46 protein-coding genes and 1 tRNA gene are annotated in these 57,671 nt (G+C 72.3%); 22 read left to right on the forward strand and 25 right to left on the reverse strand.

What is annotated here, in order from left to right; translation table 11 throughout:
* Positions 1–56 precede the first annotated feature (56 nt).
* Together IE308_RS08815 and miaB are read right to left on the reverse strand one after the other, a co-directional pair.
* Entirely contained in the window at positions 57–764 is a 708-nt protein-coding gene (locus IE308_RS08815) for a class III extradiol dioxygenase subunit B-like domain-containing protein (RefSeq protein WP_190217267.1), read from the reverse strand.
* Between the two features lie 547 nt (positions 765–1,311).
* Positions 1,312–2,838 carry a tRNA (N6-isopentenyl adenosine(37)-C2)-methylthiotransferase MiaB gene (gene miaB, locus IE308_RS08820; protein WP_110631557.1) on the reverse strand — a complete coding sequence of 509 codons (1,527 nt, stop codon included), beginning with the start codon at positions 2,836–2,838 and terminating at the stop codon, positions 1,312–1,314.
* Positions 2,839–3,078: 240 nt separating this feature from the next.
* On the opposite strand from miaB, the gene IE308_RS08825 reads away from it, so the two are divergent.
* The 5 genes from IE308_RS08825 (at position 3,079) to IE308_RS08845 (ending at position 11,394) form a co-directional block, all read left to right on the forward strand.
* Positions 3,079–4,101, forward strand: coding sequence for a LacI family DNA-binding transcriptional regulator (locus IE308_RS08825; protein WP_190217268.1), 1,023 nt, complete (start codon positions 3,079–3,081; stop codon positions 4,099–4,101).
* Between the two features lie 278 nt (positions 4,102–4,379).
* On the forward strand, positions 4,380–5,522 hold the full coding sequence (locus IE308_RS08830) for a glycoside hydrolase family 12 protein (RefSeq protein WP_190217269.1): 1,143 nt from the start codon (positions 4,380–4,382) through the stop codon (positions 5,520–5,522).
* Positions 5,523–5,651: 129 nt separating this feature from the next.
* Complete coding sequence (locus IE308_RS08835) at positions 5,652–7,883, forward strand: glycoside hydrolase family 3 N-terminal domain-containing protein (RefSeq protein ID WP_190217270.1); 2,232 nt, start codon at positions 5,652–5,654, stop codon at positions 7,881–7,883.
* Between the two features lie 95 nt (positions 7,884–7,978).
* Positions 7,979–10,204 (forward strand): glycoside hydrolase family 6 protein, encoded by a 2,226-nt coding sequence (locus tag IE308_RS08840; RefSeq protein WP_190217271.1) that lies wholly within the window; start codon positions 7,979–7,981, stop codon positions 10,202–10,204.
* 86 nt (positions 10,205–10,290) lie between these two features.
* On the forward strand, positions 10,291–11,394 hold the full coding sequence (locus tag IE308_RS08845) for a lytic polysaccharide monooxygenase (RefSeq protein WP_229908733.1): 1,104 nt from the start codon (positions 10,291–10,293) through the stop codon (positions 11,392–11,394).
* Positions 11,395–11,410: 16 nt separating this feature from the next.
* Here IE308_RS08845 and IE308_RS08850 read toward each other — a convergent pair whose 3' ends face one another.
* Both IE308_RS08850 and IE308_RS08855 read right to left on the reverse strand, forming a co-directional pair.
* Positions 11,411–12,064 (reverse strand): response regulator, encoded by a 654-nt coding sequence (locus tag IE308_RS08850; protein ID WP_190217273.1) that lies wholly within the window; start codon positions 12,062–12,064, stop codon positions 11,411–11,413.
* Positions 12,061–13,098 (reverse strand): sensor histidine kinase, encoded by a 1,038-nt coding sequence (locus IE308_RS08855; RefSeq protein ID WP_229908734.1) that lies wholly within the window; start codon positions 13,096–13,098, stop codon positions 12,061–12,063. The genes IE308_RS08850 and IE308_RS08855 overlap by 4 nt, the downstream gene beginning before the upstream one ends.
* Positions 13,099–13,271: 173 nt before the next feature.
* Here IE308_RS08855 and IE308_RS08860 point away from each other — a divergent pair, with 173 nt between their 5' ends.
* From IE308_RS08860 to IE308_RS08870, 3 genes are read left to right on the forward strand one after another with little or no spacing between them, the layout of a single operon-like run.
* Positions 13,272–13,757, forward strand: a complete 486-nt coding sequence (locus IE308_RS08860) for a cation:proton antiporter regulatory subunit (RefSeq protein ID WP_110631533.1) — start codon at positions 13,272–13,274, stop codon at positions 13,755–13,757.
* 7 nt (positions 13,758–13,764) lie between these two features.
* The gene (locus IE308_RS08865; protein ID WP_229908735.1) at positions 13,765–15,009 is read left to right on the forward strand and encodes a cation:proton antiporter; all 1,245 of its coding nucleotides are present in this window, start codon (positions 13,765–13,767) and stop codon (positions 15,007–15,009) included.
* Positions 15,010–15,045: 36 nt separating this feature from the next.
* Complete coding sequence (locus IE308_RS08870) at positions 15,046–15,420, forward strand: nuclear transport factor 2 family protein (RefSeq protein ID WP_110631530.1); 375 nt, start codon at positions 15,046–15,048, stop codon at positions 15,418–15,420.
* A 6-nt stretch (positions 15,421–15,426) separates the two neighbouring features.
* On the opposite strand, the gene IE308_RS08875 is transcribed toward IE308_RS08870, so the two are convergent.
* Positions 15,427–15,918, reverse strand: coding sequence for a pyrophosphohydrolase domain-containing protein (locus IE308_RS08875; protein WP_190217275.1), 492 nt, complete (start codon positions 15,916–15,918; stop codon positions 15,427–15,429).
* Positions 15,919–16,006: 88 nt separating this feature from the next.
* Between IE308_RS08875 and IE308_RS08880 the strand changes: the two genes are divergently transcribed.
* A complete protein-coding gene (locus IE308_RS08880) occupies positions 16,007–17,005 on the forward strand; it encodes a TAXI family TRAP transporter solute-binding subunit (RefSeq protein WP_110631525.1) in 999 nt (332 codons plus the stop codon).
* Here IE308_RS08880 and IE308_RS08885 read toward each other — a convergent pair.
* Positions 16,995–18,416, reverse strand: coding sequence for a sensor histidine kinase (locus tag IE308_RS08885; protein ID WP_190217276.1), 1,422 nt, complete (start codon positions 18,414–18,416; stop codon positions 16,995–16,997). The genes IE308_RS08880 and IE308_RS08885 overlap by 11 nt on opposite strands.
* Positions 18,417–18,426: 10 nt before the next feature.
* The gene (locus tag IE308_RS08890) at positions 18,427–19,113 is read right to left on the reverse strand and encodes a response regulator transcription factor (protein ID WP_190217277.1); all 687 of its coding nucleotides are present in this window, start codon (positions 19,111–19,113) and stop codon (positions 18,427–18,429) included.
* A 285-nt stretch (positions 19,114–19,398) separates the two neighbouring features.
* On the opposite strand from IE308_RS08890, the gene IE308_RS08895 reads away from it, so the two are divergent.
* The 8 genes from IE308_RS08895 to IE308_RS08925 all read left to right on the forward strand — a co-directional run bounded on the left by IE308_RS08895 (position 19,399) and on the right by IE308_RS08925 (position 25,745).
* Positions 19,399–20,175, forward strand: coding sequence for an amino acid ABC transporter ATP-binding protein (locus IE308_RS08895; RefSeq protein WP_190217278.1), 777 nt, complete (start codon positions 19,399–19,401; stop codon positions 20,173–20,175).
* A gap of 58 nt (positions 20,176–20,233) precedes the next feature.
* On the forward strand, positions 20,234–21,070 hold the full coding sequence (locus IE308_RS08900; RefSeq protein WP_190217279.1) for a glutamate ABC transporter substrate-binding protein: 837 nt from the start codon (positions 20,234–20,236) through the stop codon (positions 21,068–21,070).
* A 108-nt stretch (positions 21,071–21,178) separates the two neighbouring features.
* Positions 21,179–21,847 (forward strand): amino acid ABC transporter permease, encoded by a 669-nt coding sequence (locus IE308_RS08905; RefSeq protein ID WP_190217280.1) that lies wholly within the window; start codon positions 21,179–21,181, stop codon positions 21,845–21,847.
* Complete coding sequence (locus IE308_RS08910) at positions 21,844–22,755, forward strand: amino acid ABC transporter permease (RefSeq protein ID WP_190217281.1); 912 nt, start codon at positions 21,844–21,846, stop codon at positions 22,753–22,755. The genes IE308_RS08905 and IE308_RS08910 overlap by 4 nt, the downstream gene beginning before the upstream one ends.
* A 190-nt stretch (positions 22,756–22,945) precedes the next feature.
* Positions 22,946–24,553, forward strand: coding sequence for an FAD-dependent monooxygenase (locus tag IE308_RS08915; protein ID WP_190217282.1), 1,608 nt, complete (start codon positions 22,946–22,948; stop codon positions 24,551–24,553).
* A gap of 103 nt (positions 24,554–24,656) precedes the next feature.
* The gene (locus IE308_RS37425) at positions 24,657–24,728 is read left to right on the forward strand and encodes a putative leader peptide (protein ID WP_309544753.1); all 72 of its coding nucleotides are present in this window, start codon (positions 24,657–24,659) and stop codon (positions 24,726–24,728) included.
* A 79-nt stretch (positions 24,729–24,807) separates the two neighbouring features.
* On the forward strand, positions 24,808–25,353 hold the full coding sequence (locus tag IE308_RS08920; protein WP_190217283.1) for a cupin domain-containing protein: 546 nt from the start codon (positions 24,808–24,810) through the stop codon (positions 25,351–25,353).
* A complete protein-coding gene (locus IE308_RS08925) occupies positions 25,350–25,745 on the forward strand; it encodes a rhodanese-like domain-containing protein (protein ID WP_190217284.1) in 396 nt (131 codons plus the stop codon). Before IE308_RS08920 ends, IE308_RS08925 begins: the two co-directional genes overlap by 4 nt.
* Positions 25,746–25,782: 37 nt before the next feature.
* On the opposite strand, the gene recX is transcribed toward IE308_RS08925, so the two are convergent.
* Together recX and recA are read right to left on the reverse strand one after the other, a co-directional pair.
* Entirely contained in the window at positions 25,783–26,532 is a 750-nt protein-coding gene (gene recX, locus IE308_RS08930; RefSeq protein ID WP_190217285.1) for a recombination regulator RecX, read from the reverse strand.
* Positions 26,533–26,535: 3 nt separating this feature from the next.
* Positions 26,536–27,660 carry a recombinase RecA gene (recA, locus tag IE308_RS08935; protein WP_110631492.1) on the reverse strand — a complete coding sequence of 375 codons (1,125 nt, stop codon included), beginning with the start codon at positions 27,658–27,660 and terminating at the stop codon, positions 26,536–26,538.
* 325 nt (positions 27,661–27,985) lie between these two features.
* Here recA and IE308_RS08940 point away from each other — a divergent pair, with 325 nt between their 5' ends.
* The gene (locus tag IE308_RS08940) at positions 27,986–28,780 is read left to right on the forward strand and encodes a hypothetical protein (protein ID WP_190217286.1); all 795 of its coding nucleotides are present in this window, start codon (positions 27,986–27,988) and stop codon (positions 28,778–28,780) included.
* Between the two features lie 31 nt (positions 28,781–28,811).
* Here the strand turns inward: IE308_RS08940 and IE308_RS08945 are convergent, their stop codons facing one another.
* Positions 28,812–30,092 carry an AI-2E family transporter gene (locus IE308_RS08945; RefSeq protein WP_229908737.1) on the reverse strand — a complete coding sequence of 427 codons (1,281 nt, stop codon included), beginning with the start codon at positions 30,090–30,092 and terminating at the stop codon, positions 28,812–28,814.
* Positions 30,093–30,176: 84 nt separating this feature from the next.
* A complete protein-coding gene (locus tag IE308_RS08950; protein ID WP_110631486.1) occupies positions 30,177–30,371 on the reverse strand; it encodes a DUF3046 domain-containing protein in 195 nt (64 codons plus the stop codon).
* A gap of 80 nt (positions 30,372–30,451) precedes the next feature.
* Between IE308_RS08950 and IE308_RS08955 the strand changes: the two genes are divergently transcribed.
* Complete coding sequence (locus tag IE308_RS08955; protein WP_190217287.1) at positions 30,452–31,396, forward strand: hypothetical protein; 945 nt, start codon at positions 30,452–30,454, stop codon at positions 31,394–31,396.
* A gap of 47 nt (positions 31,397–31,443) precedes the next feature.
* Here IE308_RS08955 and IE308_RS08960 read toward each other — a convergent pair whose 3' ends face one another.
* From IE308_RS08960 to IE308_RS08970, 3 genes are read right to left on the reverse strand one after another with little or no spacing between them, the layout of a single operon-like run.
* The gene (locus IE308_RS08960; RefSeq protein ID WP_110631480.1) at positions 31,444–31,752 is read right to left on the reverse strand and encodes an AzlD domain-containing protein; all 309 of its coding nucleotides are present in this window, start codon (positions 31,750–31,752) and stop codon (positions 31,444–31,446) included.
* Complete coding sequence (locus tag IE308_RS08965; RefSeq protein WP_190217288.1) at positions 31,749–32,528, reverse strand: AzlC family ABC transporter permease; 780 nt, start codon at positions 32,526–32,528, stop codon at positions 31,749–31,751. Before IE308_RS08965 ends, IE308_RS08960 begins: the two co-directional genes overlap by 4 nt.
* Positions 32,426–33,412: an AraC family transcriptional regulator gene (locus IE308_RS08970; protein ID WP_190217289.1), complete on the reverse strand. Its 987-nt coding sequence runs from the start codon at positions 33,410–33,412 to the stop codon at positions 32,426–32,428. Before IE308_RS08970 ends, IE308_RS08965 begins: the two co-directional genes overlap by 103 nt.
* 130 nt (positions 33,413–33,542) lie before the next feature.
* Between IE308_RS08970 and IE308_RS08975 the strand changes: the two genes are divergently transcribed.
* The gene (locus IE308_RS08975) at positions 33,543–38,573 is read left to right on the forward strand and encodes an ATP-dependent helicase (protein ID WP_190217290.1); all 5,031 of its coding nucleotides are present in this window, start codon (positions 33,543–33,545) and stop codon (positions 38,571–38,573) included.
* Positions 38,574–38,623: 50 nt separating this feature from the next.
* Positions 38,624–39,451: an Fpg/Nei family DNA glycosylase gene (locus tag IE308_RS08980; protein WP_190217291.1), complete on the forward strand. Its 828-nt coding sequence runs from the start codon at positions 38,624–38,626 to the stop codon at positions 39,449–39,451.
* A gap of 48 nt (positions 39,452–39,499) precedes the next feature.
* On the opposite strand, the gene IE308_RS08985 is transcribed toward IE308_RS08980, so the two are convergent.
* The 10 genes from IE308_RS08985 to IE308_RS09030 all read right to left on the reverse strand — a co-directional run bounded on the left by IE308_RS08985 (position 39,500) and on the right by IE308_RS09030 (position 54,326).
* A complete protein-coding gene (locus IE308_RS08985) occupies positions 39,500–39,757 on the reverse strand; it encodes a hypothetical protein (RefSeq protein WP_190217292.1) in 258 nt (85 codons plus the stop codon).
* 106 nt (positions 39,758–39,863) lie between these two features.
* On the reverse strand, positions 39,864–40,334 hold the full coding sequence (locus tag IE308_RS08990; RefSeq protein ID WP_190217293.1) for a Dps family protein: 471 nt from the start codon (positions 40,332–40,334) through the stop codon (positions 39,864–39,866).
* A 137-nt stretch (positions 40,335–40,471) separates the two neighbouring features.
* Positions 40,472–40,852 (reverse strand): helix-turn-helix domain-containing protein, encoded by a 381-nt coding sequence (locus tag IE308_RS08995; protein WP_110631461.1) that lies wholly within the window; start codon positions 40,850–40,852, stop codon positions 40,472–40,474.
* A gap of 109 nt (positions 40,853–40,961) precedes the next feature.
* Positions 40,962–41,507, reverse strand: a complete 546-nt coding sequence (locus IE308_RS09000) for a CinA family protein (protein ID WP_110631458.1) — start codon at positions 41,505–41,507, stop codon at positions 40,962–40,964.
* A complete protein-coding gene (gene pgsA, locus IE308_RS09005) occupies positions 41,504–42,322 on the reverse strand; it encodes a CDP-diacylglycerol--glycerol-3-phosphate 3-phosphatidyltransferase (protein ID WP_110631455.1) in 819 nt (272 codons plus the stop codon). Before pgsA ends, IE308_RS09000 begins: the two co-directional genes overlap by 4 nt.
* Positions 42,319–43,788 carry a 30S ribosomal protein S12 methylthiotransferase RimO gene (rimO, locus tag IE308_RS09010; RefSeq protein ID WP_190217294.1) on the reverse strand — a complete coding sequence of 490 codons (1,470 nt, stop codon included), beginning with the start codon at positions 43,786–43,788 and terminating at the stop codon, positions 42,319–42,321. The genes pgsA and rimO overlap by 4 nt, the downstream gene beginning before the upstream one ends.
* Positions 43,789–43,890: 102 nt before the next feature.
* Complete coding sequence (locus IE308_RS09015) at positions 43,891–44,730, reverse strand: helix-turn-helix domain-containing protein (protein ID WP_110631449.1); 840 nt, start codon at positions 44,728–44,730, stop codon at positions 43,891–43,893.
* A 321-nt stretch (positions 44,731–45,051) separates the two neighbouring features.
* Positions 45,052–47,766: a DNA translocase FtsK gene (locus tag IE308_RS09020; RefSeq protein ID WP_190217295.1), complete on the reverse strand. Its 2,715-nt coding sequence runs from the start codon at positions 47,764–47,766 to the stop codon at positions 45,052–45,054.
* Positions 47,767–47,889: 123 nt separating this feature from the next.
* Positions 47,890–48,567: a response regulator gene (locus tag IE308_RS09025; RefSeq protein WP_110631443.1), complete on the reverse strand. Its 678-nt coding sequence runs from the start codon at positions 48,565–48,567 to the stop codon at positions 47,890–47,892.
* Positions 48,568–48,839: 272 nt separating this feature from the next.
* Positions 48,840–54,326, reverse strand: coding sequence for a HAMP domain-containing protein (locus tag IE308_RS09030; RefSeq protein ID WP_190217296.1), 5,487 nt, complete (start codon positions 54,324–54,326; stop codon positions 48,840–48,842).
* A gap of 392 nt (positions 54,327–54,718) precedes the next feature.
* On the opposite strand from IE308_RS09030, the gene IE308_RS09035 reads away from it, so the two are divergent.
* Positions 54,719–57,472, forward strand: a complete 2,754-nt coding sequence (locus IE308_RS09035) for a SpoIIE family protein phosphatase (protein WP_110631437.1) — start codon at positions 54,719–54,721, stop codon at positions 57,470–57,472.
* Positions 57,473–57,528: 56 nt separating this feature from the next.
* On the opposite strand, the gene IE308_RS09040 is transcribed toward IE308_RS09035, so the two are convergent.
* Positions 57,529–57,601 (reverse strand) — tRNA-Thr (locus tag IE308_RS09040).
* Positions 57,602–57,671 lie beyond the last annotated feature (70 nt).

Below are 57,671 nucleotides of genomic sequence, written 5' to 3' on the forward strand. Positions count from 1 at the left end.
CGCGCCGCAGGGCGCGCGGCCGTCCGCCGTCGCGTGCGTACTGTCCCCGCGCGTCGTCAGGACCAGGTCGCGACCAGGTAGCCGACGCCGTACGGCGCGTCCTCGTAGAGCAGCGCGCCGGACAGGTCCGCGTCCTCGGCGGCACCGGCGAGCACCTGCCAGGGGGCACGGCCGGAGACCTTCAGCTCCTCGGCCAGGCGTACGTCCAGCCCCTTGAGCGCCGCGACGTCGGCGGAGCCCAGCGCCCGGCCGGCCGCCGCGTCGAAGGGCTCCGCCCGCTCGTCGAGGTAGCCGGGGGCCTTGAGGGTGCGGCAGGCGCTGGCGTCGCCCATCACCAGCAGCGCGACCCGCGGGTCGGACGCGGCGATCTCCCGGCCGGTCGCGGCGCACCGCTCCGGGTCCAGCGTCCGCGCCACGGCACGGGCCTCGACGGGGGCGTCGGCCCAGCCGACCCGCCCCAGCAGCCACGCGGCGACGGCGAGCGACGCGGGCAGTACGGCGGCGCCGTCCGGGTCGGCGCCCCGCCCGAGGACGACGTCCACGTCGACGCCGAAACCACGGAACGAGCCCCGCGCGCCCTCGCCGTACGCCGCGCCCTCCTCGGCGGGCCCGACGACCACGAGCCGGTCGGGTCGGGCGGCGGCCAGGACACCGACCGCGTCTACGCACGCGGCACGGGCGGCATCCAGCTCGGACGCGGCCCCGGCGGCCACCTCGGGCACGAGCAACGGCGGACAGGGACAGACGGCAGCGGCGACAAGCATGATCGGCAGCCTAATGCCGAGCGGCGACGGGACGGCTCTTCGGCAGGGGGTGAGGCGGGGGGCGTGCCGCGGGGTGCGCTCGGGGGAGGGTGCGCAGGGTGCCGGCGCTCAACCCGCCGGCCGGGGGCGTGGCCGGGGGCCTGCACGGGCGCGCGGCGCCGCCCTCGGACCGAGGCAAGGCGTCAGCCCGCCGGCCGGGGACGTGGCACGAGCCGGACCGGCGCACGGCGCGCGCCTCTCGGGCCGAGGCAAGGCGTCAGCCCGCCGGCCGGGGGGGGTCGCCGGAGCCTGCACCGGCGCGCGGCGCCCGCCCCTCGGACCGAGGCAAGGCGCCCCACCCCCGGCGGAAGGCGCTGCATCAGCCACCCGCCCACAGGCCACGGGCCGCCGCAGGCACAGAGGGGCGCGGGGAACTGCGCGAGCAACCCCCACCCACCCGCACCGCCGTGTCCACGCCGCGGCGCCACGGCGGGATGCCGACCCCGTCGCCGCCCGCAGGCCCCCAGCACAGCCGAGGTGAGCGACGGCGCATGCCGTACAGCGGTCGTCAGTCGCAGCCGCAGCCGCTCGTCGCCGCCGGGAGCGGGGCCGGGACGCCGATCTTGGGCAGGCCGAGCAGGACGCCCGCCGGCTTCGCCGCCTTCTCGGCGTTGCGCTTCTCCCAGGCGTCGCCCGCGCGCGTGCGGCGCACGTCCAGCACCGGGCCCTCGGCGAGGAGGTGGTGCGGGGCGGCGTAGGTCACCTCGACGGTGACGACGTCACCCGGGCGCACCTCCTGGTCGGGCTTGGTGAAGTGGACCAGGCGGTTGTCGGCGGCGCGGCCGGACAGGCGGTGCGTGGTGTCGTCCTTGCGGCCCTCGCCCTCGGCGACCATGAGGTCGAGCGTCCGCCCGACCTGCTTCTTGTTCTCCTCCCAGGAGATCTCCTCCTGGAGGGCGACGAGACGCATGTAGCGCTCCTGGACGACCTCCTTGGGGATCTGGTTCTCCATGGTCGCGGCCGGGGTCCCGGGCCGCTTGGAGTACTGGAAGGTGAACGCCTGCGCGAACCGCGCCTCCCGCACCACGTGCAGGGTCTCCTCGAAGTCCTCCTCGGTCTCGCCGGGGAAGCCCACGATGATGTCGGTGGTGATCGCGGCGTGCGGGATCGCCTCGCGGACCTTGCGGATGATGTCGAGGTAACGCGACTGCCGGTAGGAGCGGCGCATCGCCTTCAGGACGGTGTCCGAGCCGGACTGGAGCGGCATGTGCAGCTGCGGCATCACGTTCGGCGTCTCGGCCATGGCCGCGATCACGTCGTCCGTGAAGTCACGCGGGTGCGGCGAGGTGAAGCGCACCCGCTCCAGGCCCTCGATCCTCCCGCAGGCGCGCAGCAGCTTGCTGAACGCCTCGCGGTCGCCGATGTCCGAGCCGTACGCGTTGACGTTCTGGCCGAGCAGCGTGATCTCGGAGACGCCCTCGGCGACCAGCGCCTCGACCTCGGCCAGGATCTCGCCGGGGCGGCGGTCCTTCTCCTTGCCGCGCAGCGCCGGGACGATGCAGAAGGTGCAGGTGTTGTTGCAGCCGACGGAGATGGACACCCAGGCCGCGTACGCGCTCTCGCGCCGCGTCGGCAGCGTGGAGGGGAACGCCTCCAGCGACTCGGCGATCTCGACCTGCGCCTCCTCCTGGACGCGGGCACGCTCCAGCAGGACCGGCAGCTTGCCGATGTTGTGCGTGCCGAAGACGACGTCCACCCAGGGCGCCTTCCGCACGATGGTGTCGCGGTCCTTCTGCGCGAGGCAGCCGCCGACCGCGATCTGCATGCCGGGGCGCGAGGCCTTCTTCGGCGCCAGCCGGCCGAGGTTGCCGTAGAGCCGGTTGTCGGCGTTCTCGCGGACCGCGCAGGTGTTGAAGACCACGACGTCCGCGTCGCCGTCCGAGCCCTCCGGGGCCCGTACGTATCCGGCCTCTTCCAGCAGCCCGGCCAATCGCTCGGAATCGTGGACGTTCATCTGGCACCCGTAGGTGCGGATCTCGTAGCTCTTGGGGGCGTGAACGTCCACTGCGGGGCTCCGGTCGCTGCTGCTGGTCATGCCCTCAAGGGTAGGCGGTCCCGGGAGGGCCCCTTCCCGCGCCTGAGGGGTGCGCGGACACCGTGCGCGGAGGCCGTGGGGGGCGCCAGGTGCGGACGCCGCGCGCCGGCCTGCGGGAAGGCGCGGCGGAAGACCGGGCGCCCCGGTTCCCCGCGCCCCTGTGAAACCCCCGCCGCAAACCCCCCCTTGTCCCCCGACCCCCGCCCCGTAATATCGGTGATCTCTTGGGGGGAGGTGGTCATGGGCAGACAGCGCCCTGACACGCCGACGCTGGAGGAGGTCGCCGCGCGCGCCGGCGTGGGGCGGGGCACCGTCTCCCGCGTCATCAACAACGCGGCCGGCGTGAAGGAGTCCACGCGGCGCCTCGTGCAGCAGGCCATCGCGGAGCTGGGGTACGTGCCCAACCTCGCGGCGCGCTCGCTCGCCGGGCGGCGGGCCGACGCGGTCGCGCTGGTCATGACCGAGCCGGACTGGCGGCAGTTCGCCGAGCCGTTCTTCTCCGAGATCGTCCGCACGCTCGGCGACACCCTCACCGAGACCGGCCTCCAGCTCCTGCTGACGCTCGTCCGCTCCGACACCGAGCGCAGCCGCTTCCTGGAGTACGCGCGCGGTGGCCGGGTCGACGGGGTGCTGGTGATGTCCGTGCACGCCGACGACCCGCTGCCCGACATGCTGGCCGAGGCCCGGCTGCCCACCGTCCTGCTCGGCCGCCGCTCCGGCGACGAGTCCATCAGCTACGTCGACGCGGACAACGTCGGTGGCGCCCGCAGCGCGGTGACCCGCCTCGTGGAGCAGGGCCGGCGGGCGATCGCCACCATCACCGGGCCGCTGGACATGTACGCCGCCCAGTGCCGTCTGCGCGGCTACCAGGAGGCACTGGAGCTGGCGGGACTGCCGGGCAGCGCCTCCCTGGTCGCCGAGGGCGACTTCACCGAGGAGAGCGGGCGGCATGCCATGGCGGAGCTGCTCGCCCGGCACCCGGAGATCGACGGCGTCCTCGCCGCGTCGGACACCACGGCCGCCGGTGCCCTGACGGCGCTGCGCGCGGCGGGGCGCCGGGTGCCCGAGGACGTCGCCGTGATCGGTTTCGACGACTTTCCGCTGGCCCGCCGCACCGACCCGCCGCTGACCACGGTGCGGCAGCCGCTGGAGGAGATCGGACGGGCGATGGTCCGGCTGCTCCAGGAGGAGATGGAGGAGCCGTCCGTGGCCTGGCGGCACGTCATCCTCCGCACGGAACTGGTGGTCCGCGAGTCGGCCTGAGCCGGCCCGCCCGCTCCCTCCGCCTGTCCACGCCCTCCCGTTCCGACCCAATTTCCGGGAGCGCTCCCAATTCGCCGCTCCCCTCACTCCCACCCCACGCCTCACCCCTGACCTGCGGCTTCGAAATCCCTTCGACACATTTCCCGTCCACGGTCTTGTCAGGGACATGAGCGGCTCCCTACAGTCCAGGCGAAACGGAGGGAATGGGAGCGCTCCCATATGCGACTCATGGGAGCGCTCCCGCACCGCTCCCCCCACCTCCCCCCGAGAGGACCCGCATGCGACCGTCAAAGCACCATGCCCGCAGAGCGCGTGGCCTGTTCGGCGCGCTGCTCACCTCGCTCACCGTGGCCGCGGCGCTGCTGAGCGGCGCCACGGCCGCGCAGGCCGACACGACGATCTGCGAGCAGTACGGCTCCACGACGATCCAGGGCCGGTACGTCGTCCAGAACAACCGCTGGGGCACCAGCGAGACCCAGTGCATCTCCGTCAGCGACACCGGCTTCCGGCTCACCCAGGCCGACGGCTCCGTCCCGACGAACGGCGCCCCGAAGTCGTACCCGTCGATCTTCAACGGCTGCCACTACACCAACTGCTCCCCCGGCACCAACCTCCCGCTGCAGCTCAGCAGCATCTCCAGCGCGCCGACCAGCATCTCCTACGGCTACGTCAGCAACGCGGTCTACGACGCCGCGTACGACATCTGGCTGGACCCGACGCCCCGCAAGGACGGCGTGAACCGTACCGAGATCATGGTCTGGTTCAACAAGGTCGGCTCGATCCAGCCCGTGGGCTCGCAGGTCGGCACGGCCACCGTGGCCGGGCGGCAGTGGCAGGTGTGGTCCGGCAACAACGGCTCCAACGACGTGCTGTCCTTCGTCGCGCCCTCGGCGATCACCAGCTGGAACTTCGACGTCATGGACTTCGTCCGGCAGGCGATCTCCCGCGGCCTCGCGCAGAGCAGCTGGTACCTGACGAGCGTGCAGGCGGGCTTCGAGCCCTGGCAGAACGGCGCCGGCCTCGCCGTCAACTCCTTCTCCTCCACGGTCAACACCGGCGGCGGCACCGACCCGGGCAACCCCGGTGACCCCGGCACCCCGGCGTCGGCCTGCAAGGTGACGTACGCGACCAACGTCTGGCAGGGCGGCTTCACCGCCAACGTCACCGTCGCCAACACCGGCTCCACCGCGGTGAACGGCTGGAAGGTGGCGTTCACCCTGCCGTCCGGCCAGCAGATCACCAGCGCCTGGGGCGCCACCGTCTCCCCGTCCTCGGGCGCGGTCACGGCGAGCAACCTCGCGTACAACGGCCAGATCGCCCCCGGCGGCCAGGCGGCCTTCGGCTTCCAGGGCAGCTACAGCGGCACCTTCGCCAAGCCCTCCGCTTTCAGCCTGAACGGCACCGCCTGCTCCGTCGCCTGATCCGCCCCGCCGGATCACCCACCGCTCCGGGACCCGCCCGCCCTTCTTCCCCGCGCCGATCGGGCGGGTCCCGGGAATCCGCTCAGCGCCGCCCCGCTCCCGGACCCGCACCCGGAAAGGCCCACCCGCATGAGCCTCCTCGCCCGCCGCCGCCCGGCGACCGCACTCGTCCTGTGCGCCGCGGCCCTGGCCCTCACGGGGTCGGCGGTCGCCGCCCCGGAGCGGCCCGCCCCCGCGGCGGCCGCCGCCCTGCCCTACCAGGACCCGTCGTTGCCGGTGCAGGACCGCGTCACCGACCTGCTGGCCCGCATGTCCCTCGACGACAAGCTCGGCCAGATGACGCAGATCGAGAAGGACGCGCTGGTCCCGCAGTCCGACCTGGCGACGTACCGCATCGGCTCGGTGCTGTCCGGCGGCGACTCCACGGTCAGCCCCAACAACGCCCAGACCTGGGCGGACACCTACGACAGCCTCCAGCGCACCGCGCTGACCACCCCGCTCGGCATCCCGATGATCTACGGCATCGACGCCGTGCACGGCCACAACGCGGTACGCGGCGCCACCCTCTTCCCGCACAACATCGGCCTGGGCGCCACCCGTGACCCCGCGCTCGTCGAACGCGTCGGGCGGGCGGTCGCCGAGGAGGTCTCCGGCACCGGCATCGACTGGGACTTCGCGCCGTGCCTGTGCGTGGCCCGCAACGACCGCTGGGGCCGGACCTACGAGTCGTACGGCGAGACCGCCGAACTGCCGTCCGCCATGACGACGTTCGTCACCGGGCTGCAGGGCGAGACGCTCGGCGCCGGCCCCGCCTCCGTCCTCGCGACCGCCAAGCACTACCTCGGCGACGGCGGCACCACCGGCGGTGTCGACCAGGGCAACACCGAGGTGTCCGAGGCCGAGCTGCGGGCGATCCACCTGCCGCCGTTCAAGGAGGCGGTGCGCCGCGGCGTCGGCTCGGTGATGCTGTCGTACAGCAGCTGGAACGGTGTGAAGTCGCACGCCAACAAGTACCTGGTGACCGACGTCCTCAAGGGCGAGCTGGGCTTCACCGGGTTCGTCGTCTCCGACTGGGCCGCGGTCGACCAGCTCGACGGGCAGACCGGCTTCACCGGCGCCGAGATCAGCACGGCCGTCAACGCGGGCGTCGACATGGTGATGGTCCCGCACGACTACAAGAAGTTCCTCTCCCTGCTGCGCGGCGAGGTCACCGCGGGCCGCATCGCGCAGGCCCGGATCGACGACGCCAACCGCCGCATCCTGACGAAGAAGTTCCAGCTCGGGCTGTTCGAACGGCCGCTGACCGACCGGTCGTACACCGGCACGGTCGGCTCCGCCGCGCACCGGCAGCTGGCCCGGCAGGCCGTGCGCGAGTCGCAGGTGCTGCTGAAGAACGACGGCGGGATCCTGCCGCTGCCGAAGTCGGCGAAGCTGTTCGTCGCGGGCAAGTCGGCCGACGACATCGGCAACCAGAGCGGCGGCTGGACGGTCGGCTGGCAGGGCCGCAGCGGCCAGGTCACCGACGGCACCACGATCCTCCAGGGCATCCGGGCCACCGTCACCGACCCGTCCCGGGTCACCTTCGACCGGTACGGCAACGGCATCGACGGCAGCTACACGGCGGCGGTCGCCGTCGTGGGCGAGACGCCCTACGCCGAGGGCAAGGGCGACCGCCCGGGCAGCCTCGGGCTGGACCAGGAGGACCTGCAGACCCTGGCGCGGCTCAAGGCGAGCGGGGTGCCCGTCGTCGTGGTGCTGGTCTCCGGCCGCCCGCTCGACATCGCGGCCCAGCTGCCCGACTGGCGGGCGCTGCTGGCGGCCTGGCTGCCGGGCACCGAGGGCGCCGGCGTCTCCGACGTGCTGTTCGGCGACCACGCCCCCACCGGCAAGCTGCCGATGACCTGGATGCGCAGCGCCTCGCAGGAGCCGATCAACACCGGCGACGGCAAGGACCCGCTGTTCCCCTACGGGTTCGGGCTCACGTACGACGGCACCCAGCCGACACCGGAGCCGTCCCCCACGCCGACCCCGACCCCTACGCCCACCCCGACCCCGACGCCCACGCCCGCCGCCTGCACGGCGACCTTCAAGACCGCCTCCTCCTGGCAGGGCGGCTACCAGGCCGAGGTCACCGTCAAGAACACCGGCACCGGCGCGCTGACGGGCTGGGCGGTCGACTGGGACCTGGCCGGGGCCACGATCACCAACCTCTGGAACGGCACCCTGACCACGTCCGGGGGCCGGGCCACCGTCCGCAACGCCTCCTTCAACGGCTCGCTCGCCCCCGGCGCCACCGCCTCGTTCGGCTTCACCGCGAACGGCACCGCGGGCACGCCGGTGCTGCGCTGCACCGGCAGCTGAGGCCCTCCGATCGAACCGCCGCGCACCACTCGGCACCGCTTCGTACCACCTCGTACCACCTCGTACCACCCGCAGATCACTCACGAGGAGGGCACATGCACGACCAGCACCCCACCGGCCGAACCGCCCACCACAGACCGCGGCCCGGTCGCCGACGGCGTCACACGACGTCGCTCGCCGCGGGGCTCGCCACCCTGGCGCTGGGCCTGGCGGGCCAGTTCACCGGCCATCCGGCGGCCGCCGCCGAGGCCCACGCCGACAACCCGTTCGCGGGGGCGACCGCGTACGTCAACCCGGACTACACCGCACTCGTCGCCGGCTCGGCGGCGCAGACCTCGGACGCCACGCTCAAGGCGAAGATGCAGAAGGTGGGGACGTACCCCACCGCGGTGTGGCTGGACCGGATCGCGGCGATCAGCGGCGGGGACGCCAACGCCGGCCGCAAGAGCCTCGCCGACCACCTCGACCTGGCCCTCGCGCAGAAGAAGCCGGGGACGCCGATCACCGCGACGTTCGTGGTGTACGACCTACCGGGCCGGGACTGCGCGGCGCTCGCCTCCAACGGCGAGCTTCCGCTCACGCAGGCCGGGCTGGACCGCTACAAGAGCGAGTACATCGACGCCATCGCGAACGTCTTCAAGAACCCCAAGTACCAGGACATCCGCATCACGACCGTCATCGAACCGGACGGTCTGCCCAACCTCGTCACCAACACGTCCGACCCGGAGTGCGCCCAGGCCAAGAGCAGCGGCATCTACGTCAAGGGCGTCCAGTACGCGCTGGACAAGCTGCACGCCATCCCGAACGTCTACACGTACCTGGACTTCGCCCACTCGGGCTGGCTCGGCTGGGACAACAACCTGAGCCAGACCGTGCAGCTGTACACGGACGTGGCCAAGGGCACGGCGGCCGGCCTGCCGAGCGTGGACGGTCTGATCACCAACGTCTCCAACTACACGCCGCTGGAGGAGCCGTTCCTGACCAACCCCGACAAGACGGTCGGCGGGAACATGGTCAAGTCGAGCAAGTACTACGAGTGGAACCCGAACTTCGACGAGTCGGACTTCACGAAGAACGTGCACCGGGCGCTCGTCGCGGCCGGCTGGCCCGCCTCCACGGGCATGCTCGTCGACACCTCCCGCAACGGCTGGGGCGGTGCCGGGCGGCCCACCGCGGAGAGCACCAGCACCACGCTGGAGACCTACGTCAACGAGTCCCGCACCGACCGGCGGGTCCACCGCGGCCTGTGGTGCAACGTCAGCGGCGCCGGGCTCGGCCGGCCCCCGCAGGCGTCCCCGGCCGGCTACCCCGACTCCTACCTCGACGCCTACGTGTGGGTGAAGCCTCCGGGCGAGTCGGACGGCGCCAGCTCCGACATCCCCAACGACGAGGGCAAGCGCCAGGACCCGATGTGCGACCCGACCTACTCGGCGCCCAACGCGGGCGGCAACAAGACCGGCGCGCTCCCGAACGCCCCGCTGGCCGGCCACTGGTTCCACGACCAGTTCGCGATGCTGGTGAGCAACGCCAACCCGGCCGTGCCGACCGACGGGGGCGGCACCCCGGGCGGTGACACCACCGCGCCGAGCGCGCCGACCGGTCTGACGGTCACCGGGAAGACGTCCTCCAGCGTCTCCCTGTCGTGGACGGCGGCCACCGACGACACCGGGGTGAGCGGGTACGACGTCTACCGGAACGGCACCAAGGCCGCGTCCGTGACCGGCACGTCGTTCACCGACAGCGGGCTGAGCGCCGGCACCGCCTACAGCTACACCGTGCGCGCCCGCGACGCCGCCGGGAACGTCTCCGCGGCCTCTTCCGCGGTGAGCGTCACCACCGACACCTCGGGCGGCACGCCCGACCCGACGGGCGGGCTGAAGGTCCGGTACAAGAACAGCGACTCCTCGGCCACCGACAACGCCATCCGGCCGAGCCTGCAGATCGTCAACACCGGCGCCTCCGCGGTCGATCTGACCAAGGTCACCGCCCGCTACTACTTCACCCGGGACGGCGGCTCGTCCACCGTCAACGCCTACTGCGACTGGGCGGCGGTCGGCTGCGGCAACGTCAAGACGAAGGTCGTGCCGCTGAGCACGCCGGTCACGGGCGCCGACGCCTACCTGGAGGTCTCCTTCTCCGCCGGCACGCTGGCCGCCGGGCAGAGCACCGGTGACGTCCAGCTGCGGTTGGGCAAGTCCGACTGGTCGAACTTCAACGAGGTCGGCGACTACAGCCGCGGCACCAACACCGCCTACGCCGACGCCCCGGCGATCCCCGCCTGGCTGGGCACCACGGCCGCGTGGGGCACACCGCCCGCCTGATCCACCGCACCACCCCCGCACCTCCCCGCCCGCCCGGTCGGCAGCAGCCCCGGGCGGGCGGGGACACCACCATGGAAGGAGAGAACGTGAAACGACGCAGCAAGCTCTTATCCCTGCTGGCGGCCTTGTCGACGCTGGCGGGCGCACTCGTCCTGACCCTCCTGGGGCAGGGCACCGCGCAGGCGCACGGCGTGTCGATGATGCCCGGCTCGCGCACCTACCTGTGCTACCTGGACTCCCGTACGGCGACGGGCGGGCTCGACCCGACCAACCCGGCCTGCAAGGACGCGCTGGCCAAGAGCGGGGCGAGCGCGCTGTACAACTGGTTCGCCGTGCTCGACTCCAACGCGGGCGGCCGGGGCGCCGGTTACGTCCCGGACGGCACGCTGTGCAGCGCCGGCGACCGGTCGCCGTACGACTTCTCCGCCTACAACGCGGCGCGCTCGGACTGGCCGCGCACCCACCTGACCAGCGGGGCGACGATCCAGGCGCAGTACAGCAACTGGGCGGCGCACCCGGGCTCGTTCCGGGTGTACCTGACCAAGCCGGGCTGGTCGCCGACCTCGCAGCTGCGCTGGTCGGACCTCGATCTGATCCAGACGGTCACCAACCCGCCGCAGACAGGCTCGCCGGGGACGGACGGCGGCCACTACTACTGGGACATGCCGCTGCCGTCCGGGCGTTCCGGGGACGCGGTGCTGTTCATCCAGTGGGTGCGCTCCGACAGCCAGGAGAACTTCTTCTCCTGCTCGGACGTCGTCTTCGACGGCGGTCACGGTGAGGTGACGGGCATCCGCGGCTCCGGCAGCACGCCGACGCCCACCCCGACTCCGACTCCCACCCCGACCCCGCCCCCGACCCCGACCCCGACGGATCCGCACACCGGCTGCATGGCCATGTACAACGTGGTCAACTCCTGGAGCGGCGGCTTCCAGGCGTCCGTCGAGGTCATGAACCACAACTCCACCGCGCTCAACGGCTGGGCCGTGGCCTGGAAGCCCGGTACGGGCACCAAGGTCAGCAGCGTGTGGGGCGGTGCGCTGTCCACGGCCTTGGACGGCACGGTGACGGTCCGCAACGCCGACTACAACCGGACCGTGCCCGCCGACGGCAGTGTCACCTTCGGCTTCACGGCCACCTCGACCGGCAACAACTTCCCGGTCGGCTCGATCGGCTGCGTGACGCCGTAGCCCTTCCGCCGGTCGCTCAGGGGTCCACCAGCCCCGCCCGGATCGCGTAGCGGGTCAGCTCCAGGCGGTCGCGCAGACCGAGCTTGTGCAGGATGTTGGCCCGGTGCCGCTCGACCGTCTTGGCGCTGATGAACAGCAGCGCGGCGATCTCCCGGGAGGTGTGCCCCTCGGCGACCAGCTTGAGGATCTCCTCCTCGCGCTCGGTGACGGCCCGCTCCGGCAGGCCGTCACCGCGGTGCAGCCGCTCCAGCCAGGAGCGCACGAGGGCGCGTTCGGCGCCGGGGCAGACGAACGCCTCGTCGCGCATCGCCGCCCGGCAGGCCGCGACCAGGTCGCGGTCGGCGACCGACTTCAGCACATAGCCGCAGGCGCCCGCCTTGAGCGCCTCGAAGAAGTACTGCTCGTTGTCGTACATCGTCAGCATCAGCACCCGCAGCCCGGGCAGCCGCCGGGTCAGCTCGCGAGCCGCCTGCAGGCCGGTCATCCGGGGCATGGCGATGTCCAGCACGGCCAGGTCGACGTCCCCGGCACGGGCCCGCTCGACCGCCTCCGCCCCGTCCCCGGCCTCCGCGACGACCGCCAGATCGGGCTCGGCCTCCAGGATCAGCCGCACCCCGCGCCGTACGAGCGTGTGGTCGTCGGCGAGCAGCACGCGCACCGGCCCGCTCACCGGGCACCCCCGGCGGGCATGCGCTCGGGTCCGGGTATCCGCCCGGCTTCCGGTATCCGTCCGGGTCCCGGTATCCGTCCGGGCCCCGGTATCCGTCCGGGCCCCGGTATTCGCAGTCGTACGTCCGTGCCGCCGCCCGGCGCCGTTACGACCGCGAGGGTGGCGCCGACGAGCAGCGCGCGTTCGCGCATGCCGCTGATCCCGGCGCCCTCGGGGGCGTCCCCCACGCCCTTGCCGTCGTCCCGGACGAGCAGCTCGACGGTGCCGTCGGCGTCGGCGCGCAGGCACACCTCGGCCCGCTCGGCGCCGGAGTGCCGGGCGGTGTTGGTGAGCGCCTCCTGAGCCACCCGGTAGAGGACCAGTTCCGTCTCGGCGGGCAGCGGCGGCAGCGCGGGGTCGAGGCCGGGGCGGACGGTCAGGCCCCGGCCGGTGAACTCCTCGGCGAGTGCCCGCAGCGCGCTCGGCAGACCCAGCTCCTCCAGAACGCCGGGACGCAGCCGGCGGGCGATGCGGCGGACCTCGTCGAGGCCGCAGCGGGTGGCCTCCTGCACCTGGCCCACCTCGGCGCGCAGCTCCGCGGGCACCCGGTCGGCCACGCGCTTGAGCTGGAGCAGGACGGCGGTCAGGGTCTGGCCCACCTCGTCGTGCAGCTCGCGCGCGACGCGCCGGCGTTCGCTCTCCTGCGCGTCGAGGGCGCGGGCGGCGCCCGCGGCACGCTCGGCGGCCAGCCGGTCGAGCATCGCGTTGTAGGTGCCGATCAGCGCGGCCGTCTCCGCCGGTCCGGCGACCTCGGCCCGTGCGCCGGGGCGCAGCAGGTCGGCGGTGGCCATGGCCCGGCCGAGCCGGTGCAGCGGGGCGAGCCCGAAGCGCAGCACGCCCGCGTTGGCGGCGAGGAGCACGGCCAGGCCGGCGACGACGACCAGGGCCTCGGCCGGCAGGACGGGCGTGGAGACGGTGACCGGGCCGAGCAGCAGCGCGGCGGCCACGACCAGGCCCGCGGCGTTGAGGGAGAAGATCCGCCAGAACAGTGACACGTTTCTGCGCCCACTCCGTCCGGTCCTCGCCCACAGCCCTGCCGTGACCACCCTCTCCGCCGTGCCCCGACCGCGTCCATCCGTGCTGACACCCATGTCGTCACCGTACGTCCGGATGGCAGCATGGCCGGTCGGACGGGTCGGAGACCGAAGCACAAGGGGACGGAACGAACGTGTCAGCACCACGTCTGCGGGCGACGCCACTGCCGGGCATCGGGGTCCAGTACGACCTCGTCACGCGCGAGCAGCGCAGGCTGTCCGTGGTGGCCCACCGGGACGGCACCCGCACCCTGGGCGTGTACCGCGCCGACGACCCCGACTCCTGCGCCCACTCGCTGCGGCTGACCGGGCCGGAGGCCGGGGCGCTGATCGACGCGCTGGTGCCGGCGCACCACAGCGCGAACCTGCTGCACACCACCGACCTGGGTCTGGTCGCCGAGCGGATCGAGATCGCGGCGACCTCCCGCTTCAACGGCCGGGTGCTCGGCGAGACCCGGATGCGCACCGAGACCGGCGCGTCGATCGTGGCCGTGCTGCGCCGGGCGGAGGCGATCCCGTCGCCGACGCCGGACTTCCGTCTCGCGGGCGGTGACACCCTCATCGTGATCGGCACCCGCGAGGGCGTGGACGCGGCCGCCGCGATACTCGGGCGGGAGTGAGCGGCCGGTGCACTCCGCGGTGCTGCTCATCGAGTTCGGCTCCATCATCCTCGCGCTCGGGCTGCTCGGCCGGGCCGCCGCCCGCATCCGGCTGTCGCCGATCCCGCTGTACCTGCTGGCCGGGCTGGCGTTCGGCGAGGGCGGGCTGCTGCCGCTCGGCGCGAGCGAGGAGTTCGTCGCCACCGGCGCCGAGATCGGCGTCATCCTGCTGCTGCTCATGCTGGGCCTGGAGTACACGGCGAGCGACCTGGTCTCCAACCTCAGGGCGCACTACCCGGCCGGCCTCGTCGACTGCGCCCTGAACGCGCTGCCGGGCGCGGCGGCGGCGCTGCTGCTGGGCTGGGGTCCGGTGGCGGCCGTGGTGCTGGCGGGCGTCACCTGGATCTCGTCGTCCGGGGTGATCGCCAAGGTGCTCGGGGACCTGGGCCGGGTCGGCAACCGGGAGACGCCGGTGATCCTGAGCGTCCTGGTCCTGGAGGACCTGGCGATGGCGGTGTACCTGCCGATCGTGACCGCGCTGGTCGCGGGGGCGGGGCTGGCCGCCGGCAGCGTCACGCTGGCGGTCGCGCTCGGCGCGGCCGGGCTGGTGCTGTTCGTGGCGGTGCGCTACGGCCGGGTCATCTCCCGGTTCGTCTCCAGCGACGACCCGGAGAAGCTGCTGCTGGTGGTGCTGGGTCTGACCATCCTGGTGGCGGGGCTGGCCCAGCAGCTCCAGGTGTCGGCGGCGGTCGGGGCCTTCCTGGTCGGCATCGCGCTGTCGGGGGAGGTCGCGGAGGGCGCGCACGCCCTGCTGAGTCCGCTGCGCGACCTGTTCGCCGCGGTCTTCTTCGTCTTCTTCGGGCTGCACACCGACCCGGCGAGCATCCCGCCGGTACTGCTGCCCGCGCTCGCGCTCGCCGTGGTCACGGCGGCGACGAAGATCGCCACCGGGTACTGGGCCGCCCGCCGGGCCGGCCTGTCCGTCAAGGGCCGCTGGCGTGCGGGCGGCGCGCTGGTGGCCCGCGGCGAGTTCTCCATCGTCATCGCCGGGCTCGCGGTCACGGCGGGCATCGAACCGTCCCTCGGCCCCCTCGCCACGGCGTACGTCCTCCTCCTGGTCGTCCTCGGCCCCCTGACCGCCCGCTGGACCGAGCCGCTGGCGGCGCTGGTCACGTCCCGGCTGCGCGGACGCACCGGCACCGGGGGTACGCCGGCGTCCGCGGCGAGCGGCGAGGGCCGGGAGCAGCAGGCCGTACCGGACTCCTCACGCTGAGTCCGGGGCCCGTGAACCGGCTGGTATTACTGGTCCATGCTGGAAGAGAGCGCGCAGTCCGCGATCGACACGTTCATCTCCGCCTTCAACGCCTCCGACGACGGTTACGTGACCGGGCTGCTGTCCCAGGCGCTGACGCCGGACGTGATCCTCTGGGGGCCGCTCGGTCGGGCCGAGGGCATCGAGGCGGTCGAGCGCTTCGTGCTGGACATCCGGCGCCACCCGGCGGGGACCGGGACGATGGTCCGCTGCTCCGGCGTGGACCAGCCGGACGAGTGGGCCCGCTACGAGTGGGCCTTCACGACACCGGACGGCGGTCCCCGTCTGACCGGCACGGACGTCGTCCACCTGCGGCGCAACCAGATCGACCAGATCATCGTGTTCGCCGGGGACGTGCGGCCGGCCGACTGAGCCCGCTCAGGCCGCCGTGCCGCCGCCCGGTCTCCAACCCTGCCGGCGCAGCACCGCCGCCACGTCCGGGGCCTCGTAGTGCTCGCCCTTGAGGACCTTGCCGTCGGCGCGGCGGGCCACCTGGCCGTCCGGGCCGAGCTTGGTCATGTTGGACCGGTGGATCTCCGCGATCACCGCGTCGAGGTCGATGCCGTGGACCAGGGCGGTGCCGTACGCCACGTACACCACGTCGGCCAGCTCGTGCGCGAGCCGGTCGAGCGGGCCGGTGACGGACACCTCGGCGACCTCCGCGGCCTCCTCGGCGAGCAGCTCCCCGCGGTGCGCGGCCAGCTCGGCCGACACCTGAGTCGGCGCGTCCCGCACGTCGAGCCCGAAGGCGCGGTGGAACTCGCGGACGAGAGCGGCGGGGGAAGCGGGCCCGGGGACGGCCGCCGGGGATCCGGGCGTGGGGCCGGGGGCGGGCGCGGCGGTGGCCGGGGACGCGGGCGTGGAACTCATGTGCCCGACTGTAACGACCGCCACTGACACTCCGCTCCGGGCCGCCGCCCCTGGTCAGCAGGGCGTCGCTCCTGGCAGGATCGCGCGCATGCCCCAGCTCCTCCGCCGTCTCGCCCGGCGCCGCGCCCCCCGGGTGGCGGCCGTCGGCGTCGTCGCGCTCGGGCTGCTGCTGTGGTGGCTGCTGCCCCTGGGCGAGGAGCCGCCCCGGGGCACGATCACCTTCAGCACCGGCACCCCGAGCGGCGTCTACCAGGTGTACGGCGAGATGCTGCGCACCGAGTTCCGCAAGGACATGCCCGATCTGAAGGTACGGCTGATCACCAGCGACGGCTCGCAGGAGAACGTGGCCCGGGTGGCCCGGGGCGAGGCCGACTTCACCATCGCGGCGGCGGACGCGGTGGAGACGTACGAGCTGAACGGCGGCGCGGGAGCCGGCCGGCTGCGCGGGGTGGCCCGCCTGTACGACGACTACGTGCAGCTCGTCGTGGCCCGCGACTCGGACATCCGCTCGGTCGCGGACCTGCGGGGCAAGCGGGTGGCCATCGGCCCTCCGGAGTCCGGTGTGCGGCTCATCGCGGACCGGGTGCTGAAGGCGGCGGGCATCGACGCCGAGCGGGACATCACGCCGGAGAGCGACGGCATCGGCAGCGCGCCGGGCCGGCTGAAGCGGGGCGCGATCGACGCGTTCTTCTGGTCGGGCGGCCTGCCCACGGACGGCGTACGGCAGCTCGCCGACGGATTCGCGATCCGGTTCCTGCCGATCCAGGCGGACCTGGTGGCGAAGCTGCACCGGGACGGCGACGCCACCCGCTACTACCGGGCCACCAGCATGCCGGAGTCGGCCTACCCGACCGTGCAGAACGGCGCGGCCGTGCCGACCATGGCCGTCTCCAACCTGCTCATCACGCGCGCCGACATGGACCCCGAACTGACCGAGTGGCTGACCCGTACCGTTATCAAGAGCCGCGACGGCATCGGCGCGCACGTCCACTCCGCCCAGCTGGTCGACCTGCGCACGGCGATCTACACCGACCCGCTCCAGCTGCATGAGGGCGCCCGCAACTACTACCGGTCCGTCAAGCCGTAGCGGAGCCGTCCGCGGGCCCCGTCCGCGGCACCCGTACCGTCACCTTCAGCCCGTGCGGCTCGTGGTGGGCGTACTCGATCGAGCCGCCGCCCGCCGCGAGCAGGGCCCGGGAGATGGACAGACCGAGGCCGGAGCCCTTGATGTTCTGGTGCCGGCCGCTGCGCCAGAAGCGGTCGCCGACCCGGGTCAGCTCCTCGTCGGTCAGGCCGGGCCCGTGGTCGGCGACGACGACGCTCGAGGTGTCGCCGTCGGCGGTGACCGACACCCGCACGGTCTCCCCCGCGGGCGTGAACTTGACCGCGTTGTCGATCACCGCGTCCAGCGCGGACGACAGCGTCACCGGATCGGCCCAGCCCGTGACCGGCGGGCAGTCGCCGACCAGCCGGACGTCCTTGACCTCCGCGACCGGCGCCCACGCGGCGACGCGCTCGGCGGCCAGCGCGCCGATGTCGGTGACGGTCAGGTCGGCCTCGGCGTGCTCGGCGAGCGCGAGGTCGAGCAGGTCGTCCAGGACCTGGGCGAGGCGGCGGCCCTCCGCCTGCACCGAGGCGATCTCCTCGTTGTCCTCCGGCAGTTCCAGCGCGAGCAGCTCGATCCGCAGCAGCAGCGCGGAGAGCGGGTTGCGCAGCTGGTGGGAGGCGTCCGCGACGAAGGCCCGCTGCTGCTCCAGCACGTCCTCGACGTTGTCCGCCATCTCGTTGAACGACTTCGCCAGCCGTCTGAGTTCCGGCGGCCCGCTCGCCACCGCGACCCGGGACTTGAGGCGTCCGGTGGCGATGTCGTGGGTGGTGGCGTCGAGGATCCGCACGGGCCGGAGCACCCACCCGGTGAGCCGGAGCGCGGCGCCGACCGCGAGCAGCATGGCCGCGATCAGCCCAGCGGCGATGACCAGCCAGCCGCGCAGGATCCGCGAGCGCATCTGCCCGGTGGGCGAGTCGGTGACCACGACCGCGACGACGTCGCCGTCCCGGATGACCGGCGAGGCGACCACGAGCCGGCCCCGCTGCCACGGCCACACCTGCTTCGGGTCGTGGCTGCGGCGGCTGAGCAGCGCCTCCGCGAAGGCGTCCCGCACCTCCCCTTCCCGCGGCAGGAAGAAGTCGGCGGGGGCGCGCGCCATGGGGGTGTCGGTGCGGTAGAAGACGCCGGCCCGGATGCCGTACACCTCGTGGTAGCTGGCCAGTTCGCGGCTGAGCGTCTCCAGGCGTTCGTCCTGCGGGTTCGGGTCCGCCTCGCCGGGGGTCTCGGTGACGTACTGGGCGAGCGCGGCGAAGCGTGCGGTGTCGTCGATGCGGTCCACGACGACCTGCTGCTGCTCGGCCGCGGCGCGGCTGAGGGCGAGCGGGATGCCGAGGGCGAGCAGCACGGCCGCCATCAGCACGATGAGCAGCGGCAGCAGGCGTGTGCGCAACCGGTCCCCGCTAGGCGGCCGGGGCGACGAGGCGGTAGCCGACGCCGCGGACGGTCTCGATCAGGGCGGGCATGCGCAGCTTGGCGCGCAGGGAGGCGACGTGCACCTCCAGCGTGCGGCCGGTCCCCTCCCAGCTGGTGCGCCAGACCTCGCTGATGATCTGCTCGCGGCGGAAGACCACGCCGGGGCGCTGGGCGAGCAGCGCGAGCAGGTCGAACTCCTTGCGGGTCAGCTGCACGACCGAGCCGTCGACGGTGACCTGCCGGGTGGGCAGCTCGATGTGGACGGGGCCGAGGCGCAGCGCAATCTCGGTGGAGCCGGTGGTGTCCTCGTGGACGGTGCGCCGGCTGACGGCGTGGATCCGGGCGAGCAGTTCCCCGGTGTCGTACGGCTTGACCACGTAGTCGTCGGCGCCGAGGTTGAGGCCGTGGATGCGCGAGCGCACGTCGGAGCGGGCGGTGACCATGATCACCGGGGTGCTGGTGCGCTTGCGGATCTTGCCGCACACCTCGTAGCCGTCCTGGTCGGGCAGGCCGAGGTCGAGCAGGACGACACCGAATCCGGGGCCCTCGGGGACGAGTGCCTGCAGTGCTTCCTCGCCGTTGCGCGCGTGCGTGACGTCGAAACCGTGCCGCGCGAGGACCGCGGACAGGGCCGCGGCGACATGGTTGTCGTCCTCGACGAGCAGCAGTCTCATCCCGGCCTCCTCCGGTTCACCGTCCGTACCTGCTCTCTCTGTAGCCATGCGAGCACACGCGCGTGCACCATGGCAGTCACGCTGATGGACGACGACGCCGTCAAGAGGGTTCCGGGTGCCCGGGACTTTAGTTATCCGGCCGATACGTCCGCTGGTCACAAGTGCTACGACACGTGTCCGATTGCTATCGGATCGTGATGCTCAGATTCCCCTCAGATGTAATGACGCTGGTCGGGAAGGGTTACTACTGTCCTGCGAAACCGAGGAGGACGGAGCCCAAGAGCGATGACCAATGTATCGGTGGCCAAGGAAGACGTGGCCGCGACCGACGAACTGGTCGTCCTGAAGAGCGTCAACAAGCACTTCGGCGCGTTGCACGTACTCCAGGACATCGACCTGACGATCGGGCGCGGCGAGGTGGTCGTGGTGATCGGACCCTCCGGGTCCGGCAAGTCCACGCTGTGCCGCACCATCAACCGCCTGGAGACCATCGACTCGGGCACGATCACGATCGACGGCAAGCCGCTCCCCCAGGAGGGCAAGGAGCTGGCCCGGCTGCGCGCCGACGTCGGCATGGTCTTCCAGTCCTTCAACCTCTTCGCGCACAAGACCGTGCTCGAGAACGTGATGCTGGGCCAGATCAAGGTCCGCAGGACCGACAAGAAGCAGGCCGAGGAGAAGGCCCGGGCCCTGCTCGACCGGGTCGGCGTGGGCACGCAGGCCGACAAGTACCCGGCGCAGCTCTCCGGCGGCCAGCAGCAGCGCGTCGCGATCGCGCGGGCGCTGGCGATGGGGCCGAAGGTGATGCTCTTCGACGAGCCGACCTCGGCCCTGGACCCGGAGATGATCAACGAGGTCCTGGAGGTCATGCAGCAGCTCGCGCGGGACGGGATGACCATGGTCGTGGTCACCCACGAAATGGGCTTCGCACGTTCGGCGGCAAACCGCGTGGTGTTCATGGCGGACGGCCGCATCGTCGAACAGGCTGCGCCCGATCAGTTCTTCAGCAACCCGCGCAGCGACCGCGCCAAGGACTTCCTGTCGAAGATCCTCCACCACTGACCGTCGGCCGCCTCGCCCCGAGGGCCCGCATCTCTTCATCACGCAAAGGATGTCCACCATGAAGCTCCGCAAGGTCACCGCCGCCTCGGCCGTCGCCCTCACGCTCGCTCTGACCGCCACCGCGTGCGGTGGCGGTGACAAGGACTCGAACTCCTCCGGTGGCGGCGGCAAGATCAAGATCGGTATCAAGTACGACCAGCCGGGTCTGGGCCTGAAGGAGCCGAACGGCGACTTCTCCGGCTTCGACGTCGACGTGGCCACGTACGTCGCGGGCCAGCTCGGCTACAAGCCGGACCAGATCGAGTTCGTGGAGACCAAGAGCGCCGACCGCGAGAACGCGCTCTCCCGCGGTGACGTGAAGTTCATCGTGGCCACTTACTCGATCACCCCGAAGCGCCAGGAGAAGGTCGACTTCGCCGGCCCCTACCTGCTGGCCCACCAGGACCTGCTGGTCAAGAAGGACTCGAAGATCTCCAAGGGCACGGACCTCAACGGCGAGAAGCTGTGTTCCGTGACCGGTTCGACCTCGGCGCAGAACGTCAAGGACAAGATCGCGCCCGACGCCCAGCTGAAGAAGTACAGCGGCTACTCCGAGTGCATCGCCGGCCTGCAGAGCGGCGCCGTGGACGCCGTGACCACCGACGACTCGATCCTCGCGGGCTTCGCGGCGCAGGACAAGTACAAGGGTCAGTTCAAGCTCGTCGGTCTGAAGCTGAGCAACGAGAACTACGGCATCGGCGTCAAGAAGGGCGACAAGGAGACGCTCGACAAGATCAACAAGGCGCTGGAGAAGATGGTCAGCGACGGTTCCTGGCAGAAGGCCGTCGACAAGAACTTCGGCCCGGCCGACTACAAGAACGAGCAGGCTCCGAAGATCGGCAACATCGTCCAGTAACGGCTCACCGCAGCCGGCTCGGGACCTCGGCGCGCGCCGCCGCCACCGCTCTCCCTGCGGCGGCGCGCACCGCCCTCCACGTACGTCAACCCGGAAGCGCGGGAGATCGTGTTCGACTTTCTTGAAGGCTACGACGTCCTAGGGGCGTTCTGGATGACGGTGAAACTCACCGTCTTCTCTGCCGTGGGCTCCCTGATCTGGGGCACCCTCCTCGCCGCGATGCGGGTCAGCCCGGTCCCGCTCATGCGCGGATTCGGCACCGCGTACGTGAACATCGTCCGGAACATCCCGCTGACGGTGATCATCGTCTTCTCCTCGCTCGGTCTCGCCGACATCTTCGGGGTGACGCTCGGCGCGAAGGACGACTTCGACGTACTGGGCTTCCGGCTGGCGGTCCTCAGTCTGGTCGCCTACACGGCGGCCTTCGTATGCGAGTCGATCCGCTCCGGCATCAACACCGTGCCTCTCGGCCAGGCCGAGGCGGCCCGCGCGATCGGCCTGAACTTCAGCCAGACGCTGCGGCTGATCGTGCTGCCGCAGGCCTTCCGCTCGGTCATCGGCCCGCTCGCCAACGTCCTGATCGCCCTGACCAAGAACACCACGGTGGCCGCCGCCATCGGCGTCGCCGAGGCGGCCACCCTGATGAAGGACATGATCGAGAACGAGGCCCAGACCCTCGCCATCGGCGCGGTGTTCGCCCTCGGCTTCGTGATCCTGACCCTGCCCACCGGCCTGATCCTCGGCTGGCTCGCCAAGCGACTGGCGGTGAAGCGATGAGCTCCGTCCTCTACGACACGCCCGGCCCGCGGGCCAAACGGCGCAACGTCCTGCTGTCCGTCGTCTTCTTCGCCCTCCTCCTCCTTCTCGCGTGGTGGATCTGGCAGACGATGGACGACAAGGGCCAGCTCGCCGGTGCCCTGTGGAAGCCGTTCGTCGAGGCCGACGCCTGGACGACGTATCTGCTGCCCGGTCTGAGCAACACGCTCAAGGCGGCCGCGCTCGCCATGGTCATCGCTCTCCCGCTCGGCGCCTTCTTCGGCATCGCACGCCTGTCCGACCACCGCTGGGTGCGCGGCCCCGCCGCCGTGGTGGTGGAGTTCTTCCGGGCGATCCCCGTCCTGCTGCTGATGCTGTTCGCCAACGAGCTGTACGCCCGCTACACGGACGTCACCAGCGAGGACCGGCCCTTCTACGCGGTCGTCACCGGCCTTGTCCTCTACAACGCCTCCGTCCTCGCCGAGGTGGTCCGGGCCGGCATCCTGTCGCTGCCCCGCGGCCAGACCGAGGCGGCCAAGGCCATCGGCCTGCGCAAGGGCCAGACCATGACCAGCATCCTGCTCCCGCAGGCGGTCACGGCGATGCTGCCGGCCATCGTGAGCCAGCTGGTGGTCATCGTGAAGGACACCGCGCTGGGCGGTGTGATGATCGGCTACGGCGAGCTGCTCAACTCGCGCAGCACACTCGCGGCCAACTACGCCAACGTCGTCCCCAGCTTCATCGTGGTGGCGGCCATCTACATCGTGCTGAACTTCGCCCTGACGACCTTCGCGAGCTGGCTGGAGGCCCGCCTGCGGCGCAGCAAGCGGGGGACGGGCGCGGTGCTCGGCGCGGACAAGGTCGACGACGTCAACGCGGCCGAGGTCGGCGGCACCTACGGAACCGGAGCGGGCGGCGGCGCGATCTGACGGCGCCTCGGTGACCCACCGTCACCTCGCTTGACCCATCGGAGGGCAGTGGCATGATCGCCACTGCCCTCCGTCACTTGACGCAAGCACCGGCAATGGGTTGCATACGTTCTGTGATCGTGCACCCTGCTCCAACCTTCTGTTCACACACGTCTCTCAGGACATCGCCGCGGGCAGGGGGCGCCGCGCAATGGACCCGGTGATCATCGTCGGGGCGGGGCCTGTCGGGCTCACGCTCGCACTGGCGCTGGCCCGCCAGGAGGTGCCGGCCGTCGTCCTCGACGAGGGCCCCGGCAAGGACGAACCCCGCCTCGCCCGCACCGTCGTGCTCCGCGAGGACACCGCCGCCCTGCTGGAACGTCTCACCGGGGTACCGCTCGCCGAGGCCGGGGTGCGTTGGGCCGGATGGCGGTCGATGCGGCGCAAGCAGGTGATGCGCGCGATCACGTTCGAGGACGGCGCCGGGCCCGCCCCCCTGCACATCGCCCAGCACGTCGTCACCGGCGCCCTGCGCGCCGCCCTCGACGGCGAACCGCTCGTCAAGGTCGCCGTCGACAGCCGCCTCGACACCGTCGAGCAGGAGCCCTCCGGTGTCACCGCCCACACCCGCGGCCCCAAGAGCACCTGGTGGCGCGGCAGTTACCTGGTCGGCTGCGACGGCCCCCGCTCCACCGTGCGCAAGCTGACCGACATCCGCTTCCCCGGCCGCACGGCCGTGGAACGGCACGCCGTCGCCGCCCTGCGCACCGAACTTCCCTGGCCGGACGAAGCGTTGCTGCACCGGACGCCGCCGTGGCGGACCTCCGGCCCCTTCGCCGGGGAGATCACCGCCCGTCCCCTCCCCGAGGGGGTCTGGCGCCTGGACTGGCTGCTGCCGCCCGGCAAGGACCTGGTCACACCGGAGCTGCTGCTGACCCGCGTTCGGGAGACCCTGACCGGCTGGAACGGCGGCTCGACGCCGTCGTACGAACTCCTCGACACCGGCGTCCACACGGTCCACCACCGCCTCGCCCGCCGCTGGCGGGCCGGCCGGGTCTTCCTCGCCGGGGACGCCGCCCACCTGCTCGGCACGCTCGGCACGCAGGGGCTGGACGAGGGGCTGCGGGACGCCGACAACCTCGCCTGGAAGCTGGCCCGGGTCTGGCACCACGGGCCGCAGGAGGCGCTGCTCGACAGCTACCAGACCGAGCGGCGCGCGGCCGTCGCGGCCCGGCTGCGCGCGGCCGACCAGGTACTGCCGCTGCTCCGCGGCGGCGGGGGGCTGCGCTCGTACGTCCCCGGCACCGCCCGCGGCCACGACGCCCTGCTCACCGACGGCCACCTGGGACGCGGCCCGCTCGGCGACCCGGGCACCTACGCCGACTCGCCGCTCGCGCCCCGGCACCTGGAGGCCGAGGTCCCCGTCGACACACCGGTGGGGGCGCCGGTGACCGACGTACGGGTCACCGCCGAGGACGGCTCCTTCGTACAGCTGCGTGACCGGCTCGGGCGGGGCGCGCTGCTCGTCCTGCTGGTCGCCCCCGGCACCGGGGTGTGGGAGCGCAAGCACTGGGCGACGGCCGGGATCATGCCGCGGCTGGCCGCCGCGGTGGCCGCGCTGCCGCACCCGGCGGAGCTGCTGGTCGCCGAGGAGTACCCGGGGGCGGCTCCGCACACTGTCCTGCTGGTCCGGCCCGACGGCCACCTGGTGACGGCGCTCAACGGGGTCCGCCCGGCCGACCTGTACGCGGCGGCGGAGGCCACCCTGGGCGGCCCGGCGAAGAAGGCGGAGGCGTCGGCGGGGTCGGGGGCGGTCTGACACCGCCCGACCGGGGCTCACCGTCACTGTGTGTCCACCATGTGACGGTGAGTTGACCGGTCGTCCCCGCCGTGCTGTACTCCGGAGCGTGACCGACACCTGCGTGCGCCTGTGGCGGAGGGTCCACATGGACCTCGTCCGCTATGCGGGCTGCGTGTGTCGTCCGTCCTGTTGATCTCGCACCCCCCTCTTCCGCGCGCGGCGCCCTGCGGGCTGTGCCGTCGCGCTTCCGCGACCTCATCAGGACGGTGTCCATGTCTGTCTCCTCCCCTGCCTCCGGCACCCCTTCCATCTCCGCCCCTGCGGCCGCTCCCTCCCAGGCCGACCTCCTCGCCTTCGTACGGCGCGTCGCCGCCGACACCCGTGTGATCGACTCCCTGCCGCTGGACCCCGAGGGCCGCACCTGGGTACGGCTGGACGGCCCCGGCGGCAGCGAAGCCTGGCTGATCGGCTGGCCGCCCGGCACCGGCACCGGCTGGCACGACCACGCCGACTCCCTCGGCGCCTTCCTCACCGCGCGCGGCGAGCTGACGGAGCACTCGCTCGCGGCCCGGCTCCCCACCGACGGCTGGAAGACCCTGGAACTCACCGACGGGGTGGACCGCGTACGGCGGCTGCCGGCGGGCCGCGGCCGGTCCTTCGGCCACCACCACGTCCACGAGGTCCTCAACGAGTCGGCCACCGAGCACGCCGTCTCCGTCCACGCCTACTACCCGCCGCTGCCCCGCATCCGCCGCTTCAGCCGGACCGGACAGGTGCTGCGCCTGGAGCAGGTCGAGCGCCCGGAGGACTGGCAGTGAGCGACGAACGGCCGGTCGGCATCGACGAGTTGCTGGAGCGGGTGCGTGCCGGGTACGCGCGCGTGGAGCCGCACGAGGCGTACGAGGCCGCCCGCGCGGGTGAGGCGCTGCTGGTGGACATCCGGTACGCGGCCCTGCGCGAGCGGGACGGACTCATCCCGGGCGCGGTCGTCGTGGAGCGCAACGAACTGGAGTGGCGTCTGGACCCGCAGGGCAGCCATCGCCTCCCCGAGGCCACCGGTCACGATCTGCGGATCGTGGTGATCTGCAACGAGGGGTACGCCTCCAGCCTGGCCGCCGCCTCGCTGCACCGGCTGGGCCTGCGCCGGGCCACCGATCTGGTCGGGGGCTTCCAGGCGTGGCGGGCGGAGGGACTGCCGGTGACGAGCTGACGCGGGCCGGCACGGGTCCCACGCCCGTGCGGGCCGGTCAGAACCCCTCGTCCTCCAGGAACTCCGTGTCCTCCCCCTCCTCCTCCAGTGCCTGCCGGACGACCCTGAGGGCCATGCCCTCGGGGTAGCCCTTGCGGGCCAGCATCCCGGCGAGGCGGCGCAGGCGCTTGTCGCGGTCGAGGCCGCGCGTGGCGCGCAGCTTGCGGGCGACCAGCTCGCGGGCGGTCGCCTCCTCCTGCTCGGTATCGAGCTGGGAGACGGCCTCGTCGATGAGCGTCGGGTCGACGCCCTTGGTGCGCAGTTCCCGGGCGAGCGCGCGGCGCGCCAGCCCCCGGCCGTGGTGCCGGGACTCCACCCAGGCGTCCGCGAACGCGCCGTCGTCGATCAGCCCGACCTCCTCGAACCGCGACAGCACCTCCTCGGCCGCCTCGTCCGGGATCTCCCGCTTGCGCAGGGCGTCGGCGAGCTGCTTGCGCGTGCGCGGAGTCCCGGTGAGCAGGCGCAGGCAGATCGCCCGCGCCCGCTCCACCGGGTCCCCCGGGGGCGGCTCCTCCTCGGCCCTCGACGAGTGAGAAGCGCCTCCGTCCTCGCCGGACGGCGGCCTGTTGGAGCCGCGCCGCCGGCGCCCGCGTCCGCCACGGCCGCGGGTGTCGTGATCGGGCACCGCCTCCCGGGTGCCGTGCCCCCCGTCGTCACTGTCGTCGTCCCACCCGTCGGGGCCGCTGCTCCCCCGCTCCGGCGGAGCGGCGGAGTCGGCGTACTCGGCCCAGTCGGTTCGCCGTGTCATGGGCTAGCTCTTGGCAGCCGCGGCCTTGGTCTTGGCCGCCTTGGCCGCCGCGGGCACCGCCTTGGCGTCGTCCGTGGCCGGGGCCGCGGTGACCGCCGCGTCCGCGCCGGGCTCGGCGGCGGGCTCCTCGGTGCGGACGCCGACGCCCAGCTTCTCCTTGATCTTCTTCTCGATCTCGTTGGCCAGGTCGGGGTTGTCCTTGAGGAAGTTGCGCGCGTTCTCCTTGCCCTGGCCGAGCTGGTCGCCCTCGTACGTGTACCAGGCGCCGGCCTTGCGGACGAAGCCGTGCTCCACGCCCATGTCGATCAGGCCGCCCTCGCGGCTGATGCCCTGGCCGTAGAGGATGTCGAACTCGGCCTGCTTGAAGGGCGGCGCGACCTTGTTCTTGACGACCTTGCAGCGGGTGCGGTTGCCGACCGCCTCCGTGCCGTCCTTCAGGGTCTCGATGCGGCGGATGTCGATGCGCACCGAGGCGTAGAACTTCAGCGCCCGGCCACCGGTCGTGGTCTCGGGGGAGCCGAACATGACGCCGATCTTCTCGCGGAGCTGGTTGATGAAGATGGCGGTGGTCTTGGACTGGTTGAGCGCGCTGGTGATCTTCCGCAGGGCCTGGCTCATCAGACGGGCCTGCAGACCGACGTGGCTGTCGCCCATCTCGCCCTCGATCTCCGCGCGCGGCACGAGCGCGGCGACGGAGTCGATGACGATGAGGTCGAGGGCGCCGGAGCGGACCAGCATGTCCACGATCTCCAGGGCCTGCTCGCCGTTGTCCGGCTGGGAGAGGATCAGGTTGTCGATGTCAACGCCGAGCTTGCGCGCGTACTCGGGGTCGAGGGCGTGCTCGGCGTCCACGAACGCCACCTGGCCGCCGGCCTTCTGGGCGTTCGCCACCGCGTGCAGGGTCAGCGTGGTCTTGCCGGAGGACTCCGGTCCGTAGATCTCGACGACACGGCCGCGCGGGAGGCCGCCCACGCCGAGGGCCACGTCGAGCGCGGTCGACCCGGTCGGGATGACCTCGATGGGCTCCTTGGACCGCTCGCCCATGCGCATGACCGCGCCCTTGCCGAATTGCCGTTCAATCTGTGCGAGCGCGGCATCCAGGGCCTTCTCGCGGTCGGTTCCTGCCATGGGTTCCACCCGGTTTGCTTGAGTCGATCGCTTCACGTCAAAGACGCTAACGCCTGCCACTGACAATGCGCCCCGACGCTCCTCCGGCCTGTGGATAACTCGGGGGCATACCTGCCGAAAACGGTACGAAGTACCTGGCCGAGCGCCGTGCCGGAGGCTCCATAAGAATGGATGTTCGATTTTTGTGTCAAGCGCACCACGCGGCACCTCCGAGAGTACGCTCGCGGCCCCGCCCCGACCGGAGGACACGTACTCCCGGCGGCGTACCGCACCCGCCTCCGGCCGTACGACGACTGCGCGAGCGCGCCCAGGAAGGCTGGGCGGCATGCAGTCCACGCCCCTGACGGCCGCCGCCGTCGCCGCCTCCCCGCCGGCCCGGCCAGGGCTGCGTCCCGTCGAGCGGCTCTGTGCCGTCACCGGTCTCGTCCTGGTCCTCTCCGGCCTCGCCCACCTCGTCGTGTTCGCCGTGGACGGCGGACCGTGGAACGGGCCCGTCTCCTGGCGCAAGCCGGTGACCTTCGGACTGTCGTTCGGGGTGACGCTCCTCGCGGTCGCCTGGGTGACGTCGTATCTGCGCGTCGGCGCCCGGCCGCGCGCCGTGCTGCTCGCCGTCTTCGCCGTGGACTGTGTCGTGGAGGTGGGCGGCATCACGCTCCAGGCGTGGCGCCGGGTGCCCTCGCACCTGGACATGGAGACACCGTTCGACACGGCGGTGTCGATGACCCTCGCCGTGGGCGGCGCCGTCCTGGTGGTGCTGCTGGGCGTGTTGGCGGTCGCGTCCTTCCGGCACCGGCCCTCCGGTCCCGCCGGGATGCCGCTCGCGCTGCGCTCCGGGTTCGCGATCCTGCTGGTGGCGCTGGCCTCGGGCGCGGCGATGATCGCGCGCGGTGTGCTGCTCACCCGGACCGGGCACCAGGGGGCGGCCTACCACTCGACGGCCCCGCTGAAGCCGCTGCACGGCGTCAGCCTGCACGCCGTCCTGGTCCTGCCGACGCTGGCCTGGCTGCTGGCCCGCACGCCGTGGCGCGAGCCGGTGCGGCGGCGGATCCTGACGGCGGCCGTCGTCGGTTACGGCGCCGCGGTGGCCGGGACGGGTGTGTGGGCCCTCGTCACGTACTGAGCCCGCGGCCACGGAGAGCCGCAGCCGGCACCTACCGGGAGCCGCTCCCCCCGCCGGACGCACCGCCACGTCCGCCGTCGCCCTCGGCTCCCCCGCCCGTACGGCCCCACAGGTGCCGTGCGCGGGTGAACAGGCCCTGCCCGGCGCCTCTTCTGCGGTGCCCGTGGACCCGGGGGTCGTCCGTGACGGCGTACCGCTTCACGTACGCCCCGAGGAAGGCCTGCAGGGTGGCGACCGCCGGGATGGCGATCAGGGCGCCGACCGCGCCGAGCAGCGCGGTGCCGGCGATGACCGAGCCGAAGGCGACGGCGGGGTGGATGTCGACGGTCTTCGAGGTCAGCTTCGGCTGCAGCATGTAGTTCTCGAACTGCTGGTAGACCACGACGAAGACCAGCACCCACAGCGCGTACCACGGGTTGACGGTGAAAGCGATCAGCATCGGCAGGGCGCCCGCGAGATAGGTGCCGATGGTGGGGATGAACTGCGAGACCACACCGACCCACACACCGAGCACGGGCGCGTACGGGATGCCCAGGGCCTGCAGGAGTATGTAGTGGGCGATGCCGGAGATCAGCGCCATCAGCCCGCGTGAGTACAGATAGCCGCCGGTCTTGTCGACGGCGATCTCCCACGCGCGCAGCACCTCGGCCTGCCGGGCGGGCGGCAGCAGGGAGCAGATCGTACGGCGCAGACGGGGTCCGTCGGCGGCGAAGTAGAACGAGAACAGCGCGATCGTCAGCAGCTGGAACAGTCCGCCCAGCACCTGCGCGGACACGTCCAGGACGCCGGTCGCGCTGTTCTGGACGTACTTGCGCAGCCAGTCGGAGTGGAGCAGGCCCTCCTGCACGTCCACCCGTCTCAGCTCCGTGTGGAACGTGGAGTTGACCCAGTTGATGACCGAGTCGAGGTAGCCCGGGAAGCCCTCGACCATCTTGATGATCTGGCCGGCGAGCATCGAGCCGAGCAGGGTGACGAACCCGGCGCAGACGATCAGCAGGCCCAGGAAGACCAGGAACGTGGCGAAGCCGCGCCGCATCCCCCGGCCGGCCATCCAGCTCACCGCCGGCTCGATCGCGAGGGCCAGGAAGAACGCGATCAGGATGTTGATCAGCAGGCCGGTCAGCTGGTGGAAGGCCCAACTGCCGAGCTGGAACGCGGCGATGAGCGCCAGCGCGACCACCATGGCGCGCGGCAGCCACCGCGGCATGCGGGCGCCCGGCCCGGCGCCCTCGGCCGGGGGCCCGGCGGGCGGCGTCGTGCCGAACGGAGATGCCTGCTGGGCGAGCTGCCCGGACTCGTCAGTGGATGCCACGGACCAAGTCTCCCGCACGCCACCGACAATCCGGTGCCGGCCTGCGCTCTCCGTGCCCGCCGAGGGCGCGGCGGTCGGTCGCGGTCAGCGTCTCTCGGCCGGGACGTTCATCACCGTGCACACCACGTGCCATACGTCCTTGGCGTCCCAGCCGGCCGCTAGCGCCTCGTGCACGGTGCGTCCGCCGAGCTCCGACATCACGTGGTCGCGCGCGAAGGTGTCGGCGTACCCCGCGCCGAAGTGCTCCGCCATCCGCTGCCAGAAGACCGTCAACCGCATGACTCCAGTATCCCGCCCCTGGGGGTGGGCCCCGGCCGAGGCCCCTTCCCGAGACCGCTTTCCGCCCTACGGTCTGACCCATGGCCGAAAACGGAGCTTCCCCACTCCCCCCTACGCCCCCGGCGCGCTCCCCGCTCGCACGCGCCGAGCAGTTCGTGTGGCTCACCGCGCGCGTGCTGGAGCAGCGGCTCTTCGCCCACCTCTTCCGGAACGCGAGCGCCGACCCGGTCGAGACCGCCCTGGACGCCTACCGCAACGACGACGGCGGATACGGGCACGCACTGGAGCCCGATCTGCGGGGCCCGGTCAGCCAACCGCTGCACACCGCCCGCGCCCTGCGCGTCCTGGACTCCGTCCGGCGCTGCGGCGGGCAGCGCGTGGAGCGGGTGTGCCGCTATCTGACGTCGGTCTCCACCGCGGACGGGGCCCTTCCGGCGATCCATCCCAGCCAGCGCGGCTATCCGACGGCGCCCTTCGTGCCGGTCGTGGACGATCCGCCCAGCGAGTTGCTGGCCACCGGTCCCGTGGTGGGGCTGCTGCACCGCAACGCGGTGTGGCACGCGTGGCTGTTCCGGGCCACCGACTTCTGCTGGCAGCGGATCGAGTCGCTGGAGAAGTCCCACCCGTACGAGGTGGAGGCCGCCGTGGCCTTCCTGGACTCCGCGCCCGACCGCTCGCGCGCGGAGGCGGCGGCCGACCGTCTGGGCCGCCTGGTCCGCGAGCACCGGCTCGCCGCGCTGGACCCGGACGACCTCGGGGCCTACCTGGTGTCGCCCGGTTACGCCCCGGCCGAACACCACTTCCCGCACGACTACGCCCGCACCCCGGCATCCCTGGCCCGCGCCTGGTTCACCGACGCCGAGATGACCCGGTCCCTGGACTTCCTCGCCGCCGAGCAGCAGCCCGACGGCGGCTGGCCCGTCCGCTGGCGCCAGTGGGCTCCGGCGCCCGCCCTGGAGGCCCGCCCGATCGTCACGCTCGAGGCGTTGCGCACACTTCGGGCCTACGGCCGCCCGGTGGGCTGAGGGGGCGTGTCCGCGGGGCAGGAGGCAGCCGGCCGGCCCTCGGGCCGTCACCCCGCGACAGCCCGCACCCCCGCCGTCACCACCACAGCCGCCGCCACCACGACCAGGAAGGGCGCCCGCAGCACGAGTGCCACCGCTGCCGCGCCCAGGCCCGCCGCCCGGGCGTCCAGCACGAGCGCGTGCCCGTCGGCGAAGGTCTGCTGTGCCGTGAGGGCGGCGAGCAGGGCCACCGGCAGCAGCGCGGCGAGCCGCCGCACCAGCGGCCGCTCCAGCGCCCCGGCGGGCACGAGCAGCCCGGCGAGCTTGACGGCGTAACAGCCGAGGGCGGTGACGCCGATGGCGATCCAGACGTTCATCGCTCGCCTCCTCGCGCCCCGCGCTGCCCGCCGCGTCCGCCCTGTGCCCGCTGCTCGCGCCGCCCCGTCACGTACAGCACCACCGGGGCGGCGAGCGCGGCGACCAGGACCGGCACACCGGCCGGCAGTACCGGCAGCAGCCCGACCCCCAGCACGACGGCGAGCGCGGCGACGGCCCGCTCGGTCGTCGTCTTCAGCATCGGCGCGAGCAGCGCGAGGAACACCGCCGGCCCGGCTGCGTCCAGCCCCCACGTGTCGGTGTCGCCGATGCGTTCCGCGCCCAGCGCGCCGAGCAGCGTGGTCAGGTTCCACAGCAGGTAGAGGCTGACCCCGGTGACGGCGAAGCCCACGCGCGCGTTGCGCCGCGTCGGCTGGGCCAGCGACACGGCCGTCGTCTCGTCGATCACCCACTGCGCCGCGAACGGCCGTACCGCGCGCGGCAGCGCCAGCAGCTGGGAGAGCCGCAGCCCGTAGAACGCGTTGCGCACCCCGAGGAAGAAGGCGCCCGCCGCCGCGGTGAACGGGTTGCCGCCCGCCGCGAGCGCGCCGACCAGCGCGAACTGGGAGGCGCCCGTGAACACCAGGAGGCTCAGCGCGCAGCTCTGCCACACCGTGAGCCCGCTGCCGGCCGAGGTCACCCCGAAGGCGAACCCGGACAGGCCCACCGCGACGCCTACTCCGAGGGCGTCGCGGACGACGGCGCCGACCGGGCGTTCTCCTGCGGCGCCCGGCGCTCCTCCTGTGGTCGGTTTCTCTTCGACTGTCTGTTCTGCCACGTGTCGGACGCTACGAGGAGCCGGCCGGCCCCGTCTTGTACGTTCTTGCGGTCGCCGGCCCCGATCCCGCGCTCGCGCTGGTAGGCCCCCGGCGGCACCCCGACGATCCGCGCGAAGTGCCGGTTCAGGTGCGGCTGGTCGGTGAACCCGACGGCGACGGCGGCCTCCGCGGGCGCCGCCCCGGCGTCCAGCAGCCGTCGGGCCCGCCGCACCCGCGCGTCGGTCAGCCAGGTGTGCGGCGGCATGCCGTAGGCGGCGCGGAAGGCCCGCAGCAGGGCGAACGGGCTGGTCCCCAGGTCCGTGGCGAGCCGCTCCAGGGACGGCGGGTCGGCCATCCGCTCCTCCAGCACGGCACGCGCGCGTGCCGCGATCCGGGCTCCGGCCGTCCGCACCTCCCGCGCGGGCAGCGGACCGCCGTTCAGCCGCAGCAGCCGGGTCACGGCGACCCGCAGCAGTGTGTCGGCGGCCAGCGCGTTGCCCTCGTCGGTGGCGCGCAGCACCTGATGGACCAGGCCCACGGTGTACGGGTCCTCCAGCACCGGGCTGACGAAGCCGGGGCTGCCGCGCAGGGTGGTCGTCTCCGCGGCGATCTCCGCCACGACCTCCGGCGACGGGTAGACGGCCCCGTACCGCCACCCCTCGGGCACGCCGGCCCGCCCGGTGTGCGGGGTGTCGGGATTGACCAGTGCGAGGGATCCCGCCCCCACGTACACGTCGTCGCTGCCGTGCTGGAAGATCTCGGCGCCCTCGGCGACACCGGCGATCACGAAGTGCTCGTGGGTGTGGCGCACGAACGTCTTGCGCACGTACCGGGCCCGCAGCAGGTCGACCCCGGGCAGCTCCTCGTACTGCCAGTACCGCGCCTGCTCACCCGAACCCGCCATGCCCCCATTGTCCGCCACCCCCGCCCCCGACCGGCCCCCCGCCGGCTGGGGCCGACCCGGGCCCGCCCCCGACCCTCCCGCGTCCCCGCAGGTCAGCCGCATTGTCAGTGGCCGGGTGCAGGATGGACGCATGGTCAGCTCCGCACACCGAGCCCTCGACGGCTTCTCCCCCGCGACCCGCGGCTGGTTCACGGGGGCCTTCTCCGCGCCCACCGCGGCCCAGGCGGGCGCGTGGCAGGCCATCGGTGCGGGCTCGGACGTGCTGGTGGTCGCGCCGACCGGCTCCGGCAAGACCCTGGCCGCGTTCCTGGCGGCCCTGGACCAGCTGGCCTCGACGCCGCCGCCGGCCGACCCGAAGAAGCGCTGCCGGGTGCTGTACGTCTCCCCGCTCAAGGCCCTCGCCGTCGACGTGGAGCGCAACCTCCGCAGCCCCCTGACCGGCATCCGCCAGGAGTCCGTCCGTCTCGGCCTGCCCGAGCCGGAGGTGAAGGTCGGCATCCGCTCCGGTGACACCCCGGCCGCGGAGCGCCGCGCGCTGTCCACCCGCCCGCCGGACATCCTGATCACCACGCCGGAGTCGCTGTTCCTGATGCTCACGTCGGCCACGCGCGACGCGCTGACGGGCGTGGAGACGGTGATCCTGGACGAGGTGCACGCGGTGGCGGGCACCAAGCGCGGCGCGCACCTCGCGCTCTCCCTGGAGCGGCTGGACGAGATGCTGCCGAAGCCGGCCCGCCGGATCGGCCTGTCGGCCACGGTCCGCCCGGTCGACGAGGTGGCCCGCTATCTCTCCCCGCGCCGCAAGGTGGAGATCGTCCAGCCGGAGTCCGGCAAGGAGTTCGATCTGTCGGTGGTCGTCCCGGTGGAGGACCTGGCCGAGCTGGGGGGCTCGCCGGTCGCCGACGGTGGTGAGGGCACCGAGCGCCCGTCGATCTGGCCGCACGTCGAGGAGCGGATCACCGACCTGGTGCAGGCGCACCGCTCCACGATCGTGTTCGCCAACTCCCGCCGCCTGGCCGAGCGCCTGTGCAACCGGCTCAACGAGATCGCCTACGAGCGGGCCACCGGCGAGACGCTGGACGAGCACCACTCGCCCGCCGAGCTGATGGGCGGCTCGGGCGCGGCCCAGGGCGCCCCGCCCGTCATCGCGCGCGCCCACCACGGCTCGGTCTCCAAGGAGCAGCGCGCGCTGGTCGAGGAGGACCTGAAGGCCGGCCGGCTGCCCGCGGTGGTCGCCACTTCCAGCCTGGAACTGGGCATCGACATGGGCGCCGTCGACCTCGTCGTCCAGGTGGAGTCCCCGCCGTCCGTCGCCTCCGGCCTGCAGCGCGTGGGCCGGGCCGGACACCAGGTCGGCGCGGTCTCCACGGGCGTGGTCTTCCCGAAGTACCGCGGCGACCTGGTGCAGGCGGCCGTGGTGACCGAGCGGATGCGCACGGGCTCCATCGAGTCGCTGAGGGTGCCCGCCAACCCGCTGGACGTGCTGGCGCAGCAGATCGTCGCGATGACGGCGATGGACACCTGGCAGTTCGACGACCTGCTGGCCGTGGTCCGCCGCGCGGCGCCGTTCGCCTCCCTGCCGGAGTCGGCGTTCACGGCCGTGCTGGACATGCTCGCCGGCCGCTACCCGTCCGACGCGTTCGCCGAGCTGCGTCCGCGCGTGGTGTGGGACCGCGTCGCCGGCACGGTCACCGGCCGCCCCGGCGCCCAGCGCCTCGCCGTCACCTCCGGCGGCACGATCCCCGACCGGGGCCTGTTCGGGGTGTTCCTCGCCGGCGCGGACCCGAAGAAGGGCGGCGGCCGGGTCGGCGAGCTGGACGAGGAGATGGTCTACGAGTCGCGGATCGGTGACGTCTTCACACTCGGCACCAGCTCCTGGCGCATCGAGGACATCACCCGCGACCGCGTCCTGGTCTCCCCCGCCCCGGGCGTCCCGGGCCGGCTGCCGTTCTGGAAGGGCGACCAGCTGGGCCGCCCGCTCGAACTGGGCCGCGCGGTCGGCGCGTTCCTGCGCGAGGTCGGCTCCCTGTCCGAGGACGACGCGCGGCTGCGGCTGCTCACCGCGGGCCTCGACGCGTGGGCCGCGGACAACGTCCTGTCCTACCTGGCCGAGCAGCGCGAGGCCTGCGGCCACGTCCCCGACGACCGCACGATCGTCGTCGAGCGCTTCCGCGACGAGCTGGGCGACTGGCGGGTCGTCGTCCACTCCCCCTTCGGCGCCCAGGTCCACGCGCCCTGGGCGCTCGCCCTCGGCGCCCGCCTGTCCGAGCGGTACGGCATGGACGCGCAGGTCATGCACGCCGACGACGGCATCGTGCTGCGGCTGCCCGACGCCGACCTGATGGGCCTTGACCTGCTCGACCAGGAACCGTCCCGGGCGGGCACGGAGTACGACGCGGACCAGGCACCCGTCGGCGCCGCCGACGTCGTCTTCGACAAGGGCGAGGTCGACCAGATCGTCACCGACCAGGTCGGCGGGTCCGCCCTGTTCGCCTCCCGCTTCCGCGAGTGCGCGGCCCGCGCGCTGCTGCTGCCGCGCCGCAACCCCGGCAAGCGCACCCCGCTGTGGCAGCAGCGCCAGCGCGCCGCCCAGCTGCTGCAGGTCGCGAGCGAGTTCGGCTCGTTCCCGATCGTGCTGGAGGCGGTCCGCGAATGCCTCCAGGACGTGTTCGACGTGCCCGGCCTGGTCGAGCTGATGGGCGACCTGGAGTCCCGCAAGGTGCGCCTGGTCGAGGTCACCACCCCCGAGCCGTCCCCGTTCGCCCGCTCCCTGCTCTTCGGGTACGTCGCCCAGTTCCTCTACGAGGGGGACTCGCCGCTCGCCGAGCGCCGGGCCGCCGCGCTGTCGCTGGACTCGCGGCTGCTGGCCGAGCTGCTGGGCCAGGCGGAGCTGCGCGAACTGCTCGACGCCGAGGTGCTGACCGAGCTGGAGCGGGAACTGCAGTGGCTCACCGAGGACCGCCGGGTCAAGGACGCCGAGGGCGTCGCCGACCTGCTGCGGCTGCTCGGTCCGCTCACCGACGCCGAACTGGCCGAGCGGGGCGCCGAGCCGCAGTGGGCCGGGGAGCTGGCCGGCGCCCGCCGCGCCATCCGGGTGCGGATCGCCGGCAGCGACCACTGGGCGGCGATCGAGGACGCGGGCCGCCTGCGCGACGCGCTCGGCACGGCGCTGCCGGTCGGCGTGCCGGAGGCATTCACGGAGCCGGTCAAGGACCCGCTGGGCGACCTGCTCGCCCGTTACGCCCGCACGCACGGCCCGTTCACCTCGGCCACGGCCGCCGCCCGCTTCGGCCTGGGCGTGGCCGTCACCGAGGGCGCCCTGCAGCGGCTCGCCGCGAGCGGCCGGGTCGTGCAGGGCGAGTTCCACCCGGCCGGCATCGGCCAGGAGTGGTGCGACGCGGCCGTGCTGCGCCGATTGCGCCGGCGGTCGCTCGCCGCGCTGCGGCACGAGCTGGAGCCGGTGCCACCGCCCGCGCTCGCCCAGTTCCTCCCGCAGTGGCAGCACATCGGCCCGAGCCACTCGCTGCGCGGCGTCGACGGACTCGTCCGCGCGGTCGAGCAGTTGCAGGGGGCGTCCGTGCCGGCGTCGGCGCTGGAGAAACTGGTCCTGCCGTCCCGGGTGAGGGACTACAACCCGGCCATGCTCGACGAACTCACCGCCGCCGGTGAACTCGTGTGGGCGGGCGCGGGCGCGCTGCCCGGCAAGGACGGCTGGGTGTCGCTGTACCTCGCGGACACGGCCCCGCTGCTGCTGCCGCCCCCGCACCCGCTGGAGCTGACGGCCCTGCACCAGTCCGTCCTGGACGCCCTGTCCGGCGGGTACGGCCTGTTCTTCCGTCAGATCGCCGACCAGGTCCGCGCCACCACCCACCCCGAGGCGACCGACCCCCAGCTCGCCGACGCGCTGTGGGACCTGGCCTGGTCCGGCCTGCTCACCAACGACACCCTCGCGCCGATGCGGGCGCTGCTCGGCTCGGGCCGTACGGCCGGCTCCACCGCGCACCGCGCCAAGCGTGCCGTCCCGCGCGGGCGTTACGGCTCGCTGACCGCCGCCGCCCGTCCGGCCTCCCGCAGCGGCCCGCCCACGGTCGCCGGACGCTGGTCCCTGCTCCCGGCCCGCGAACCCGACCCGACCGTGCGCGCCCACGCCCTGGCCCGCGCGCTGCTCGACCGGCACGGTGTGGTGACCCGGGGCGCGGTCGCGGCGGAGGGTGTCGAGGGCGGTTTCTCGGCGACGTACCGCATCCTGTCCGCCTTCGAGGACAGCGGTCAGGCCCGGCGCGGCTATGTGGTGGAGGGGCTGGGCGCCGCCCAGTTCGCGATGGACGGCGCGGTGGACCGGCTGCGCGCGGTGGCCAACGCCCGTGAGCGCGGCGACGGCGGCCCGGCCCCGGCCTTCTCCGGCGCCACGCCCGGCGGCCGGGAGCCGTCCGCGCCGAAGGGCGGTTCCCCGTTCGACGGCTTCCCCGGACCGGACGGCTCCGGCTTCGCCGAGATCCCCGACTTCCCGGACTTCGACTTCCCCGCGGGCCCGGACGACCCCTTCGACCCGCACGGCCTGGACGCCCCGGGCGCGGGCGGCCCCCGAGGTGGGGGACCGTCCGCGGGAAGCTTCCATGACGGCGCCGCGTACGGCACCGGCAGCCGAAGCGGCGGCTCCTACGGCGGCAGCGGCACCCGCGGCGGCCGCCCGGACTCCTCGCGCGGCGGCTACGACATCCCGTACGGCACCGGCTTCGGTGACCGCCGCGGCCGTACCCCGTCCCCGTCCTCCCGGGCCGTGGTGCTGGCGGCGGCCGACCCGGCCAACGCCTATGGTGCGGCCCTGCCGTGGCCCGAGCCGCCGACCGGCGCCGGGCACAAGCCGGGCCGCAAGGCGGGCTCCCTGGTGGTGCTGGTCGACGGCGAGCTGGCGCTCTACATGGAGCGCGGCGGCAAGACCCTGCTGGCCTGGCCGGAGGACCCCGAAGCGGCGGCCGGCGACGATCCGCGCCTGTCCGCCGCCGCGGAGGCCCTGGCCGCGGCGGCCCGCGCAGGCTCGCTCGGCACGGTCACGGTGGAACGCGTCAACGGCGCCCCGGCCCTGACCTCCCCGGTCGGCACCCTCCTGGAAGGAGCGGGCTTCATCGCGACCCCCCGCGGCCTGCGGCTCAGGGCGTGACCACGGGCGCCCCACCACCGTCCGCTCCCCCCGCGTGCCACCCTTGACCCATGCCCGAAGGAGACACGGTCTGGCAGGCCACGCGACGGCTGCACGCCGCCCTCGCGGGCAAGGTGCTGGTGCTGAGCGACCTGAGGGTGCCCCGGTACGCCACGGTCGACCTCACCGGGCGCACCGTGCTGGACGTCACCCCGCGCGGCAAGCACCTGCTGACCCGGATCGAGGGCGGCCTGACGCTGCACTCGCACCTGATGATGGACGGCACGTGGCGGGTGTTCGAGGCGGGGCAGCGCTTCACGGGCGGCGCCGCCCACCAGATCCGCGCGATCCTCGGCACCGAGGACCGCACCGCCGTGGGCTACCGCCTCCCCGTGCTCGACCTGCTCCGCACCGCCGACGAGGACCGTGTGGTCGGACACCTCGGCCCCGACCTGCTGGGCCCGGACTGGGACGCCGAGCGCGCCCTCGCCAACCTCCTGCGCGACCCCGACCGGGAGCTGGGCGAGGCACTGCTGGACCAGCGCAATCTCGCCGGGATCGGCAACGTCTACAAGAGTGAGCTGTGCTTCCTGCTGGGCGTCACCCCCTGGCTCCCGGTCGGCGCTCTGCCCGCCGACCGTGCCGCGCACCTGCCGACGCTCTCCAAGAAGCTCCTGGACGCCAACCGCGAGCGCCCGGTCCGCAACACCACGGGCCTGCGCCGCCCCGATCTGTTCGTGTACGGCCGCGCGTCCCACCCCTGCCTGCGCTGCCGCACCCCGATCCGCGTCGCCGAGCAGGGCGACGGCAGCCGCGAGCGTCCGACGTACTGGTGCCCGTCCTGCCAGAAGGGACCGGTCCCCGCGGCCACGGCAGGGCAGCGCCGCCGAGCAGGCTGAGGCACCTCACCCAAGGAACGGTGCACGCCTCACTCGCACAGGACGCTCTCACTCGGACACCGGCCCGCCCCTCTTCCCCCGCATCCCCGCCCGCCAGGCATCCCGCCACCGCCCCTCGCGCAGCGCGCCGGTCGCACGGGACTTGGGCACACAGTGCACCGGCAGCAGGCTCAGCCCCCACCCGCCCGCCGCGACGGCGCCCTCCAGCACGCCCGCCCCGGGCACCAGGGCGAGCCGGAGCACGGCCCACCACCACACGGCCCCGAGCCCCACACGGGCTCCCCAGCGTGCTGCCCGCCCCGCCATGGCGGTCACCTCCAGCCGGACGCTAGAACACCGCCCTCGCGGTCGGAAAGGGCGCACAGGCGGCACGTGGGCGCGCGGGCGCACCACCGGGCCCCGGGGCCGGCCGTCAGCCGTTCGCGGCCTGGAACATCCAGTGGTGCTTCTCCAGATCCGCCGTGATCTGGATGAACATGTCCTGGCTGACCGGGTCGGCCGTCTCGGTCGCCGCCACGCGTTCCCGCATCCGGGTGATCACCGCGCCCAGCGCGTCCACGAGCGTGCCCACCGCGTCGCCGTCCTTCACCCAGCCCTCGGCCACCGCCTTGACGCCGCTGCCGGCGGCCACGGTCGCCGCCCGACCGTCGGGCGAGACCCCGAGCGCCGAGGCCCGCTCGGCGACGGTGTCGGAGTGCGTACGGGCCGTGTCGACGACCTCGTCGAGCTGGAGGTGGACGGACCGGAAGCGGGGCCCGACGACGTTCCAGTGCACCTGCTTGGCGACCAGCGCCAGGTCGATCAGATCGACGAGCGCGCCCTGCAGCGCCTCGGCGACGGTCTTCAGGTCCGCGTCGGGCAGAGGGCTCTTCACGACGTACATCCAGGCCTCCATCGGGTCACCCGTTCGTGCCCCTCCACGATGACCGCAGGCCCGGGGTCCGGCAAACGCACGAAAGCCCCGGCAGCGCTCCCCCGGTTCTCCCGGAGAAGCCCTGGCCAGGGCCTCACACACGTGCCTCAGGCAGCGACGACGTCCACTGCTTCAGCGGGCGCCTTGATGGTCACCCGTTCCGGTGGCACACCGGTCACCGAAACGGAACCCAGCATCGGGCGAACCGACGTGGGCACAGGCTCGCTGGGGGTGGCCGCAGCAGACTGGGCCAGCTCCGCGAGGGCGAGCTCGTCGCTCACTTCCCGCATGAGCTCGGACATCCGTACGTCCAGCGCGTCGCAGATGGCGGCGAGCAGTTCGGAGGAAGCCTCCTTCTGCCCCCGCTCCACCTCGGAGAGATAGCCGAGTGAGACTCGGGCGGACGAGGAGACTTCGCGCAGAGTACGGCCCTGGCGTTGGCGCTGCCGACGCAGCACGTCACCCAGCAGGCGACGGAGCAGAATCATCGGTGGCTCCCTCCTCGGACCGCGTAGCCGCATCCTTCTCGCCCCACCGTACCGCCTCGCGCCGCGGCCGTGCGGGGAGCGATGTCGTGTTCACTCAGGGCTGCAAACATCAAAACCCCCCGTTCTGTTCCGTATCCTGTGCCCGCTCATTCCTGGTCTGTTCGCCCGCAAGCTGCTTCAGGAGCAGTGCGAGTACGCTCCGTACACTCTCCATACGAATTTCCGCGCGGTCGCCGTTCAACCGCAGCGGCTCCACTTTTCCGCCACCGGCAGAACCGGAATCCGGGCCGAACGGCCCGTCCACGGCGACGAAGACCGTCCCCACGGGCTGTCCGTCCTGGGGTTCGGGACCGGCTACGCCGGTCGTCGCGATGCCCCAGTCGGCGCCCAGCGCCTTGCGCACTCCGGCCGCCATCTGCGCCGCGACCTGCGCGTCCACCGCACCACGGGTGGCCAGCAGACCGGCGTCCACACCGAGCAGCTCGTGCTTGAGCGCGGTGGCGTACGCCGTCACCGACCCCCGGAAGGCCTGGGACGCCCCGGGGACCGAGGTGATCTCCGCCGCGACCAGCCCGCCCGTCAGCGACTCGGCGACGGCGACGGTCTCGCCTCTCACCCTCAGTAGTCGCACCACGTCGGACGCGGGGGAACTCACGCTTCCGTCTCCTCCAACGCTGCCTTGCGCTCGGCGATTCCCCGCCGGCGCAGCACAATGGCCTGTCTCACATAGTCGAGGCCGGTCACCACGGTCAGGACGACCGCCACAGCCATCACCCAGAACCTCAGGGTCGCCAGCCATCCCGTCAGCGCCAGCACGTACATCCCGACGGCGACGCCCTGGGTGAGCGTCTTGAGTTTGCCGCCGCGGCTCGCGGGGATGACGCCGTACCGGATGACGAGAAAACGCAGCAGGGTGACGCCGAGTTCCCGGCCGAGGATCACGATCGTCACCCACCACGGCAGATCGCCCAGGGCGGAGAGACAGATCAGCGCCGCCCCCATGATCGCCTTGTCGGCGATGGGGTCGGCGATCTTCCCGAAGTCGGTGACCAGGTTGTAGGTGCGCGCCAGATGCCCGTCGAACAGGTCGGTGATCATGGCGATGGCGAAGGCCGCCCAGGCGAACGAGCGCCACGCCGGGTCGTACCCGCCGTTGGCCAGCATCAGCGCCACGAAGCCCGGCACGAGGATGAGCCGGAGCATGGTCAGCAGGTTGGCGATGTTCCAGACGCTGGCCTGGTTCACGGCCGCGGCGGCGATCTTGGCGCCGCGCGCCGGCTTCCCGCCGCCCGCCGCGCCTGAGGGGCCCGCCGCGGAGGCGAGGGCGGCGCCCTGCGCCTTGGGCGTGCTGTGGTTCTTCGCCGCCCCCTGGACCTTGCCGCCCGCCTGCGTCTTCGACGCGCCCTTGGGCTTGGCCGCGCCGTGCGCCGGGGAGGAGCCGCCCGCCGCGGACGCCGGTACGCCGGTCATCTGCCCGCCTCCTCGCTGGACCCGAGCACGCCCTGAAGCGGCTCGGCCACCAGGTCGACACCTTCCGTACCGACCACCTTCGCCTCGACCATACGGCCGACGCTCAGGCCCTCGCCGCTCGTGAGCAGTACCTGGCCGTCCGTCTCCGGGGCCTGGTGCGCCGCACGGCCGTACACGCCCTCCTCGTCGACGGACTCCACCAGCACGTGCACGGTCTCGCCGACGCGCTCCTCGGCGCGCTGCGAGACGAGTTCCTCGGCGAGCCGGGAGACACGTGCCAGGCGCTCGGCGACGACGTCCTCGTGGAGCTTGTTGTCGTACGTGGCGGCTTCGGTGCCCTCCTCGTCGGAGTAGCCGAAGACGCCGATGGCGTCCAGCCGCGCGCCGTTGAGGAAACGCTCCAGCTCGGCCAGGTCCGACGCGGTCTCGCCGGGGAAGCCGACGATGAAGTTGGAGCGCACGCCGGCCTCGGGTGCCTTGCTCCGAATGGTGTCGAGCAGCTCCAGGAAGCGGTCGGTGTCGCCGAAGCGGCGCATGGCGCGCAGCACGTCGGGCGCGCAGTGCTGGAAGGACAGGTCGAAGTAGGGGGCGACCTTCGGGGTGGAGGTCAGCACGTCGATGAGCCCCGGGCGCATCTCGGCGGGCTGGAGGTAGCTCACCCGCACCCGCTCGATGCCGTCGACCTCGGCCAGCTCGGGCAGCAGGGACTCCAGCAGGCGGATGTCGCCGAGGTCCTTGCCGTAGGAGGTGTTGTTCTCGGAGACCAGCATGATCTCCTTCACGCCCTGCTCGGCCAGCCACCGCGTCTCGTTCAGCACGTCGCTCGGGCGGCGCGAGATGAAGGAGCCGCGGAAGGACGGGATGGCGCAGAAGGTGCAGCGCCGGTCGCAGCCGGAGGCGAGCTTCACCGAGGCGACCGGGGAGCCGTCCAGCCGGCGGCGCAGGGGCGCGCGCGGGCCGGAGGCCGGGGCGACGCCCTCGGGCAGGTCGGTCGGGCCGTGCCCCGGCAGGGCCACGGCGGCGGCCGATTCCTGCCGTTCGGCGGGGCTGATCGGGAGCAGCTTGCGGCGGTCGCGCGGGGTGTGCGCGAGGTGGCTGCCGCCGGAGAGGATGGTCTGCAGGCGGTCGGAGATGTCGGCGTAGTCGTCGAAGCCGAGCACGCCGTCGGCCTCGGGGAGGGCCTCGGCCAGCTCCTTGCCGTACCGCTCGGCCATGCAGCCCACCGCGACGACGGCCTGGGTTCTGCCGTGCCCCTTGAGGTCGTTGGCCTCCAGGAGGGCATCGACGGAGTCCTTCTTGGCGGCGTCGACGAAGCCGCAGGTGTTCACGACGGCGACGTCGGCGTCCGCGGCGTCCTCCACGAGCTGCCAGCCGTCCGCCTCCAAACGGCCTGCGAGCTCTTCCGAGTCCACCTCGTTACGAGCGCAGCCAAGGGTGACGAGTGCGACGGTACGGCGTTCAGGCATGGGCTCAAGACTACTTCGTCCCACAGACAGCCCCTGTCGACGGGGTTGACCGATCTTGGTCAACCCCGTCCTGCGCGGTCCCTCGGTCAGCCCACCGGGGGCTCAGCCCACCTGCGGGTCGCCCTTGGTGTACGTCAGCCGCTCCACCGCGCCCGGCTGGAAATCGTCGTCGATCTTCTTGCCGTTGACGTAGAGCTGGATCGCGCCCGCGTCGCCGAGCACCAGGTTGATCTTGGTGCTGTCCTGGAAGGTCTTGGACTGGCCCTGCTTGAGCAGCCCGTCGAACATCAGGCGGCCGTTGTGGTCCCGGGCCGAGATCCAGCTGCGCCCGTCGGTCGCGCTGACCTGGACGGTCACCTTGTCCTGCGGGGCGGCGGCGATGGCGCTGTCGGAGGGGGCCGGCTTCTGGTCGCCGCTCTTGCTGCCCTTCGGCGTGGGCGCGGCGGTCGTGCCGGTCGTCGGCGTGGAGCCACCCGCGACCTGGTCCTTCGCACCGCCGTCGTCCCCGCCCTTGACCACGGTGAAGCCGACGAACCCGATGACGGCCACGATCGCGGCGACCATCGCCGCGGTCCAGTTCGGCCCCCGCCGCTCCGGGCGGATACGTTCCGCCTCGAACAGCGGCGCCGCCGGCGTGGGCGCGGGCCGCCCCCCGTGCTCGGCGTCGTACTGCGCGATGAGCGGCTCGGGATCGAGGTGGACGGCCTTGGCGAGGGTCCGGATATGGCCACGTGCGTACACGTCGCCGCCGCACGGGGCGAAGTTGTCCGCCTCGATCGCGTGCACGATGGCGATACGGACCCGGGTGGCGTTGCTGACGTCGTCGACGGTCAGACCGGCGGCGATACGCGCCTGCCGCAGGGCACGGCCGACGGAGAGGTGGGCTTCCTCGCGATCGTCTTCGAAGGGACGCTCGTCTTCAGGGGAGTTGCCGATGGACACGGGGGCGCCTTTCGAGCGTGTAGCCACCTGTGCTGGAGGTTCAGTCTAGGGGGGGTACGAAAGGGTGGGGCAACCGGGCGGTGGGACTTTGTACGCCATCGGAATGGCCGGACACGCCGATGACGGGCCAGGTGCGCACCCCAGGATGGGACCCGCGCCTGTCTTCTCGCTCAACTTGACGTATGGCAAAGGGAAACGGTTGCCCAGCTCTCTCTAACGGGTGAGTCACGGTCGCGGACGGGTGAGTCACGGTCACCGGCGGCTCTGCCACGGCCGGCCCCCTTCCTCCGGGACGACGCCTGGACGACGCCTGGACCACTCCTACCCTTCAGACTCCCCCCGGATCAGCGCGAGCACGCCGTCCAGCTCGTCGGGCTTCACAAGAACGTCACGAGCCTTGGACCCCTCGCTGGGCCCGACGATGTTCCGCGACTCCATCAGGTCCATCAGCCGGCCCGCCTTGGCGAAGCCGACCCGCAGCTTGCGCTGGAGCATCGAGGTGGACCCGAACTGCGTGGACACGACCAGCTCGGCCGCCTGGCACAGCAGGTCGAGGTCGTCGCCGATGTCCTCGTCGATCTCCTTCTTCTGCTTGGTGCCGACGACGACGTCGTCCCGGAAGACCGGCGTCATCTGGTCCTTGCAGTGCTGGACGACGGCCGCGACCTCCGCCTCGGTCACGAAGGCGCCCTGCATACGGGTCGGCTTGTTCGCGCCCATCGGCAGGAACAGGCCGTCGCCCTTGCCGATCAGCTTCTCGGCGCCGGGCTGGTCGAGGATGACCCGCGAGTCGGCGAGCGAGGAGGTGGCGAACGCGAGCCGCGAGGGCACGTTCGCCTTGATCAGACCGGTGACGACGTCGACCGAGGGCCGCTGCGTGGCGAGCACCAGGTGGATGCCGGCCGCGCGCGCGAGCTGGGTGATGCGGACGATCGCGTCCTCCACGTCACGCGGCGCCACCATCATCAGGTCGGCCAGCTCGTCGACGATCACCAGCAGGTACGGATACGGCTGCAGCTCCCGCTCGCTGCCCTCGGGCGGCTTGACCTTGCCCTCCCGCACGGCCTTGTTGAAGTCGTCGATGTGCCGGTAGCCGTACGCCGCGAGGTCGTCGTAGCGCAGGTCCATCTCGCGTACGACCCACTGCAGCGCCTCGGCGGCCCGCTTGGGGTTGGTGATGATCGGGGTGATCAGGTGCGGGATGCCCTCGTAGGCGGTCAGCTCCACCCGCTTGGGGTCGACGAGGATCATCCGCACGTCCTCCGGGGTCGCCCGCATCATGATCGAGGTGATCAGGCAGTTGATGCAGGACGACTTGCCGGAGCCGGTCGCGCCGGCGACCAGCATGTGCGGCATCTTCGCCAGCGAGTGCATGACGTAGCCGCCCTCGACGTCCTTGCCGAAGGCGACCAGCATCGGGTCGTCGTCCTCCGCGGACTCCGCGAGGCGCAGCACGTCGCCGAGGTTGACCATCTCCCGGTCGGTGTTCGGGATCTCGATGCCGACCGCCGACTTGCCCGGGATGGGGCTGATGATCCGCACGTCCGGGCTGGCCACGGCGTACGCGATGTTCTTGGCCAGCGCGGTGATCCGCTCGACCTTCACGGCCGGGCCCAGCTCCACCTCGTAGCGGGTGACCGTCGGTCCGCGAGTGAAGCCGGTGACGGCGGCGTCGACCTTGAACTCGGTGAAGACGTTGGTGAGCGCGGCGACTATGGCGTCGTTGGCGGCGCTGCGCGCCTTGCCCGGGCCGCCCCGGGTGAGCAGGTCGAGCGAGGGCAGCGCGTAGGTGATGTCACCGGACAGCTGGAGCTGCTCGGCCCGGGCCGGCAGGTCGCGCGGTTGCTGGGGCGGGCTCTTGGTGAGGTCGGGGACCTCGCTCTTGAGCTTCTCCTGCTTGGGCCGCGCGGCGGGCACGGGGGTCGGCGTGGTGCTCTCGCGGTCGCCGATCCGCACGCCCTGGGTGAGGTCGGCGACGAGCGGCGAGGGCGGCATGCCGTGCAGCACCGCGCCGTCCAGGTCCGCCGCGGCGGCCGCGGCGATGTCCACGGCGTCCGGCGCACGGTCCGTCGCGGGCTGCGGCACGGCCGCGCGCCGGCTGCGGCCCCGGCGCCGGGACAGCGCCTCCTGCTCGGCGGCGTCGGGGTCGTACTCCTGGGGGGCGCCCGAGCGTCGCCGCGGGCGCCCGGGCAGCGCCTCGCGCCACTGGTCGTCGTAACGCTCGTCGTCGTCGGTGAACGCCTCGGGGAACTCGTCGGCCCGGGGGTCGTGGACGATGCCGAGCCGCACGCCGAGCAGCCGCAGCCGCTGCGGGATGGCGTTGACTGGCGTGGCGGTGACGACGAGCAGACCGAAGATCGTCAGCAGCACCAGCAGGGGTACGGCGAGGACCTCGGTCATCGTGAACGTCAGCGGGGTCGCCGCGGCCCAGCCGATGAGCCCGCCGGCGTCCCTTATGGCCTGCATGCCGGCGCTGCGGGCGGGCGAGCCGCACGCGATGTGGATCTGCCCGAGCACGCCGATGAGCAGCGCTGACAGGCCGATCACGATCCGGCCGTTGGCCTCCGGCTTCTCCGGGTGCCGGATGAAGCGGGTGGCGACGACCGCGAGCACGATCGGCACCAGCAGGTCCAGGCGGCCGAACGCGCCGGTCACCAGGATCTCCACCAGATCGCCGACCGGCCCCTTCAGGTCGGCCCAGGTGCCCGCGGCGACGATCAGCGCGATGGCGAGCAGCAGCAGGGCGACGCCGTCCTTGCGGTGGGCGGGGTCGAGGTTCTTCGCGCCCTGCCCTATCCCCCGGAAGACGGCGCCCACGGCGTGCGCCAGGCCGAGCCACACCGCGCGCACCAGTCGGTAGACGCCGCCGGTGGGGCTCGGTGCCGGCCTGGGCGCGGGCCTCTTCGCCGCGGCCTTCTTGGCGGGCGCCTTCTTCGCGGGAGCCCTTTTCGCGGCGGCCTTCCTCGCCGGAGCCTTCGCGGGAGCAGCCGCCTTCTTCGCGGGCGGCTTCTTGGCTGCGGAGGGACGTGAGGCCATAGGTGTGAGGTTACCGGGGGAGACGCCAGTGGACACGCGTGCTTACGGCTTCACCCGTTCGTGTCGCCCTTGCCCGCACGCGCGCCTGACGCGCGCTCATCCGCAAGGCCCGCGCGGGGTACGTCAGTTCTGCGAGGACACCGGTGCGCCGCCGCCCCCGGAGCCCGGCTCCAGGGCGTCCAGCGCCCGCCGCAACCCGGTGAGTTTGCGCTCCAGATGCGCCGCCGTGGCCACCGCCGCCGCGTCCGCCGACTCGTCGTCCAGCTGCTTGGACAGCGCCTCGGCCTGCTCCTCCACGGCCGCGAGCCGCGCCGACAGCTCGGCGAGCAGACCGGCGGACTCCTTGCCGCCGACGCCGCCCTTGCCGCCCTCCAACTGCAGGCGCAGCAGCGCCGCCTGTTCCCGCAGCTGGCAGTTCTTCATGTACAGCTCGACGAACACCGAGACCTTGGCGCGCAGCACCCACGGGTCGAACGGCTTGGAGATGTAGTCCACCGCACCCGCCGCGTACCCGCGGAAGGTGTGGTGCGGGCCGTGGTTGATCGCGGTGAGGAAGATGATCGGGATGTCCCGGGTCCGCTCCCGCCGCTTGATGTGCGCGGCCGTCTCGAAGCCGTCCATCCCCGGCATCTGGACGTCCAGCAGAATGACCGCGAAATCGTCCGTGAGCAGTGCTTTGAGTGCTTCCTCCCCGGACGATGCCCGCACCAGCGTCTGATCGAGCGCAGAGAGGATCGCCTCCAGCGCCAGCAGATTCTCCGGCCGGTCATCGACCAGGAGGATCTTGGCCTTCTGCACCATGGCCCGCCCTCCTCGCCCCGGCATGGGGCCTCCCCTGTCCACAGGACTCGGGGAAGCACCGGCGGGTGCCTCCCCCGGGGACGACTCCCTTACGCCGCCCGTCCTCGTGCCGGTCATCGTAGCCGCACCCCGCCCGTCGCCACACCCTGTCACCGCGATGTCACTGTGCACATAGCAGAAACGCAGCGGGAGACCAGAAGGTTCCCCGGATCACGTCTTTCTACACGGCTACGGGCACGCGGTGTCAGCGACTCCGGGTGAACATCTACTGATCATTCCCCCCGCATCCACTGCTCCATCACCGACAGAAGATGATCGGGATCGACCGGCTTGGTGACGTAGTCGGAGGCGCCCGACTCGATCGCCTTCTCCCGGTCGCCCTTCATCGCCTTCGCGGTCAGCGCGATGATCGGCAGCCCGGAGAACTGCGGCATCCGGCGGATCGCCGTCGTCGTCGCGTACCCGTCCATCTCCGGCATCATGATGTCCATCAGCACGACCGCCACGTCGTCGTGCTGCTCCAGCACCTCGATGCCCTCCCGGCCGTTCTCCGCGTACAACACCGACAGCCCGTGCTGCTCCAGCACGCTGGTCAGCGCGAAGACGTTGCGGATGTCGTCGTCGACGATGAGCACCTTCTGGCCACCGAAGCGGATCCCGCGGTACGGCTGCTGCGCCGCGTCCCGCTCGCCGGCCGCCCACTGCTCCCCGTGCACGGCCTGCTGGGCGTCGCGGGCCGCCTGCGCGCCCACGCCCCGGCGCCGGCGCCGGAAGAGCGCCGCCGGCCCGTTCTGCGTCTCGTGGTACGACTTCACCTCGGCCGGCGTCTCGATCGCCGCCTCGGCCAACTCCGACAGGTGCGCCTCCGACGCCACCAGGTCACCGGCCTCCAGCGCGGGCACCGGCTGCTGGTACCCGTGCGGCGGCAGCTCGCTCGGGTGCAGCGGCAGGTACAGCGTGAAGGTCGAACCGCGCCCCGGCTCGCTCTGCGCGTGGATCTCACCGCCGAGCAGCTGGGCGATCTCCCGCGAGATCGACAGCCCCAGGCCGGTGCCGCCGTACTTGCGGCTGGTGGTGCCGTCGGCCTGCTTGAACGCCTCGAAGATCACCCGCATCTTGCTCGCGGCGATGCCGATACCGGTGTCGGTCACCGAGAAGGCGATCAGCGGCGCGTCCGGCTCGGTGAGCGAACCGGCCTCAAGGAGCTGCTCCCGGATCGACGGCGGCACGTCCGACCCGGCCGGCCGGATCACCAGCTCCACCGAGCCGGAGTCGGTGAACTTCACCGCGTTGGACAGCAGGTTGCGCAGCACCTGCAGCAGCCGCTGCTCGTCGGTGTGCAGCGTGGCCGGCAGCTCCGGCGAGATCCGCACCGACAGGTCCAGGCCCTTCTCCGCGGTCAGCGGCCGGAACGTGGCCTCCACGTAGTCCACGAGCTGGACGAGCGCGATGCGCGTCGGGGAGACGTCCATCTTGCCCGCCTCCACCTTCGACAGGTCGAGGATGTCGTTGATCAGCTGCAGCAGGTCGGAACCGGCGCCGTGGATGGTCTCGGCGAACTCCACCTGCTTCGGTGAGAGGTTCCCCTCGGCGTTGTCGGCGAGCAGCTTGGCCAGGATCAGCAGCGAGTTCAGCGGCGTGCGCAGCTCGTGCGACATGTTGGCGAGGAACTCGCTCTTGTAGCGCATCGACACCGCGAGCTGCTCGGCGCGCTCCTCCAGGACCTGCCGTGCCTCCTCGATCTCGGTGTTCTTCACCTCGATGTCACGGTTCTGCTGGGCCAGCAGCTCGGCCTTTTCCTCCAGTTCGGCGTTGGACGCCTGCAGGGCCTTCTGCCGCTGCTCCAACTCGGCCGACCGCTCCCGGAGTTGCTCGGTCAGCTCCTGCGACTGCTTCAGCAGCAGCTCGGTCTTGGTGTTGACGGAGATGGTGTTGACGCTCGTCGCGATCATCTCCGCGATCTGGTTGAGGAAGTCCTTCTGGATCTGCGTGAACGGCGTGAACGACGCCAGCTCGATCACGCCGAGCACCTTGCCCTCGAACAGCACCGGCAGCACGATCACCTGCGCGGGCGGCGCCTCGCCGAGCCCGGAGGAGATCTTCAGATAGCCGCTGGGCGCGTTCTCCACGAGGATCGTGCGCTTCTCCTGGGCGGCCGTCCCGACCAGCGCCTCACCGGGCCGGAACGACGTCGGCATGGAGCCCATCGAGTAGCCGTAGGAGCCCAGCATCCGCAGCTCGTAGCGGTCGTCCTCGTCCTCGCCGACGTCCTGCCCGTCGACGAGCGGCATGGCCACGAAGAACGCGCCGTGCTGCGCCGAGACCACCGGCGTCAGCTCGCTCATGATCAGGGAGGCGACGTCCTCCAGGTCCCGGCGGCCCTGCATCAGACCGGAGATACGGGCCAGGTTGCCCTTGAGCCAGTCCTGCTCCTGGTTGGCGACCGTGGTGTCCCGCAGGTTGGCGATCATCTTGTTGATGTAGTCCTGAAGCTCCTGGATCTCGCCCGAGGCGTCCACGTCGATCTTCAGGTTCAGGTCACCGCGGGTCACCGCGGTCGCCACGCGCGCGATGGCCCGCACCTGCCGGGTCAGGTTCCCGGCCATCTCGTTCACGGACTCGGTCAGGTCCCGCCACGTGCCGTCCACGTCACGCACGCGTGCCTGCCCGCCGAGCTGGCCCTCCGTACCCACCTCACGGGCCACCCGGGTGACCTCCTCGGCGAAGGAGGACAGCTGGTCGACCATCGTGTTGATGGTCGTCTTCAGCTCCAGGATCTCGCCGCGGGCATCGATGTCGATCTTCTTCGTCAGGTCGCCCTTGGCGATGGCGGTGGTGACCATGGCGATGTTGCGCACCTGACCGGTCAGGTTGGACGCCATCTGGTTCACCGACTCGGTGAGGTCCTTCCACGTGCCCGCCACACCCGGCACATGCGCCTGACCGCCCAGGATGCCGTCCGTGCCCACCTCACGGGCCACCTTGGTGACCTGCTCGGCGAACGAGCTCAGCGTCTTCACCATCGTGTTGATCGTGTCGGCGAGCTGCGCGACCTCACCGCGCGCCTCGATGGTGACCTGCCGGGTCAGGTCGCCGTTGGCGACCGCGGCCGACACCTGGGAGATGTTGCGCACCTGCATGGTCAGGTTCTTGGCCATCAGGTTGACGTTGTCGCTGAGGTCCTTCCAGATGCCCGTGACACCCTGCACATGCGCCTGGCCGCCCAGGATGCCCTCGGTACCCACCTCACGGGCCACCCGCGTGACCTGCTCGGCGAACGAGGACAGCTGGTCGACCATCGTGTTGACGGTGGTCACCAGCTCCAGGATCTCGCCCTTGGCGTCGACGGTGATCTTCTTCGACAGGTCGCCCTTAGCGACCGCGGTGGTGACCTCGGCGATGGAGCGCACCTGAAGGGTCAGGTTGTTCGCCATGCCGTTCACCGACTGGGTGAGGTCCTTCCAGGTGCCGGAGACGCCCTGCACCTCGGCCTGGCCGCCCAGGATGCCCTCGGTGCCCACCTCACGGGCCACCCGCGTGACCTCCTGGGCGAACGACGACAGCTGGTCGACCATCGTGTTCAGGGTGTTCTTCAGCTCCAGGATCTCCCCGCGCGCGTCCACGGTGATCTTCTGGGAGAGGTCACCGCGGGCCACCGCCGTGGCCACCTGGGCGATGTTGCGGACCTGCGCGGTGAGGTTTCCTGCCATTCCGTTCACGGAATCCGTCAGGTCCCGCCACACACCCGCCACGCCCGGCACCTGCGCCTGACCGCCGAGGCGCCCGTCGGTGCCCACCTCACGGGCCACCCGGGTCACCTGGTCGGCGAAGGCGGAGAGCTGGTCGACCATCGTGTTGATGGTGTTCTTCAGCTCCAGGATCTCCCCGCGCGCGTCCACGTCGATCTTCTGCGACAGGTCACCGCGCGCCACGGCCGTCGTCACCTGGGCGATCTGCCGCACCTGAGAGGTGAGGTTGCCGGCCATGAAGTTGACGGAGTCGGTCAACTCCTTCCAGGTGCCCGACACACCGTCCACCCGGGCCTGCCCGCCCAGCCGGCCCTCCGTGCCCACGTCCCGGGCCATCCGCGTCACCTGGTCGGCGAACGACGACAGCTGGTCCACCATGCGGTTCACGGTGTTCTTCAGCTGGAGCATCTCACCGGAGACGTCCACGGTGACCTTCTGCGACAGATCACCGTTGGCCACCGCCGTCGTCACCTGGGCGATGTTGCGCACCTGACCGGTGAGGTTGCGGAACGCCGTGTTGACGGAGTCCGTCAGGTCCTTCCACGTGCCCGCCGCGCCCGGCACCTGCGCCTGCCCGCCCAGCTCGCCCTCGACACCGATCTCCCGCGCCACGCGGGTCACCTCGGCACCGAACGCCGACAGCTGGTCCACCATCCCGTTGACGGTGTTCTTCAGCTCCAGCATCTCGCCGGCCACGTCCACGGTGACCTTCTGCGACAGATCACCGTTGGCCACCGCCGTCGTCACCGCGGCGATGTCCCGCACCTGCGTGGTCAGGTTCCGGAACACCGTGTTGACGGAGTCCGTCAGGTCCTTCCACGTGCCCGCCGCGCCCGGCACGTTCGCCTGCCCGCCGAGCCGCCCCTCGGCGCCGACCTCGTTCGCCACGCGCGTGACCTCGTCGGCGAAGATCCGCAGCGTCTCGGTCATCTGGTTGATCGTGTCGGCGAGCTGCGCCACCTCACCGCGCGCCGGCACCGTCACCTTGCGCGACAGGTCACCGTTGGCGACGGCCGTCGTCACCTCGGCGATGCCCCGCACCTGGGCGGTGAGGTTTCCTGCCATCGTGTTGACGGAGTCGGTCAGCTCCTTCCAGACCCCGTCCACGTCCGACACCTGCGCCTGGCCGCCGAGGATGCCCTCGGTGCCCACCTCGCGCGCGACCCGCGTCACCTCGGAGGAGAACGCGGAGAGCTGGTCGACCATCGTGTTGACGGTGTTCTTCAGCTCCAGCATCTCGCCGGCGACATGCACGGTCACCTTGCGCGACAGGTCACCCTTGGCGACGGCCGTGGTCACCAGCGCGATGTCCCGCACCTGGGCGGTCAGCCGGGACGCCATCGTGTTGACGGAGTCCGTCAGGTCCTTCCACGAACCCGACAGGCCACGCACGCGTGCCTGCCCGCCCAGCTTGCCCTCGGTGCCCACCTCGCTGGCCACCCGCGTGACCTCGTCGGTGAAGGTGGACAACTGATCGACAAGGTTGTTGACAGTCCGCCCGACCTTCAGGAACTCCCCGCGCAGCGGATGCCCGGACCCGTCCGCCGACAGCGTCCGCAGCTCCATCCGCGGCGACAGATCGCCCTCCGCGACCGCCGACAGCACCCGGCTGACCTCGGAGACCGGCCGCACCAGGTCGTCGACCAGGGCGTTTGAGTTGTCGATCGCGGCCGCCCAGGAGCCCTCACAGGCCCCCGTCTCCAGCCGCTCCGTGAGCTTGCCCTCACGGCCCACCATGCGCCGCACCCGCGCCAGCTCGCCCGTCAGATGCAGATTCCGGTCGGCGACCTCGTTGAAGACCGCCGCGATCTCCGACATCACACCGTCGCCGGACACCGTCAGCCGCTTGCGGAAATTCCCGTCCCGCATGGAGACCAGCGCGGCCAGCAACCGGTTCAGCGCCGCCGTGTCCACCACGGTGGTCCCGCCGCGTGGTGTGCGCCGACTGCTCAGGGACGGTCCGCCTTTCGCGCGCGTCTTCGTGCCCCGCGCCGCTCCGCCAGACTCCACTGTGTCCCTCCCGCAAGGGTCGACCGTCACTGCTGTGCTCGTAGTGCCGTACCGGGTACCGCTTGCCCGGCGTACCAGATACCGCTGCCCGTGTCCGCCCGACGCCGTCGGGCCACACGAACGGGCTGCTGCCCGCCGTACACAGAAGACACTCGGCCTGCCCGGACCTTCACCAGGAGCCTGCCCAGTGTTTCACCCTCACCGAACCAGGCCATAACAGTTCGGCAGCTTCGCACATCGTCCGCACACCCTCCGGACGGAAACACTGGTGACCGGCATCCGCACGGACGGGGAAGGTAAGTAACCTTGCATGCGGCTGTCCAGCCACGCCGGTCCGTCCGGCCTGGGCGGTGGCACGGGAACGAGCGGGCATCGGAGGGGCGGCCGCAGAGATGACCACCGGACTGATCCCTGGGGGACAGCCCCCGGAACCCCGGCCGACGAGCACGCGCCCGCCACACCAGCGGAGCGGGCCCGGCGACCGGACAGCCCAGCACGTCGACGACCGGCCGAGGAGTTCTGTGATCACCGCGCGCGCGGCTGCCAGCTTCGAGCCCGTGGGGCGCTCGGTCGCCACCGCCCGCTCCTTCGTCCGCGACACCCTCCAGGGCTGGGGCTTCGCCGACATCGTCGACGACGCCGTGGTCCTCACCAGCGAGCTGGTCACCAACGCCGTCGTCCACGCAGGCACCCACGCCGACGTCCTGTGCCTGCGCACCGAGGACGGCGTCCGCATCGAGGTCTCCGACCGCTACCCCGAACGTGAGATCCCCCTCCAGGGCGCGGCCGTGACCATGGGCAGCCCCGACCGCGAGGGCGGACGCGGCCTCCAGCTGTGCGCGGCCCTCGCCGGCCGCTGGGGCGTGGAGTACACCCCCACACACAAGAACGTCTGGTTCCAGCTCGACCTGCCCGAACGCCCGGTCGGCACCCGAGCCGCCGGCCCCGCCCTCCCCGCCGAGCTGCTGCCGCTGGCCGACGGCCGGGTCCGGGTGGCCGTCGTCCAGATCGACCGCACGGGCACGATCACCGCCTGGAACGAGGACGCCGAGGACCTCTTCGGCTACGCCGCCGACCAGGTCACCGGCAAGCCCCTCACCGACCTCGCCGCCTGGCCGCACACCCCGGGCACCGGCACCGGCATCGCCGAGGCCCTGCGCCTGTCCCGCTGGGAGGGCAGCTACGGCATCCGCGACGCGAACGGCCGCGTCACCCCGGTGTACGCCTCCCACCTCCGCGTCCGTGACGCCGACGGCGAGCCCTCCACGGTCTGCCTCCTGGTACGCGACCACGAACGCGCCGTCCTGCAGACCCCGCTGCGCGCCCCCGCCACCGACGTGGGCGGCGGCGACGGGCAGAACGCGGACCCGTTCGAGATGTTCATCGGCTCGCCCGCCCCGGACGACCTCGACGGCCTCCTCCAGCGCACCGTGGAACGCGCCCGCGACATGCTGGACGGCGACTCCGCCTTCCTCCTGCTCGCCACCGACGACGAGACGGAGCTGGAGGTCCGCGCCTCCACCGGCCTGCCCTCCGCCCGCCAGCGCTTCGCCCGCGTCCCCGTCGAGGCCGGCCCCGGCCGCTACGGCTCGGCCCGTATGCCGGCCGTCCACGAGGACCTGACGGCCGTCCCGGGCGCCGTACCCCTGCTGAACGGCACCGGCATGCGCTCGGTGGTCACCGTCCCGCTCAAGGTCGAGGGCCGCCTCACCGGCTCCCTCGGCGTCGCCGCGGAGGCCCCCGGCCGCTACTCCAACGAGGAGGCACTGCGCCTGCAGTTCGCCGCGGACCGCATCGCCCTCGCCGTCGAGTCCGCCCGCCTCGGCGAGCTGGAGCGGCTGCGCCGCGGCTCGCTCAGCTTCCTCGTCGAGGCCTCCGACCTGCTCGCCGGCACCCTGGACCGCGACCAGACGCTCGCCCTGATGGCGCAGATGACGGTGCCGACCCTGGCCACCTGGTGCGCGGTCTACACGATCGCCGACCAGGCCTCCGAGCCGTACCTGTCGTACGTCCTGCACGAGGACGAGGAACTCATCGACGGCATCAAGTCGTTGCTCTCCAAGATCCCCCCGCCGGACCCAGTGCCCACGCCCGGCGCCCGCGTGTGGAACGCCCCCGGGGAGACGGCCCACCAGGCGGCCCTGCGCAGCTCCATGCGCAGCCTGGGCCTCGGCGGCGGCCCCACCCACCAGATCGCCTCGGCGATGGGCCCGACCCTCGCGGTGGCCTCCGCCGTCGGCGGCGAGACCGTGGTCCTGCCCCTGGTGGCGCGCAACCGCGTCATCGGCATGCTCACCCTCGGCAAGCCCACCGACGAGCACTTCCGCCAGGAGATCCTGGAGCTGGCCGAGGACCTGTCCCGCCGGGCCGCCCTGGCCCTGGACAACGCCCGCCTGTACTCGGAGCGCACGGCCATCAGCCAGTCCCTCCAGCGCAGCCTCCTGCCCCCGGAGCTGCCGGACATCGACGGCGTCGAGGTCGAGGTCATCTACCGCGCGGCCGGCGAGGGCAACGAGGTCGGCGGTGACTTCTACGACCTCTTCCCGATCAGCGACGGCGCGTACGGCTTCGCCATCGGCGACGTCTGCGGTACGGGCCCGAACGCGGCCGCGGTGACGGGCCTGGCCCGGCACGCCCTGCGCCTGCTGGCCCGCGAGGGCCTGAGCGGCCCGGCCGTCCTGGAGCGCCTCAATTCGGCCATTCTCGACGAGGGCGCCCGCAGCCGCTTCCTCACCCTCCTGTACGGCGAGATGCGCCCGCAGGAGGACGGCAGCGCCGAGCTGAAGGTGGTCTGCGCCGGTCATCCCCTGCCGCTGCGCCTGCGCCAGGACGGCACGGTCGAGGCGGCCGCCGAACCGCAGCCGCTGCTGGGCGTCATGGAGGACCTGGAGCTGTACGAGCAGACGGTCACGCTCGACCCGGGCGACGTCCTGCTGTGTGTGACGGACGGTGTGACGGAGCGCCGCGAGGGCAGCCGCATGCTCGGCGACGACGGCCTGGCCGACGTCCTGACGACCTGCACGGGCCTGACGGCGGGTGCGGTCGCGGCCCGGATCATGCGCGCGGTGGAGCGCTTCGCCTCGGACGCCCCGTCCGACGACATGGCGATCCTGGCAATGCGAGTTCCGGAACCGCACCAGGACTGAAGGCTCGGGGATACGAGAAAGGCCCCCGCCCAATGGGCGGAGGCCTTTTATTCTTGAGCCCCCAAACGGAATCGAACCGTTGACCTTCTCCTTACCATGGAGACGCTCTGCCGACTGAGCTATAGGGGCTTGTCACTTTTCGAGGTTTCCCTCGCGGCAACGAAATAGATCATACCCCGAACAGACCTGACTTCCAAAA

Origin of the sequence: Streptomyces griseosporeus, from assembly GCF_014656055.1 — a bacterium.
In the GTDB taxonomy this organism is placed as follows: domain Bacteria; phylum Actinomycetota; class Actinomycetes; order Streptomycetales; family Streptomycetaceae; genus Streptomyces; species Streptomyces griseosporeus.

What these genes read in the sequence shown, in the direction of transcription:
- IE308_RS08815 (WP_190217267.1), bottom strand. Translation starts at nt 764, where the DNA reads ATGCTTGTCGCCGCTGCCGTCTGTCCCTGTCCGCCGTTGCTCGTGCCC.
- miaB (WP_110631557.1), bottom strand. Translation starts at nt 2,838, where the DNA reads ATGACCAGCAGCAGCGACCGGAGCCCCGCAGTGGACGTTCACGCCCCC.
- IE308_RS08825 (WP_190217268.1), top strand. Translation starts at nt 3,079, where the DNA reads ATGGGCAGACAGCGCCCTGACACGCCGACGCTGGAGGAGGTCGCCGCG.
- IE308_RS08830 (WP_190217269.1), top strand. Translation starts at nt 4,380, where the DNA reads ATGCGACCGTCAAAGCACCATGCCCGCAGAGCGCGTGGCCTGTTCGGC.
- IE308_RS08835 (WP_190217270.1), top strand. Translation starts at nt 5,652, where the DNA reads ATGAGCCTCCTCGCCCGCCGCCGCCCGGCGACCGCACTCGTCCTGTGC.
- IE308_RS08840 (WP_190217271.1), top strand. Translation starts at nt 7,979, where the DNA reads ATGCACGACCAGCACCCCACCGGCCGAACCGCCCACCACAGACCGCGG.
- IE308_RS08870 (WP_110631530.1), top strand. Translation starts at nt 15,046, where the DNA reads ATGCTGGAAGAGAGCGCGCAGTCCGCGATCGACACGTTCATCTCCGCC.
- IE308_RS08875 (WP_190217275.1), bottom strand. Translation starts at nt 15,918, where the DNA reads ATGAGTTCCACGCCCGCGTCCCCGGCCACCGCCGCGCCCGCCCCCGGC.
- IE308_RS08880 (WP_110631525.1), top strand. Translation starts at nt 16,007, where the DNA reads ATGCCCCAGCTCCTCCGCCGTCTCGCCCGGCGCCGCGCCCCCCGGGTG.
- IE308_RS08890 (WP_190217277.1), bottom strand. Translation starts at nt 19,113, where the DNA reads ATGAGACTGCTGCTCGTCGAGGACGACAACCATGTCGCCGCGGCCCTG.
- IE308_RS08895 (WP_190217278.1), top strand. Translation starts at nt 19,399, where the DNA reads ATGACCAATGTATCGGTGGCCAAGGAAGACGTGGCCGCGACCGACGAA.
- IE308_RS08900 (WP_190217279.1), top strand. Translation starts at nt 20,234, where the DNA reads ATGAAGCTCCGCAAGGTCACCGCCGCCTCGGCCGTCGCCCTCACGCTC.
- IE308_RS08910 (WP_190217281.1), top strand. Translation starts at nt 21,844, where the DNA reads ATGAGCTCCGTCCTCTACGACACGCCCGGCCCGCGGGCCAAACGGCGC.
- IE308_RS08915 (WP_190217282.1), top strand. Translation starts at nt 22,946, where the DNA reads ATGGACCCGGTGATCATCGTCGGGGCGGGGCCTGTCGGGCTCACGCTC.
- IE308_RS08920 (WP_190217283.1), top strand. Translation starts at nt 24,808, where the DNA reads ATGTCTGTCTCCTCCCCTGCCTCCGGCACCCCTTCCATCTCCGCCCCT.
- recX (WP_190217285.1), bottom strand. Translation starts at nt 26,532, where the DNA reads ATGACACGGCGAACCGACTGGGCCGAGTACGCCGACTCCGCCGCTCCG.
- recA (WP_110631492.1), bottom strand. Translation starts at nt 27,660, where the DNA reads ATGGCAGGAACCGACCGCGAGAAGGCCCTGGATGCCGCGCTCGCACAG.
- IE308_RS08940 (WP_190217286.1), top strand. Translation starts at nt 27,986, where the DNA reads ATGCAGTCCACGCCCCTGACGGCCGCCGCCGTCGCCGCCTCCCCGCCG.
- IE308_RS08950 (WP_110631486.1), bottom strand. Translation starts at nt 30,371, where the DNA reads ATGCGGTTGACGGTCTTCTGGCAGCGGATGGCGGAGCACTTCGGCGCG.
- IE308_RS08955 (WP_190217287.1), top strand. Translation starts at nt 30,452, where the DNA reads ATGGCCGAAAACGGAGCTTCCCCACTCCCCCCTACGCCCCCGGCGCGC.
- IE308_RS08960 (WP_110631480.1), bottom strand. Translation starts at nt 31,752, where the DNA reads ATGAACGTCTGGATCGCCATCGGCGTCACCGCCCTCGGCTGTTACGCC.
- IE308_RS08970 (WP_190217289.1), bottom strand. Translation starts at nt 33,412, where the DNA reads ATGGCGGGTTCGGGTGAGCAGGCGCGGTACTGGCAGTACGAGGAGCTG.
- IE308_RS08975 (WP_190217290.1), top strand. Translation starts at nt 33,543, where the DNA reads ATGGTCAGCTCCGCACACCGAGCCCTCGACGGCTTCTCCCCCGCGACC.
- IE308_RS08980 (WP_190217291.1), top strand. Translation starts at nt 38,624, where the DNA reads ATGCCCGAAGGAGACACGGTCTGGCAGGCCACGCGACGGCTGCACGCC.
- IE308_RS08985 (WP_190217292.1), bottom strand. Translation starts at nt 39,757, where the DNA reads ATGGCGGGGCGGGCAGCACGCTGGGGAGCCCGTGTGGGGCTCGGGGCC.
- IE308_RS08990 (WP_190217293.1), bottom strand. Translation starts at nt 40,334, where the DNA reads ATGTACGTCGTGAAGAGCCCTCTGCCCGACGCGGACCTGAAGACCGTC.
- IE308_RS08995 (WP_110631461.1), bottom strand. Translation starts at nt 40,852, where the DNA reads ATGATTCTGCTCCGTCGCCTGCTGGGTGACGTGCTGCGTCGGCAGCGC.
- pgsA (WP_110631455.1), bottom strand. Translation starts at nt 42,322, where the DNA reads ATGACCGGCGTACCGGCGTCCGCGGCGGGCGGCTCCTCCCCGGCGCAC.
- rimO (WP_190217294.1), bottom strand. Translation starts at nt 43,788, where the DNA reads ATGCCTGAACGCCGTACCGTCGCACTCGTCACCCTTGGCTGCGCTCGT.
- IE308_RS09020 (WP_190217295.1), bottom strand. Translation starts at nt 47,766, where the DNA reads ATGGCCTCACGTCCCTCCGCAGCCAAGAAGCCGCCCGCGAAGAAGGCG.
- IE308_RS09025 (WP_110631443.1), bottom strand. Translation starts at nt 48,567, where the DNA reads ATGGTGCAGAAGGCCAAGATCCTCCTGGTCGATGACCGGCCGGAGAAT.
- IE308_RS09035 (WP_110631437.1), top strand. Translation starts at nt 54,719, where the DNA reads ATGACCACCGGACTGATCCCTGGGGGACAGCCCCCGGAACCCCGGCCG.